The sequence below is a fragment of the Arcobacter cryaerophilus gv. crypticus genome (assembly GCF_002993025.1).
Classification (GTDB): domain Bacteria; phylum Campylobacterota; class Campylobacteria; order Campylobacterales; family Arcobacteraceae; genus Aliarcobacter; species Aliarcobacter cryaerophilus_B.
Genome location: NZ_NXGI01000004.1, coordinates 57,672 through 98,963 on the forward strand (window position 1 = coordinate 57,672; position 41,292 = coordinate 98,963).

Here is a 41,292-nt window from a genome sequence, read left to right on the forward strand (position 1 = left end):
AAATACTATATTTTCAAGATATTATGTTGATATTTTAGAACATTATCCAGTAAAAGGTCTATATAAAGTACCAACAAATTTACCTTTTTTAAAAAATGCAAAACAGATTGTAGAAAAAAAAGTATTAAAAGAGAAAGGGATTATGGGAAGATTTAAAATCTTCACAAGTAAAATAAAAGAGTTTAAATTTGACAATATGCTTATTTATTCGAACTTTAATATAAACTCTGTATCATTTGATCACTGTTGTCACCCAAAATTTGGAGATGATATTATTGCATTTAGGAAATCTAACAATGCAATAATTCACCATAAAATGTGTGATAAAGCTTATTCTAAAATCAAAGAAAATGAACAAATGTTATATTGTGAATGGGCAAAAAACTCTGTTTTTCAATACAAGATGCTAATAAGTATTCCAAATACAAAAGGTGAATTAGCAAAAGTTTTAGCATATCTTTCTAAAAGTGATTTTTATATCTTAGCTTGTACTTTTGGAAGACAAAAACACTCATATATCCAGTATTGTGATATAGAGTTTGAAATAAATAATTCAAATGTAGATGAAGTTAGACAAATTGTTGAAAAAAATATAAAAGTTATAGATTTTATGTCAAAAAAAGACGCATATAATAAATAAAGGTTTAATAGAATATGGAAAATAAAATAAAAGAAGCAATAGACGAAATTCAAAGAGGCGTAGCTGAAATTATTGATATTGAAGCTATTACAAAATTAATAAAAAAATATTTTGAAACAGGTGAAAATTTCTATGTAAAAGCAGGATTTGATCCAACAGCTCCTGATATTCATCTAGGACATACAGTTTTGATACAAAAACTAGCAACTTTTCAAAAATATGGTGGAATTGTTCAATTTTTAATTGGAGATTTCACTGCAACTATTGGAGATCCAACTGGAAAAAGTGAAACTAGAAAAGTTTTAAGTAGAGATGATGTACTACTAAATGCTGAAACTTACAAAGAGCAAGTTTTTAAAATCTTAGACCCAAAAAAAACAAACGTGGTTTTTAATAGTACTTGGTTAAATGAGCTTGGAACAGCAGGACTTATAAATCTAGCTTCAAATTTAACAGTTGCAAGAATGCTTGAGCGTGATGATTTTTCAAAAAGATATAGTTCAAACACTCCAATTGCTGTAAATGAATTTTTATATCCCCTACTTCAAGGTTATGACTCAATTGCTTTAAATAGTGATGTAGAGCTTGGAGGAACTGACCAAAAGTTTAATTTACTTATGGGAAGAACTCTACAAAAAGCATATAACTGTAAAAAACAACAAGCAGTTTTAATGATGCCAATACTTGAAGGTCTTGATGGTGTGCAAAAGATGTCAAAATCATTAGGTAACTATATTGGTGTTACAGATGAGCCTTTTGATATGTTTGGAAAAGTTTTATCAATTTCAGATGAACTTATGTGGAGATACTTTGAACTTCTTTCAAGTAAAAGCTTAAAAGAGATTGAAGAGATTAAAAAAGGTGTAGAAAATGGAACTCTACACCCTAAAAAAGTAAAAGAGGATTTAGCAGCTGAAATAGTTGATAGATTTCATGGTGTTGGTTCTGGGATTGATGCAAAGCTAGAATTTGAAAAAGTTTTTGCTAAAAAAGATATTCCAACTGATATGCCAGAGTTTATATTTGAAAATGAAATTTGGATTTGCCAAGCTATGGTTGATAGCAATTTAGTTGATTCAACTTCTCAAGCAAGACGAGATATAAAATCTAATGCAGTATCAATAAATCAAGAAAAAATAAGTGATGATAAGATAAACTTAACATCTGGCGAACACATTTTGCAAAAAGGCAAAAAAAGTTTTGCAAAAATAATAATAAAATAGAAGAGGCTAATTGTGAAAATAGGAAAATATGAAATAAAACATCCAATAATTCAAGGTGGTATGGGTGTTGGAATTAGCTGGGATCAATTAGCAGGACATGTTAGTCTTGAAGGTGGTTTAGGAGTAATTTCAGCAGTTGGTACAGGATACTATAAAAAGCTTAGCCCAAAAGTAAATATTATTATGAAAAAAGATAAACCAAAAGAGGTTTTAAATTTTTATAGCAAAGATGCACTAAAAGAGATATTCGATAATGCTAGAAAAATTTGTGAAAATTCACCACTTGCTTGTAATATTTTATATGCTATAAATGATTATGGAAGAGTAGTACGTGATGCATGTGAAGCTGGTGCTAATATAATAATTACAGGAGCTGGAATTCCAACAAATATGCCAGAATTTACAAAAAACTTTCCCGATGTTGCATTGGTTCCAATAGTTTCAAGCGCAAGAGCTTTAAAGCTTATTTGTAAAAAATGGCAAAGATACAACAAACTTCCAGATGCTGTAATTGTTGAGGGACCTTTAAGTGGTGGTCATCAAGGGTTTAAGTATGAAGATTGTTATAAAGAAGAGTTTCAACTAGAAAATATTGTAACTCCTGTAATTGAAGAAGCTAAAAACTGGGGGAATATTCCTGTTATTGCAGCTGGTGGAGTTTGGGATAAAAAAGATATTGATAAATTTATCTCTTTAGGTTGTGCTGGTGTTCAAATGGCTACTAGATTTATAGGAACAAATGAGTGTGATGCAGATGCTAAATTCAAAGATGTTTTAGTAAATGCAAAAGAAGAAGATATTATCTTAATGAGTTCTCCTGTAGGTCTTCCTGCACGTGGAGTTAAAACAAATCTTCAATTCTCAATAGAAAACCAAACAGCTCCAAAAGTTCAATGTATTTCAAACTGTGTAGCTCCATGTAATCGTGGAACTGAAGCAAAAATTGTTGGTTATTGTATTGCTGATAGACTTGGAGCTGCATACAAAGGTGATGTAGATACTGGTCTATTTTTCTCTGGTTCAAATGGATATAAAATTGATAAGATAATCTCTGTTAAAGAATTAATGGAAAAATTAACTAAAGGAGAGTAGTTATTTTAACTAAATTCTTTCTATGTCTTACGCTTATTATCAATATATCTTTTGCCTCTAGCTTGGAAGAGCAGTATAAAGAGGCAAGGATAGAGTTTTTAAAATCTTCACTTAGAAAAGATGAAAATCAAAAAATTGATGATTTAAAAAGAATTATTGAACTAGGAAAAAAATTAAACAAAGATATAAGACCAGATGAAAAAAAATTATCTGTTTTAGATAAAAATATCAAAAGTAAGAATACTAAAAATGATAACCAATCAAAAAATAAACAATCAAATGTTTTATATTCTATAAAAAATGTTACAACTTCAAATAACTCAATAATAATTGATTTTAATGTTGATATCAAAAAAGATGATATTAAATTTTTTGAACTAAAACCTTCTCCTTTACATAGAGATGTTTTTGATATAAAAGGTTATTTCAAAGATGCTCTTGCTACAAAGTTATCAATTCAAGGTGAAGAACAAATTACAATAGGACAATTTCAACCAGATGTTTTAAGAATTGTAGTTTCAGGAAATAATAATCCAGATACATCTTATAAAATAACAAAAAGACAACTAATAATAGATATAAATAGCAAACAATCAATAAAAAAAGATGAACAAATAAAAGAGATTTCAAAACCAGAAGCTAAAATCAGTTCAAATAGTGAAGATATGATTGATTTAAAAAATTCTATTCGTTCTATTTCATCTAGTGGAGATTTGATTAGTGTAAAATTTAATAAAAAAATATCAAAAAAAGATTTAAAGTATTCTACTCTTAAACAAAATGGAAATTTTGAATATATTTTTGATATTACTGGAAAATACAAATATGTTGAGCCTACAAAACTAAAATTAACTAGCATAGATAAAGTTATTACTACAGATAATACAAATAGTGTAAAAATTAGATTAATAAATAAAAACAACCCTAAAATTAAATACATTTTAAAATCAAATGAGATTATTATAGAAGTTTTGGAAACTCAAAGTGAAAAAATACAAATTCCTAAAAATAATACTGAATCAAGTAGTAAATCTAATATTCCAACTACAAGTTCAAAACAAGCTCAAAATACAACATCAAAAAATTCTATAAATAAAACAATAGTTATAGATGCAGGACATGGTGGAGATGATGTTGGTGCTGTTGGACCAAACAAACAGTATGAAAAAGTTATAAATTTAGAAGTAGCAAGATATCTTGAAAATATTCTAAAACAAAGAGGATATAAAGTATATTTGACTAGATCAACTGATAAATTTATAAAAGTTATGGATAGAACTATTTTGGCAAATGAGAAAAATGCTGATCTTTTTATATCTATACACACAAATGCTATGCCAAAAGAGAAAGCTAGCAGCACAAGTGGTATTGAGACATTTTTCTTAAGTCCAGCAAGAAGTGAAAGAGCAAAAAGAGTTGCTGCTTTAGAAAATAAAGATGATATTAGAGAGATGAGTGAAAGTTCAAAAAATGTATTTTTAGAGAGCTTAAACCGCCCAAGAATTACAGCTTCTCATAAATTTGCAATAGATGTTCAATCAGGACTTTTGCAAGCAGCTAGAACAAAATATAAAGATGTAAAAGATACTGGAGTTAAAGAGGGTCCATTTTGGGTTTTAGTTGGTGCTCAAATGCCTTCTATTCTTATTGAGTTAGGATTTATATCTCATCCTGTTGAGAGTAAAAGATTATATGAAAAAGATTATCAGCAAGTACTTGCAAATGGTATTGCTAATGGAATAGATTCTTACTTTCTAAAAAATCCTTAATTTGTGATACCAATTTTTTTTGCATTGACTTTATTTTTGGAAGTTTTTTTAATGAAAAGAATTTTACTTTTGAGTTTTCCCAAGAGAGATATTCACTTTTTAAAGTATTACCATTAAAATATCTATCCATATCTTCAATATTTGAAGAGTTTACAAGCCAAACTCCAATATCTTTTTCTTGATTTATCTGTTCAAAGTACTCTTCAAAAAGTTCAATATCAATAGAAATTGAACTCTCTTCAAAAAACTCTCTTTTTGCACACATAAAAGCAGTCTCATTTTTTACTTTTGTACCTTTTAAACATCCCCATTTATCATCACTTGCAACATCCAAACATAAAAGAATTTTAACACCTTTTTTTGTTACAATATATGGAACTATTCCATAAGTTTTTGTATGACTCATTATTTTAAATCCTATATAGTTTTTATTCTAGATTGATAAACATACATGGCTATTGCAAACCAAATAATCAAAGGTAATAATAAAGCTAGCTCTGGATTTAAAACGCCAGAACTTGTAATTTTAAATAAAAAGAAAAAAACTCCCCAAACAATTAAAGTACCAAAAATACCAAAAGATACAAAAATTCCTAATCTAAAAAATCTACTATTTAAAGAACTATATGCAAATAGCAAAAAAAGTAGTGGTATTATAAAAAATGGAACAAATAGCTGATTATATATATTCCCTCTTATTTTTGAAGTGTTTACACCTTGTTTTTCTAATAAAAACATAGCATTTACTGCATCTAGCAGTGAAGAGTCACTTCTTGCTTCATATACATTGTCCAATATCTTTGGCTGAAAACCATCTAATGTATTTAAAAATTTCTCATATTTTATTGTGAGTTTAGAGTTCATATCAATCTCTTTTGGTTTTGTAGTAATTTTTGCATCTACAATATACCATTTATTGTTTTGAAAATATGCTTTTTGTGCAACAATAGTTTCAACAACATCTTTTCCATCTAATTTAAAAATATGTATATTTTCTGCTCTTTTTTCAAGTGGAAAAAGCTTTTGGAAATATACAAAATTATCATTATATTTCAAAAATATATCACTTTTTGTACTTGAGAAGTATTCATTGTCTAAAATCTTCTTTTTTTGTTCATAAGAGTATGCCAAAGGTGTCATTTGTAAAAATATTAAAACAACTAAAAATATTAAACCTAAAGACAATATAGGCAAAAATATATTTGTTCTTCCAGCCCCTAAAGAGTAAAATGCAACATATTCATTATTTTTAATAAATGTTATTAAAGTTGAAATCCAAGCAAAAACTATTGATAAAGGAAGAGTTAAAGTAAGTGTAAAAAATGCATTGTAAAAGATATATAGCAACTGTAAATTTGCTGATTGAGGTATAGATTTGAAATTTTGTAAAAAGTCAATTCCTACAAAAAATATCTCCAAAGATAGTAAAATGATAATAAAGTTTTTAAGATACTTTTCAATTATATATTTTGTTAAAATACTCATATAGACTGCTTTAATGTAAATTTAGCCTTAACTTCATCAATACTAAGTTGCTTTAAAGCTTCAACACAAGAAGCAACATGTGGAATGATTTTGTTATTTAACTCTTCAAACTCTGTTTTACTAAAATCACTTAAAACATAGTTTGCAACATCTTCTTTATCTTTTGGTTTTCCAATTCCTACTCTAACCCTTATATACTCTTTTGTAATATGGCTATCAAGAGATTTCAAACCATTGTGTCCACCATGACCACCACCTATTTTAAACTTAACAGTTCCAAAAGGCAAATCTATATCATCATGAATAATAATAATATTTTCTAAATCAACTTTGTAATAATCCATAATATTTTTTACAGCAATTCCTGAATTATTCATATATGTAGTTGGTTTAGAAAATAGATTATATCCTGATTTTAAAAGAGTTGATTGAAAATTTGAGTTGTTTATAGAAGTTGTATTTAGATTTTTAGTCATAAAATCTACGACTAAAAATCCAATGTTGTGTCTTGTATTTTGGTATTTATCACCAATATTTCCAAGACCAACAATCAAATACATATGTTTTGATTATTTAGCTTTTATTATACCAACGATTGGAACTCGTTGGTCTAAATAACAATCAACACCCTCTGGAAGTGTAATATCTCTTAAAAGAATATTATCTCCTGTATCCAAATTTGTAACATCTAAAGTAATATTATTTGGTAAATTTTCAATTGCACATTTAACTGGAATTTTTCTAGTATGTAGCATTAAAAGACCTTTATTTTTAAGACCTTTTGCACTTCCTGTTGTTACAACTGGGATAAAATATGAAGCTCTAATACCTTTTTGAGCAATCATTAAATCAACATGTAATAAATCAGAAGTAATTGGACATTTTTGGTACTCTTTTACAACTACATTTAAAACTTTTCCATCTACTTTTACATCAAAAGCTAGTGTAGTTTTATTTTTTAAAAACTTAATATACTCATTTCTTTTGAATGCTGCAGAAATATTCTCAAGACCTTTTCCATAGATATTTGCAATTAAATATCCATCTTTTCTTAAAGCCTTTACAGCTGGTTTAGTTATACTATCTCTTACGATACCCTCTAACATTTTAGTCCTTTGTTTTAATTTTAAATTGAACGCGGATTATATTTAAGATTTACTAAATATTAGGTTAAAATATAAGCTAAATTTGTAAAGATAAAACATCTAATAAACTAAAAAATATTTTAATTCAATTTTAGATACAATTTACTCTAAAAAAATCAATAACTTAAATTATAAGGTAAAAAACATGGTACTACTAGATGGGAAAACGCTATCAGCAAAGATAAAAGAAGAGGTAAAAATTGAAGTTACTAAAATTGTAAAAGAGAAAAACATAACTCCAGGACTTGCAGTTATTCTTGTAGGAAATGATGCAGCAAGTGCAACTTATGTTGCAAGTAAGGCAAAAGCTTGTAAAGATGCAGGAATTTACTCAGTTGTGCATGAAATGCCAGAAAGCATAACTCAAGAAGAGTTACTTGATACTATAAATATGATGAACAATAACCCAAAACTTGATGGTATTTTAGTACAACTTCCACTTCCAAAACATATAGATACGACAACTGTTTTAGAAGCTATAAATCCATTAAAAGATGTTGATGGTTTCCATCCATATAATGTTGGAAGAATGGTTTCTAATCTTGATTCTTTCTTACCAGCAACTCCATTTGGTGTTATGAGAATGTTTGAAGAGCATAATATTGAACTAAGTGGAAAAGATGTTGTAGTTATTGGAAGTAGCGATATTGTTGGAAAACCTATGGCATCACTTTTAATAAATAAAAAAGCAACAGTTACTGTTTGTAATAGTAGAACAAAAGATTTAAAATCTCACACTTTAAGAGCTGATATTGTAATTATTGCTGTTGGAGTTCCTTATTTACTTAAAGAAGATATGGTAAAAGATAAAGCAATTGTAATTGATGTTGGAATCAATAGACTTGATACTGGTAAGCTTGTAGGTGATGCTGATTTTGAAGGACTTAAAAACAAATGTTCTTTTTTAACTCCAGTTCCAGGTGGAGTAGGACCCATGACAATTGCAATGTTGCTTAAAAATACAATAAAAGCTGCAAAATTAAGAGAAAAAAGAGAAACAAAATAGATGTTAAAAAAAATTTATAACTGGTCATCTTCTTGGACTGGTACAATAGTAATTGTACTTACAATTATATTTTTTGTGGCTCAAGCCTTTGTAATTCCAAGTGGAAGTATGAAAAATACTCTTCTAATAGGTGATATGCTTTTTGTTAAAAAATTTGCTTATGGAGTTCCAACTCCTACAATTCCTTGGATTGAAGTAAAAGTTTTACCAGATTTTAAAGGAAATGGTCATTTAATAGAAGGGGAGCGACCAAAAAGAGGTGATATTGTAGTATTTAGATATCCTCACGATCCAGACATTCACTATGTAAAAAGAGCAGTTGCCACAAGTGGTGATACTATATTTTTAAAAAATAAAATTTTATATCTTCATCCAAAAGAGGGAAATGAGTTTGTAAAAACTGAATTTAAAGATTATGAAACTATTGATTCAAATGGAAAACTTTTTGTTGTAAGTCCTTACGAAAAAGAGCATAAAGGAATTCATAATGACCAAAATGTTACAAGAAATCTAGTAGCTCCAAAAGAGCTATTTGATATGCAAGAAATTGTTATACCAGAAGACGAAACATTTATGATGGGAGACAATCGTGACCACTCAAATGACTCAAGATTTTGGGGAAGTGTACATTATAAATATATAGTTGGGAAACCTTGGTTTATCTATTTTTCGTGGGATGATGATTATAAAATTAGATGGGATAGAGTTTTTAGAACTGTTGAAAGTTTAGAAAAAGATATTGATATAACAGCTGAAATTAAGCATGAGGAAGGAATTTATTAATGAAATATTTTATCGGTGCTGACCATGCTGGAATTGAAATAAAAGCATTTGTAAAAGATTTATTTGAGCAAAGAGGACATGAAGTTGAAGATTTAGGTCCATATAATAAAGATAGAGTTGATTATCCTGATTTTGCAGCAAAAGTTTGTAAAAAAGTTTTAGAAAATAGTGGTTCAATGGGTATTTTGATTTGTGGAAGTGGAATTGGAATGAGTATGGCCGCAAATAAATTTGATGGAATAAGAGCAGCACTTTGTCACAATGAATACAGTGCAAGAATGGCTAGAAAACACAACGATGCAAATGTTATTTGTCTAGGTGAAAGAGTTAGCGGTGAAGGTATGATTGAAGCTATAATAAAAGCTTGGGATAAAGCAGAATTTGAAGAGGGAAGACACACGCAAAGAGTTGAAAAAATAAACTCTTTAAGTAAAATTGGAAGTTGTAGAGCATAATTTTAATTTTATACACAAGGGAAATATTATGGCTGATTGGCAAGTTTATTTAATGATGTCTGCAATTGTTGCAGCAATGCTTCTAGGAAAAAAACTTATGTTTTTTGATAGTAATAAAAAAAACAGTGATGATAAAAAAATCAACAAGGACAAAAATTGATAAATCCAAAAATTATCGACTATATATTTTCAAGTGCATCTATTCAAAGATGGAATGACTATCCAAGAATGGTTGATTTAGTAGAACTTGACAAACAAGCACATAAATTTATAATTGCATATTTTATAGCAAAACTCGAAGATGATATAAATTTTACACACTTAATAGAAGCTGGAATTTTTGAGTTTTTAAGAAGAGTTGTTGTTACAGATATTAGACCTGATGTTTTTAGAAAAGCTTTACAAAAAAAATCAACAGAGATTAACTCATGGGTTGTAGGCAAACTAAAAAGCTCTATTGAAAATATAGATAATGGAAACTTTTTACAAAAATTTGAAGAATTTTTAAGTGATCCAAATATGTACAAAAAAGAGAGATTTATACTAAAAGCCGCTTCATATTTATCTACAAAATGGGAATTTTCAATAGTTTATCAAACAAGTCAATTTTTAAGTGATATTGAAGATGTAAAAAAAGATGTTGATGCTGAAATTGAAGATTACTATGAACTAATTGGTGTACGAAAAATTGCTTTAAATAAAAAGTTAGCAAAAATAGTAGACTTAAGTGGAAGATTAAGATTTCAAAAAAGATGGGCTCAAACTCCAAGAATTCCTGAAACTTCAGTTTTAGGACACATGCTAACAGTTGCTTTGTTTTCATATTTTTACTCTTTAGAAGTAAAGGCTTGTGACAAAAGATTACAAAATAACTTTTTTACAGCACTATTTCATGATTTACCAGAAGCTCTAACAAGAGATATTATAAGTCCAGTAAAATACAGTGTAGATGAACTTTCAGAGATAATTTCTGAATATGAAGTTGAAAAAATAGAAGATGATATTTTGCCAAATATTCCTATAAATATTCAAGAAGAATTCTCTTATATTCTAGGAATTTCAAAAGGAATAAAAGAAGAATTTGCAAATAAAGTTAAAATAGATGGAAATATAACAGAAGTTGATGACATAAGTAAATATAATCTTGATAAATATGAAGCAATAGATGGTTTAGCTCTTAAACAATGTGATAAATTATCTGCTTTTGTTGAAGCATCTTTATCAATTTCGCATGGTATAAAAAGTAAAGAGTTAATAAGCGGGAAAAAAGAGATTTTAAAAGGTTTAAAAGAGATAAATGGAGTTGATTTTAAACAAATAGCTCTTGATATTGACAATGAGTTTGGAAGCAATGGACAGATTCAAACAACTTTAGATTTTGAATAATCTTTTATTTTTAAAAGTATTTATATAAGTGTTATTAACTGCTGAGCAAGAAAAAATTGTAAATAGCTCTTTAGGCTCGTTTAAGATAAATGCTGTTGCTGGAAGCGGTAAAACAACAACTCTTCTTGAGTATGCAAAAAAGAATTCAAATTTAAGAATTTTGTATTTAGCTTATAATAAATCTTTACAAATTGCTCTAAATGAAAAGTTAAAAGATTATCATTTACCACATCTTTATATAAGTACAATTCACTCTTTAGCATACAATAAAACTGAAGCGTACAGATATAAACTAACACCTGAATTAAAAACAAATATTTTAGAAAAACTAATAGTAAATCACGAATTTCAAGATAATAAAAAGAGCTACTACCCTAGTTTGGAATATACAACAATTCTAAAAAACCTTGTAAATTTTTACTGCAATTCAAATCTAATAGAACTTGATTTAAAACTTCTTGAAGAGTTTAAAAAGCAAAATGATTTTGGAGTAAAAATATTAGATATTTTAAACAAAAAAGAAAAAAAACTCTTAGAGCATTTAAAATTAGCTCTTAGCTCTATGAAATTAGGAAAAATAGAGGCTATTCATGATTTTTATCTAAAAATGTTCTATTTAAATAAAAAAATATCTTCAAACCTAAATTATGATTTAATTTTAATTGATGAAGCACAAGATATAAGTGATGTGATGATAGGAATAATTGAAAATCAAAAATGTAGAAAAATATATGTTGGAGATAGTTTTCAACAAATTTATAGTTTTAGATATGCTTCAAATGCACTTAATAAAATAGATTTACCATCTTTTGAATTAACTTTTAGCTTTAGATTTTCAAATAGCTATGCAAAATTTTTACAATCTTATTTAAACTCTCTTTATACTTTAAATGGTTCAAAGAATATTTTTTTAAATGGAATTGATGACAATAAAATAACTACAAAAATAGGAAAAGAGTTTTTAGATTCTAACAAACCATTCACAATAATTTCTAGAACAACTTTTGGATTAATTCAAGAATTAATAAAACATATTCACAATAAAAAGAGATTATTTTTCGAAGGTGGTTATAACTCTTACTCTTTTATGAATCAAACTGTTTACTCTATTTTTTATCTAAAAAATAGAAAAAATGAAAAAATAACTGTTGATGAAATAAAAAATTTTGATACAATTTTTGAGCTTGAGACATTTGCAAAAGAGACAAAAAATCAAGATTATCTAAATATTATTAGATTTGTAAATAACTACGGTGATAATATTTTTGAAATAAATAAAAAAATTAAAGAGTATTTAGTTTCAAATAAAGATGAAGCAGATATTATCTTCACAACAACACATAAAGCAAAAGGTATGGAGTATAATCAAGTAATTATGACAGATGATTTCATCACAAAAAAAGATATATTAAATAGAAAAAAAAATCTTAGTTTTGCTTCAATTTGTGAAGAGTTAAATATATATTATGTGGCTGCTTCAAGAGCTAAATTTGTTATAAGTTTAGCTGATTTAAAACTTGATTACAAAGAAGATAAAGATTAAAAATAGTATTTTTTAAATTAAAGAAAATGAAATATGATATAATTTCCGACTTAAAATCTAAAGCAAAAAAATAAAAGGAGAAATATGCAATACTTTGGGGAGATACAAACAAAATATGAAGAGGTATTTTTAACACAAAGTTATATGTATTTCAAAAAAGATGAAGATGAAAATATTTGTGCAAAAGATTTAAAAAATCTAATAAAAACAAAAGATGATAGAAAAAAAAATATTATAGGAACTGTATTTATCTATAATCCAGTTGTTACTCCTATTGGATTTGATTCAAATAAATTTTTGCTAGAACAAGATTTCAAAACTTTTGATGAACTAATTGAACTAAAATGTGAAGGATATATAACTGTTTTCAAACAAGCAATGAAAGATAATTGTAAAGGAAAAATAGTAGAAATAAAAAACCTATTTAATCTAATCGAAGGACATGTTGACTCAAGTACTCTTTTATCAAAATTTAATGAAGATTTAGAAAAATACAACTCAACTCAAAATACAGAATTTGATAGAGATATTATGTATTTAGATGCTCAAAACTATCTTCCTTTTGGGAAATTCGTATATTTTTGTTGGGGTGATAAAATAAATGCAAAAGAGTTTTCAAATATATCAGATTACGCAAGAACAATCTATGATAATTGTGTAAAAAGTGGTAAGAAAGTAGCATTTGCTTACAAAAAAGAGAAAACTGTTGATGAATCAATAAAATATCTTCAATTTTCAAATCCTATGCAAAATCACAAAAATAAAAATTCAATCTCTTTTGCTATTAAAAGGTCTTTTGATACTTTTCCTCCACTTCCTGCTTTTTATGAATAACCTTCATAAAAAGCTAACTTTTTAGCTAATTTTAATAATTAAGATTATACAATACCGTCCACTTAAATTAATGGGGTATCGCCAAGCGGTAAGGCAACGGTTTTTGGTACCGTCACTCGAAGGTTCGAATCCTTCTACCCCATCCAAAAAATTTAAGTCTTTTTATTATGGTGAGGTTGGAGAGTGGTCAAATCCTGCGGACTGTAAATCCGCCGCCTACGGCTTCGAAGGTTCAAATCCTTCTCTCACCACCACTTTTAAAATTCATGTGGCTCGATAGCTCAGTCGGTAGAGCAAAGGATTGAAAATCCTTGTGTCGACAGTTCGATTCTGTCTCGAGCCACCACTTTAAAAAAATATCACAAAATCATATTTAAAATAATCATTAGGTATAATATTTCTTTAAAATATTATTAAGGATTTTTATGTCAAAAATTGGAATAATTGTTGCTAGTTCAAACAACAACCAAAAACTAGCTATCGAACTTCAAAAAATAGCAATTGAACTAAACTATGATAGTGAAATTATAAATTTAGTAGATTATAATCTACCTCTTTATAGCACAATTGAAGAGGAAAAAAATGGAATTCCAGAATCTGTTTTAGATTTAGCTACAAGAATAATTGATTTAAAAGCATTTATTATTGTAGCTCCTGAGTATAATGGTGTTATGCCACCTGTTTTAAATAATGCAATGGCTTGGACATCAAGAGCTACAAAAAACTGGAGAGATGCTTTTGATGATAAAATAGTAGCTCTTGCAACACACAGTGGAGGTGGAGGTCAAAAAGGTCTTCAAGCTATGAGAATTATGTTTCAACACTTAGGTGCAAATATTTTAGCAAGAGAGATTTTAACAACTTATGATAAACATCTAAATAAAAATAGTGCAATAGCAATCTTACAAAATCTTACAAAATTATCAAGAGCATAAGGATATTTATCCTTATGCTAATTTCATTATTTAATCTTCAATTTTATCACTAGGTTCATGTATATAATAACCTTGAACATAATCAACACCCAAATATTTTACTTTTTCAAAAATCTCTTTACTAGATACAAACTCTGCAATAGTCTTAAATCCTTGTTCTTTGGCGAAATTTATAATCATAGTAATTATGTTTTCATTTCCTTTACTTACCAAAACATCTTTTATCAAAGAGCCATCAATTTTAATATAATCAGCCTCTAGTTTAATCAAATACTCAAAATTTGAATATCCACTTCCAAAATCATCTATTGCAATTTTACAACCTAACTTTCTAACAGTGCAAAAGAAACCATTAATTAGATTAAAATCATCAATCTCTTCACTCTCAACAATTTCAAAAACAACTCTATTTCCAATATTCAATTCTTTTATTTTTTCTATAACATAGTTAGAAATTCCTTCATTTGAAATATCTTCAAATGTAAAGTTTATAGAAAATTCAAAATCCTTATCTTTAAAATATTCAAAACTACAATCTATCATTCTTTTTGTTAGTTGTAAGTATTGTCCAGATTTTTTTGCTATATCCAAAAAGAAAAATGGAGACACAATTTTGCCAGAATCATTTAATCTCATTAAACATTCATATTTTTCTATTTTATTTGTTTGTAAATTATATATTGCTTGATAATATGGAATAATATCGTCATTTTCTAAAGCTTTTTTAATCTTTAATGTCCAAAAAATATTCTTTTCATAATCTTTTTCTATCTCTAAATTTCTATCATAAATAATCTGATTTGGATTTGATTTTGTATATTTTCTAATAACATTTGCAGTTTCAAGAAGTGAACTTTTTGGCTCAAAAGAGAAGCTATAATTAATAGAAACAAATATCTCTCTTCCTTTTGCACGAACTGCTTTTGAAGATATTATTTTTGAAATATCATCAATACTTTTCATAAAATCACTCTTACTCTCATTTGAAGCTAATATCGCAAAAACATCTGAAGTTAGTCTATAAACACTATAACTTGGTTTTTTAATAACTAACTCTTCTATTCTTTTAGCAAGCAATTTTAAAATATAATCTCCTATTTTATAGCCAAAAAAGTCATTTACCTCACTAAAATTTTTTATATCTAATATTGATATACTTAAGTTTTCTTGTTTACTTATATCTTCAATAAGTTTATATCTACTTCCTATTTCAGTCAGATAATCTTCTCTTAAAATTCTATTTAATTTTTCTGTTTTTAAAACTAAATCTGTAATTTCATGTCTTATTGCAACATACTCAAAAATATCTCCATTTTCATCGAATATTGGAGATATCGTAGTGTTTATATAATAAAATGTACCATCTTTCTTTTTATTTTTTAAATTTCCTCTCCATATCTTTCCACTTTTTATAGTTTCCCATAAATTTCTAAAAACTTCTGAATCTTCTTCTCCTCTTAAAATATTGTGTGGTTTTCCTATAATCTCTTCTCTTTTATATTGTGAAACTTCACAAAATGTATCATTTACATAAGTAATATTTCCTTTTAAATCGCTATTTGAAACAATATTTGATGATTTTGTGGCTTTATTATATTGTCTTAAAATATTAGATTTTCTTTGAAGTTCTTTTTGTTGTGCTTGTAATTTTTTTAAACTAAAATATTTTATTATTAAAAAAGTAAGTAATAAAATGATTATAAGAAAAAGTGAGTATTCTAAAACTGTAAATATCAATATATTTCCTCTTTTAAGCTAATTAGAAATTGAAATTTGATTATACTATAATATTTTTAAAATAATTATTATTTTATATTTGTTCATAAAAAAACAGAGATAAAGAGGTTTTAAATAAATAAGATATAAAATGCTGCACTATTTTGAATTTACTATTTATAAAAAGGATTAATTTTGGATTTAACAAGCATAAGAGGAAAATATACTACAAAAGATTTTGATATAAAAGATTTAAATAAAAATCCTTTTAAACAGTTTGAGAGTTGGTTTAATGATGCTATAAATGAAAATTTATTAGAACCAAATGCTTTTTCACTATCAACTGTTGGTTCAGATATGATGCCCAGTATTAGAACAGTTTTATTAAAATATTTTGATAATGAGGGTTTTGTATTTTTCACAAATTATGAGAGTAAAAAAGCAAAACAAATTGAACAAAATCAAAAAGCTGCTGCACTTTTTACATGGTTAGCATTGGAAAGACAGATAAAAATAGAGGCAAATATTGAAAAAATATCAAAAACTGATTCTCTAAAATATTTTTTAAGTCGTCCAAAAGGTAGCCAACTTGGAGCTTGGGTTTCAAGACAAAGCGAAACTATTAGTTCAAGGGCTTTATTGGAGCAAAAATTTGATGAAATGAAAAGAAAATTTTTAAATAAAGAGATACCCTTTCCATCTTTTTGGGGTGGTTATATTTTAAAACCTATAAGAATTGAATTTTGGCAAGGAGGAGAAGATAGACTTCATGATAGATTTTTGTATGAACTGCAAGAAAATGGTGAATGGACAATATCAAGATTGGCTCCATAAATATGCCAAAAAATAAAATTTCACCTCAAAAAAAAGCAACAATAATATCTTCAAGTGTTGCAGCAATTTTAATTTTAATAAAACTTGCTTTAGGAATTATTAGTGGTTCTGTTGCTGTTTTAGCTTCTGCTGTTGATTCTGTTTTAGATATGTTTGTATCAATTTTCAATTATTTTGCAATTTTAAACTCAGAAAAACCAGCAGACAAAAAATTTAATTATGGAAGAGGAAAAATAGAAGCTTTGGCTTTATTTATCGAAGGTATTGTAATTACAATTTCTGGTTTATATTTATTTTATGAAGCAATAAAAAAAGCTATATATAAAGAGACTTCTTCATATCTTGATATTTCTATTTATGTTATGATAATTTCTTTGATAATAACAATATCTTTAGTTATTTATCTAAACAGTGTTGCAAAAAAAACAAACTCGATGGTAATAAAAGCAGATGCCTTGCATTATAAAACAGATGTTTTAAGTAATCTTGCAGTTTTATGCTCGTTAATTTTGGTTCATTTTACAAATCTTGAAATATTTGATGTGATTATAGGTATTTTAATATCTTTTTATATTATCTATTCAGCATTTTCTCTTATTAAAAAAGGTATTTTAGTTTTACTTGATGCTTCAGTTGATGATGATTTAGTTTTAAAAATAGAAGATATTTTAGAAAATAATCCAAATTTGAGCAACTTCCATTTATTAAAAACAAGAGAAGCTGCAAATAAAACATTTGTAGAAGCTCATATAGTTTTTAAGTCTCAGCAAATTACTCTCATGGAAGCACATAAAATATGTGAAAATATAGAAGAGAGTATAAAAGTTATTGATAAAAATAGAAATTGGATTGTAAATATTCATCTAGACCCATACGATGATTATTTAAAAGATGAAAGAATTTAAATAAAAATTCTAGTTTTTTATTTTATCAGATGATTAAAATACAATAAAAGTTTAGAAAAACTCTATTGTATTTTTTCCTTGTTTTTTTGCACTATACATTGCCGTATCAGCTTGTTTTATTATATCTTGAACACTAACACTTGAATCACTAAACAAAGTTATTCCAATACTTGGAGTTGAAACATTTACATGACCTTGAAGATGAGTTATACTATTTAATGCTTCTTTTATCTTCTCAGCCAAAAAGTTTATATTTCTTCTAGCATCTGCTATATTGTTTCCTAAATTATCTAGTAAAACTATAAACTCATCTCCACCAATTCTAGAAACTGTATCTTCTTCTCTTACACACTCTTTTAATTTTTTAGCAACTGTAATCAAAAGAACATCTCCAATATCATGTCCTAAAGTATCATTTACCTCTTTAAAATTATCCAAATCTATAAAAATCAAACCACCAAAAATATTGTGTCTTACTGTTTTTGTAATTGCTCTTTCTATTCTATCTGTTAAAAGAAGTCTATTTGGAAGTCCTGTTAAGTTGTCATGAGTTGCTTGATACTCTAAAATTTTCTCTTTATCTTTTTGTTCACTAATATCCATATAATGAGCAAGATAATTTGTAATATCGTCATTCTCATCTCTTATTACAGAGATTGTTGCTCTTAAAGCAATAATTTCTCCATCTGATTTTCTATTATACAAATCACCAGTCCAAGTACCATTTATTTTTAAATCATTCCATAATCTATCTATTAAAACATTATCTTGATGGGCTGTTTTAAAGATTCGTGGATTTTCTCCCAACAACTCTTCTTTTGAGTAAGACATAATTTTACAAAATGCTTGATTTACTTTTATGATTTTATTTTTATCATCAGTAATTAACATAGGAGATGATGAATCAAAAGCATAAGATGAAAGTTTTAATTCATTATCTTGCTTCATTCTTCTGTCTTCATAATCTATTTTTTCTAAACAATTTGTAATATCAAGAACTAACTTATCAAAAAGTATCTCAGCTTCACTATCAAAAAAGTTTAATTCATTTGAATATAAAATCATTACAGCAACAACTTTATTAAACTTTTTTATTGGAAAAGTTGCCATTGAGCTTATATTAAACTCATTTGCCTTACTGTAAAAAACTGATACATTTTCAGCTTTAAAATCATTTACTACAATATTAGACTCTCTTTTTATTGTTTTTGATATTATGTTTTCTTGTGAAAAATCTGCAAAACTATCTGAATGTTTTATTACAATATCTTTATATTCACTGTTTTTAGCAATAATTTGTTTATTTTCTAAATCATAAATAAAATTAAAAGTAATATTCTTACTGTCGCTTAAAAGCTCACTAATATCAAAATATAAATCATCTTTTTTTAATGTTTTGGATAAAAACTTATTTGTATGATTTAAAAGCTCGTATATATTTTTATGTTTTTGTATTTTAAAAAATGAGTCTTGTTCTTCAAAAATTATTCTTCTTAAAATAAAAAATAGTGGAACTAAAGTAAAAATACAAAAGAAAAAGAAAAGATAACTTAAATTTTTTTCAAATTTAACTTTTTCTTCAAACCCTTTTAACTCTGCTGATAAAGAGTAAAGTGTAAAATTAAAACTATTTGATAACTTTTCAATACTATTTTTTCCAACAATAATATCTTCTAATTTTAAAAGTTCTTGTTGAAAATTTGTGCTTTGAATTTTAAATCTCAATAAAAAAAGAGTATCAATCAAAGATTTATGTATAGCATTATAATGTTTTTTTATACTATCTTCATCTACTTCATCTTTTAAAACTTTTTTTCTAAAATCTTCAAGGTTAAAAAAAGATAATTTTAAGTGCGATAAATAATCTTTCCATTCAGATTTCCATGGCAAGTTATCAATTAAATTATTAAATTTGTTTATTTTTTGATTTGTACTATTTTGCTGCTCAAGTAAATAATCTAACTTTTGAGAATCTTTAAGAAAATCAAGAGATAAAATCTTCTCTTTTTCCAAAGATAATATAATATTTTGACTCTCTTTAAAATAATCAATTCGAATTTCATTTTGTTTAAAATCATTTAAAATATCCACTTTTTCCATTACTGTAATAAAGCTAAAATACAAAATTCCAAGGACTGGAATAGTAAAAATTAGGACTATTTTTGAAAATAAACTATTTTTAAACACCAAGTTCTCCTTTTAAATGTACTTTATTTTTAGATACTATCATATTTTTTTTATTATTTTTCATAAGCTCTATACAATTTACCCTTTATTTTTGTATTTTGTAACTTTTCTAAAACAAAATGCAGTTTATCTTTTTTTATAGCTACGTATGAGCAAAAATCAAATAAATCAATTGTTCCAATATCTTCTTTATTTAAACCAATTCCAGCTGTTAAAGCTCCTAAAATATCACCTTTTCTCAATTTTTGTTTTTTCCCACCATTTATAAAAATTGACCTAAAAATAGAATCTATCTCAAAACTATTGTCAAAAACAATCTCTTTTTCATCTTCAAATTCAATATCAGGAAAATGCTCTTTTATCTCTAAAGCACTTTTGGCTTCATTTGGTAAAACAAAAGTAGTAGCAACTCCACCTTTTCCAGCTCTTGCTGTTCTTCCAATACGATGAGTGTGTATTTTATAGTTCAAAGCTAAATCATAGTTAATTACTAAATCTATATCATTTATATCAATTCCTCTACTTGCAACATCACTTGCTATTAAAACTGGATAACTTTTATTTGAAAATATAGTAAGAGTTTCATCTCTTTCTTTTTGGTCTAAATCGCTATGAAGTGTAATTGCATCAATATCTCTTTCAAAAAGTGAATCTGCTAACTCTTCACAAGTTACTCTTTGATTACAAAAAATTATTGTACTGTTTGCTTGATACTTTTTTATCAATTTTTCTATTAAATTATCTTTTGAATCTCTTGAATTTACTTCATAAAAAACTTGTTTTATAATATTTTGCTCTTCATTTTCTATTTCAATATTTACAGGATTATTTAAAAAATTTAATGCTAAATTTTTAATCTCACTTGGAAATGTTGCAGAAAAAAGAAGAGTTTGTCTTTGTTTTGGCAAAAATGAACATACAGTTGAAATATCATCAAAAAATCCCATATCTAGCATTTTATCAGCTTCATCTAAAACAAAAGTATTTATATTTTCTAGTTTTAAATTTCCTTCACTTATATGTTTTAATACTCTTCCAGCAGTTCCTACAATAATATGAGCTTCGTGTTCTAGTGAAACAACTTGTGGTCGATAAGGAACTCCTCCGCACAATGTTAATACTTTTATATTTGGTGTAGATCTTAGAACTTCTCTTAAAGTTATTGCAATTTGAGTTGCTAACTCTCTTGTTGGAGCCAAAATCAAAGATTGAACTCTATATTTTTTCTTATCTAAGTTATTTATAATTGGCAAACAAAAAGCTAGAGTTTTTCCACTTCCTGTTTTTGCACGAGCTATAATATCTTTTTTTTCTAAACTATGTTTTAAACTATTTTCTTGAATAGGAGTTAATGTTTTATAACCCAAACTTTCAAGATTTTCTATTAAATTTTCTTCTAAATTTAAATCTCTAAATATCATTTTCTTTACTCTTTCTTTTCTTTTTTGGTCTAAAACTAATAATCAAAATTGTAAGCACTATAACAACTGTAGCAAGACCTACATATTTAATATTCTCTGCATATTCAAGTAAAAATGAACCTGCAATATAACTAGCATATCCTATAGTACATGCCCATAATATAGAAGCTATAGAGTTAATAATTGTAAATTTAAAAGCACTATAATCCGACAAACCCATAACAAGCGGAACTAAAGTTTTAATTCCATAAATATATTTTTGAATAATTATTACAAAAAGACCATATTTTCTAAATAAAAGTTGTACAAGGGCAACTTTTCTTTTATGATTATTCATCATATTTTGAGCATAACTTTTATTGTTTTTTGCCATAAAAAACAGAAACTGACTACCAATAATATTTGCAACAGCAGCAACTATAACTGTAATATAAATATTTAAAGTACCATCAAATGAAAAAGCCCCAGCAATTGCAAGAGCCAAAAAACCGCCACCAAATGAATATAAAAAAAGAGCTATATAGCCCCAATCTTGAATAAACTGTTCCATAACTTTCCTATATTTTATTAAAGTTATTATTTTATCTAAATCTTGTTTGATTATAGCTATTGTCTAAATTTAGTATAAATTTTATATAATAAAAAAATTTATTTAGGAGATTTTATGAAAAAAACAGTTTTGATATCATCAATATTATTAACATCTATTTTTGCGTTTGATTTAAAAAGTATTGCTACAGAAGTTGGAAAAAATATACCTTCAACTACTAATCAATCACAAAATAAATCAAACTTAGACAATAGTACAATTTCTAGCGGTTTAAAAGAGGCTTTAAAAAGTGGTGTAACATTTGCTACAACACAACTTGGGAAAAAAGATGGTTATTTAAACAACAAAGATGTAAGAATTCCTCTTCCTGATAATTTAGCAAATGCTGAAATGCTTATAAGAAAAGCTGGTGGAGATAAAATGGCTGATGATTTAATTAAATCTATGAATAGTGCAGCTTCACAAGCAGCTCCAAAAACTGCTGATATTTTTATGGATACTATTTCAAAAATGAGTTTAACTGATGCCCAAAAGATTTTGAATAGTGGAGAAAATGGAGCAACAGATTATTTCAAAGAAAATACAACAGACTCTTTGAAAAAAATGATTAAACCAATTATTCAATCTAGTATGAAAGAGAATAATGTTGCACAATATTACGATATGGCAAATAATTTTTATCAATCAAGTGCAAAACCACTTTTAAATAATAGTGCAATTTCAGGTTTAGCAAAAAATTTAGGAGTAAATACAAATAGCTCTGATGAGAGTTTAGATGATTTTGTTACACAAAAAGCTATTGATGGTCTTTTTACTATGATAGGTGAAAAAGAAGCTGGTATTAGAGCAAATCCTGTTGAACAAACTAGTTCAATTTTAAAACAAGTATTTGGAAAATAAAATATTTTTAAACTAGTAAAAGTTTAGCGAAAGCTTAACTTGAAGCTAGTTTAAAATAGTTATTCAAAGCATTATTTTTAGCTAAACTAATATTTAAATCAAGATTATTTGTTTGATTTTTTTCAAAATTACAACTATATGATTTTTCAAAATTCCTTAAAAGGTTTTCATATAATTCACCTTTTGTATCAACTATAAAAATCTCTTTATTCATTTCATAGATATAGATTAAATATATATTAAACTCATTATTTACTCTATAAATATTAAACTCATAATGAGTATGGCTTTTTTTCTCTAGATTTTCAAAACTATATATTTTTAGTTCATCTTTTAGAAGATTTAAAAAATATGAAAATGCTTGTGAATTCCACATAACATCATTTAAGGTATGAATATATTCTAGAAAAATATTGTTTGCTTTTAGTGTGTAAGCTTCGTAAACATAAGGGTCATGTCTTACTTTTATAACAATATTATAAAGTGTATATTTATAATAACTATCTGTAGAGATTTTAAATTTTAAATCATTTTCTTCAACACTAAAATATGGAATAGATAATTTTGTAACTTTTTTAAAAATAAATTTAAAAAGGTCAAATATAGTACGAAACATATTTTTAGCTCCTGATGATTTTTTGTAACTTTAGCTAAAAATATAGTATTGTGCAAGTATTATTTTTTTTAATATTTTTATAAAAAAAAATCCAGAAAAACTCTGGATTTTTTATTTACATAGCAAGAGATGTTATTTTTGTAAGTCTTTTTGCAAATGCAACTTTATCACTTACATCTACACCTTCGCTAATTTTTGCTAAATCAAGTAAAATCCAAGATACATCTTCTATTAATTCATCATTTGTTGAAGCTTGTAATTTTTTTACTATTTCGTGATTTGGATTAATCTCTAAAATAGGTTTAACCTCTGGCATTTCTTGTCCCATTTGTCTAAACATATGTGCCATAGAAGCCATTTGAGCATCTTGTGCATCTTTTGTAATACAAGAAGCAAAACTATCAAGTCTTGAAGTAATTTTTACATCTTTTACTTCATTTGCTAATTTCTCTTTTATTTTTGAAACTATATCTTTGAACTCTTCTTCAATTTTTTGTTTCTCTTCTTCATTTACCTCAACTTTTGGAGCTTCTGCAGTTGTAATATCTGTAAATTGCCACTCTTTAAATGCTCCAATTGTTGGAGTTATAATATCATCTATCTCTTTATCATCTAAGATTAAAACTTCTATATTGTTTTTCTTATAACTTTCAAGTAGTGGAGAGTTTCTTAATACTTTTTCATTATCTCCAACAATATAATATATAGCTTTTTGCTCACTATTTGCTCTTTGTTTATAATCTTCCAAAGAAGTAAGTTTTGATTCATCAGCAGTAGATTTGTATCTTAAAAGTTCTAAAATAGACTCTTTATTTGTATAATCTTGATAAACACCCTCTTTTAAAGCACGATTGTATTGAGAGATAAATTGTGAGTATTTCTCTTCATCTTTTGATAATTTTTTAATCTCACTTAAAATCTTTTTAACACTACTTTGTTTGATATTTGCTAAAATTCTATTCTCTTGTAAAATCTCTCTGCTTACATTTAGAGGTAAATCTTCACTATCAATAATTCCTCTTACAAATCTTAAATATGTAGGTAAAAGTTCTCTATCATCATCTGTTATAAATACTCTTTTTACATATAGTTTAATTCCACTTTGATAATCGGCTCTATACATATCCATTGGAGCAATTTTAGGAATATAAAATAGAGTTGTATATTCGTTTACACCCTCTGTTTTTGTATGAATTGTAAGAAGTGGATCTGAACTATCTTGAGAAATTGATTTGTAAAAACTATTATAATCCTCATCTTTTAATTTAGCTTTAGCTTGAGTCCAAAGCGCTGTTGCTTCATTTATTTGCTCATGTTTTCTCTCAATAGTTTTAACTGCTTCTTTTCCTGCTTCTTTATCCTCTTGGCTTAACTCAAGAGTAACTTCTTCATCATAGTTTAAGAAAATTGGATAAGCAATATGGTTTGAATATTTTTCAACTATATTTTTTATTCTATATTTACTTGCAAACTCACTTACCTCATCATCTTTTAGTTTGATATAAATAACTGTTCCAGCACTCTCTTTTGTACAAGCAGATAAATCAAACTCTCCAGTTCCAGTTGAACTCCATTTATAAGCAGTCTCTTCACCTGCTTTTTTTGATATTACATCAACTTTATCTGCAACCATAAATACAGAGTAAAATCCAACTCCAAATTGACCAATAAGATTTGAATCTTTTTTTGCATCACCTGTTAGTGCTTCAACAAAAGATTTAGTACCACTTTTTGCAATAGTACCAATAGAGTTTATCAAATCCTGCTCATTCATACCAAGACCATTATCTGAAATAGTTAAAGATTTATCTTTCTCATCAAAAGAGATATTAATCTCACCACTCCAAGAAGCAAAACTCTCTTTTAACTTTTCATCTGTAAGTCTTAGATAGTTTAATTTATCAATAGCATCGCTTGAGTTTGATACAAGCTCTCTTATAAAAATCTCTTTATTTGAGTATAAAGAGTGTGTCATTAAATGAAGTAGTTGCCCTACTTCTGTTTGAAATTGATGTTTTGCCATAAAAAATCTCCTTTTTTATATATATTATAAATTTTTAAATTTCAAAAGGGAATTTTATCAAACCTTTATTAAACTTGGCTAAAGTTTTTTATTTTTTTAGCACTATTGCATAATGAGTGCTAAAAATATACATTTTAGAGAAAAATTATTATTTATTATTATTTATTATAAGATTTATATTATATTTACAATAATGATTATAAAATAAAAGCTTTATTTACAAATTTAAAAAAAGTTCTTGGGAGAGATTATGGAATTCAAAAAACCAACCATTTTAGTTGTTGATGATATGACAACAACACTACTTTTACTTCACGATTTACTAAAGGATACGTATGAAGTAAAAATTGCAAAAAATGGCACAAAAGCTCTTGAAATTTTAGAATCACCAAATGAGATAGATTTAGTTCTTTTAGATATTGAGATGCCTGATATTAATGGTTATGATGTTTGTAAAAGAATAAAAAACAACGAAACAATAAAAAATATTCCAATAATTTTTGTAACAGGAAAAACAAGCCAAGAAGATGAAGAGTATGGTTTAAATCTAGGAGCCATAGACTATATTACAAAGCCATTTAACAAAGCAATTGTAAAACTAAGATTAAAAAACTATCTTGATTTGAAAATGAAAAATGATATGCTTGAAAAACTATCAATGTATGATGGTTTAACAAATATTAGAAATAGAAGATTTTTTGATGAAACTTTTGAGAAAACATTTAATGAAATAAAAAGAGATAAAGAGTCTTTAGCTGTTTTGATGATAGATATAGATTTTTTTAAACCTTATAATGACAATTACGGACATGGTCAAGGAGATGAAGCTCTAAGAAAAGTTGCAAAAATTCTTGAAAGAACTATAAAAAGACCATCTGATTTTGTAGCAAGATATGGTGGAGAAGAGTTTGTAATTTTATTAAAAAATATAAACAAAGAAGGTGTTGAAGCAGTTGCAAATAATCTTTTAAATGCAGTTAGAGAGTTAAAAATAACTCATGAATTTTCAAAAATAGAAAACTATATAACAGTAAGTATTGGAGTATCTTTTTACAACTCAATCTCTGATATTACAAAAATAGAGTTATTGATAAAAGCAGATGAAACTTTATATAATGTTAAAAATAGTGGCAGAAATAATTTTGCTATAGTTGAGATTTAACTATGAAAAATTACTCTTTAAAATATAAATTTTTAGGTTTAATAATATTTCTATTTGTAAGCTCATTTATTGCTTTTTTTTATATTTTCTACGATTTTCAAAAAGAAAAATTAAATATTTTAAAAGATGAGCAAATTGCAAAAATAGATAACTCTTTTAATAAAAATATAGAAAAACATCTTAAAAATTACTACTTTGATATTGCTAAAAAGATTTTTGATAGTGAAGATGATTATGAAATAAAATCAGCAATAAAAGAAAAAGATAGAGAAAAACTAGAAAAAATAACAGCAGAAAAATATGCTGTTTTAGTAAAAAAAGATGAATACATAACTCAAATGAACTTTTTTTCAAAAGATAAAATAAATATTTTAAGACTTCAAAAATTAGATTTATCAGGAGAAGAAGAGAAAGACAATCGACCTCTTTTAAATGATGCATTTAATACAAAAAAAGTTGTTTCTGGTTTTGAAAATGGTTTAACTGGATTGTCTTATAGAGTTATTATTCCATTATTTGATAATCAAAATGATTTTATAGGAGTTTTTGAAATAGGTGTTTCTACAAAAAAACTACTAGATACTGTTACTTTTTTCAATAACATAGAAGGTGTTTTTTATGACAATTATAGCAATAACTTTTTAGCATCAAAATCTATTGATTCAAAATTTTTAGAATATCTAGAGAAATTTAAATATGAAAATAAAAATCAAGATATTGAGTTTGACAATAAACACTTAAATTTACAATTTTTTAATATCTTTTCAAATGATGGTAAAAATTTAGGAAATTTCATATTTTTTCACGATTTAACAAAATATTATGATGATTTTTACAATGTAGTTAAAAACTTAATTTTAATATCTTTATTTACAATTTTTATTATATATTTATTAGTTATTTATACTTTTAAAATCTTTTATAAACAAATCTCTATTCAAAAAAATAGAGCAGAAAAAATATTAGACTCTTCAAATAGTATAGTAATAGTTAGTAGTAATGGTGAAAAATTAACACAAGCAAACCAAGCTTTTTTAAAGTTTTTCAATCTTAAATCTATTTCAGAGTTTACAAATAAATATAACTGTATTTGTGACCATTTTATAGAAGAAGAAAATTATTTAACTTCAAAAATAGGTGAACTAAGTTGGGTTGAATATATTTCAATAAATCCAAATAAAACTCACTTTGCAAAAATGAAAAAAGATGACAAACTTTATACTTTTAAAGTTTTTATAAAAGAAATAGATACTGAAACTTTTAAGCAAAATGAAGCTGTAGTTACTTTTGAAGATATTACACAAGAGCTTGAAAATGAAGAGTTATTAAAACAGAGTTTAAAATACAATCAAGCACTATTTGATAATACACCTGTTGCTATATTTTTAGCTTCATCTAGTAGAGTTATTTTAAATATAAATAAAACTGCTTGTGAAATTTTTGGTTATACAAAAGAGGAACTACTTAACCAAAGTTTTGAAATAATTCATCTTTCAAAAGAATCTTTTGATAAATTCTCACTAGAGTATAAAAAATTTGAAAACTCTATTTTAACAAATTTTGAGTTTCCTCTTAAACACAAAAATGGAAATACTATTTTTTGCTCTCTTTTTGGTACACCTCTTGATAATAGTGATTTATCAAAAGGATTTATTTGGACAATACTAGATATTACAGAGAAAAAACTTGCAGAAAAAGCTTTGATAAAAGAGAGAAATCTTTTTTCTAATGGTCCAGTTGTGGTAGTTGAGTGGAAATTTGATAAAAATTGGACTGTAAAATATATATCATCAAACTGTGAAACAGTTTTAGGATATACAAAAGAGGAGATACTTTCAGAAAATTTCAAATATTCATCAATAATTCATAAAGATGATTTAGAAAGAGTTTCAAAAGAGGTTAGTTTTTATACAAAAGATAAAAATTCTTATGAACAATCTTATAGAATTCGTCTTAAAAATGGAGAGTATCGTTGGTTTTATGATTTTAATCATGTAATAAAAAACTCTTCTGGAGAGATTGAATCTATAAGAGGATATATGTTTGATCAAACTCAATTAAAAGATAGTGAAATAATATTACAAAAAATAAATGAAGAGTTAAAACTTCAAACAGATATAGCACAAAAAGCAAATGAGTCAAAAAATCAGTTTTTGGCAAATATGAGTCATGAAATGAGAACTCCAATGAATGCAATTATTGGTTTGAGTGAACTTTTGGCTGATACAAAAATTGATGAAAAACAGTATGATTTTATAAAAAAAATAAATACTTCTTCTAAACTACTTTTAGGAATTATTAGTGATATTTTAGATTTCTCAAAAATTGAAACAGGTAATTTTGATTTAGATTTAAAAGCTTTCTCTTTGGAGAATTTATTATCTCAATTAAGAGTAATTTTTTCTCATCTTGACAATTACAAGCATATTGAATTATATTTTTACAATAAATCAGGAACTCCAAAAATTGTTTTAAGTGATGAGTTAAGAATATTACAAGTTTTAACAAATTTTGTAAGCAATGCCTTGAAATTTACACATAAAGGAAATATTACTTTAAAAATAGAACTTCTTGAAAAAATATCTAAAAACAGTGCAAAAATAAAATTTAGTGTTCAAGATACAGGAATTGGAATGAGTAAAGATGTAATTTCAAATCTATTTAAACCTTTTGTTCAAGCAGATAACTCTACAACTAGAAAATATGGAGGAACTGGATTAGGATTATCAATATCTGAAAGAATAGTAAACTCTTTAGGTAGCACAATAGAGGTACAAAGTCAAAAAGATTTAGGAACTGAATTTAGTTTTACTATAAATATGGAAGTTTTAGAGTGGTCAAAAGATAGTTTACTAAATAATAAAAAATTTAAAATTTTAATAGTTGATGACCAAGAAATTTCAAGGGTAATATTAAAAGATATTCTAGAAAGGTTTGGTTACATTACTTATGAAGCAAAAGATGGAATTGAATCAATAGAAATGGTAAAAGAAGCTGAAGCTTCAAATGAACCTTTTGATTTTATTCTTATGGATTGGAATATGCCTAGATTAAATGGAAAAGAAGCAATTAAAAAAATTTATGAATTGTATAATCAAAAAGAGATTAAAAAAAATATTCCGTCTATTTTAATGGTTTCAGCTTACTCAAAAGATGAAATAAATTTGGATGATATTCATATTGACAATTTTTTAACTAAACCAGTTACAAGTTCAACTCTTTTTGATGCCTTAGCACAAATAAAAAAAGGTATCGTAAAAGAGGTAAATTCTTCAGATATGCACAAAGATGCTCCAAATCTTTTTGGTTTAAAAATTTTGTTAGTTGAAGATAATGAAATAAACCAAGAAGTAGCTTCAATGTTTTTACAAAAAGCACAAATTGAAGTAGATGTTGCAAACAATGGTTTAGAAGCAGTTGAGATATATAAAAAAAATCAAGGAAAATATGATTTAATTTTAATGGATTTACAAATGCCTATTTTAAGTGGTTATGATGCAACAACACAAATTCGTGAATTTGACAAAAATATTCCAATAGTTGCTCTTACTGCTGCTGCTATGATAGAAGATAAAGAAAAAGTTCTAAAATTTGGAATGAATGACCACTTAAGTAAACCAATAAATAGTAATGAGTTATATAATACGATTATTAAATACTCAAAAAAAATTACTAAAAAAAATCTTATACCTTCTGTAGCAAAAAGTGATGAAAATATTGTTTTGGATTGGGAATTATTAGAAAAATCTTTAAGCAATAAAGAACTAATAAATAAACTTTTAAATAAGTTTATTGAACAACTAAATACAGATTTTGCTTTTATTGTAGAAAAAGTTACAGAAAATAGCAGTGATGCCCCATCTTTAATTCATGGATTAAAAGGTGTTAGTGGAAACTTAGGAGCAAATTCACTTTTTGCAATTTGCCAAAAAATAGATAGTAAATTTAAAAATAAAAATGCATTAAATTCAATAGAAATTTCAACTTTAGAAGAAGAAATAGCAAAAGTTAAATTTGAGCTAAAACATTTAGATGGCATAAAAAATGAATCAAATAAAGAAGATACAAATCTTTTGACTAAAAGCGAATTTAAAAAGTTTATGATTAGTATAAAAAAAGATTTACAAGATGGTAGTGTAATTCTTGAAGAGGTTTTAGAAAAGCTATACTTAAATTTAAAAAATAGCTTGAGTACTCAAGAAATAAAAACTCTAAAAGATTTTATTGATGATTTTGAATACTCTAAAGCTTTAGATATTTTAGAAAAGATAGAAGAAAAGGAATAATTTATGACAAAACAAAATTTTATAGATGATTTACAAAAAATTTATGACTATTTAGATGAACAAAAAGCAAAAACAAATGAGTTATTAAAATTTTTGGAAAATAGTGAGTTTGAAAAACTAACTATTATAGATGAATTTGCAAAGAGTTTAGATTTGAAAATGAGTGATGATTTAAGATTTGCTCTAGTTACACGACTTGTAAATTTAAGAGATGATAGCTTAGTTCAAGTTTTAAAAAAACTTGAAAAGAGTGAAAAAGAGATTATTGATATTCAAGAAAAAGCATATCAATTTGTAAAACAATATTGGCACGAAAAACATAAAAACTTAATAGATTTTATAGTTCAAAACAATCTTTTAACTCCTTTTTATCAAGAGATTTTTATAGGAGTTTACAATGTTGGTCTTGCTATGTCATCTTGGCAAAGCTCTTGGACAGCACACATAATAAATAAAATAAATAAAGAACTAAGTGCTAAATTTGAAGGCAATGAAGAGAAAATTATGAAATATCTTGAAGATGAGAAACTTCTTGATTTAGGACATGGTGGGATAGTTGCTGATAGATGTTACTCTGCTTTAGTAAAAGAAGGTGAGAATTATACTTCAAAAGCATATATAAAAGCTTTCAAAAAAGAGGTTACAAAAACTGTAGATGCTCTTGAAGAGTTTGTAGATAAATTAATCGAGCTTGAAGATGAGATTTATAATCAAAAGTGGGATTATGTAAGATATATTCAAAGTTTGATTGTGGCATTTAGTGAAGATAAAACAGATGAACTTGTAAACAAATGGGCAAATGTAGATAGAGCTTGGATGAAAATCACAACACCTATTCAAATAGGACATCCACTTGAATATTATGAAGACCACTTTAGAAAAGCAGTTGCTTTGGAGTGGGATATAAGATTAACAAATCCAAAATTTGCACAAAATGACCATAGAGTAAATAAGATAAAATCATCATTTACAAAAATATTTAGTAGCTTTGAAGCAAACGAAAATTATAAAAAAATATTTGATTTTAGCTTCAAATCACTCGATAAAGTACAACTTTATGTAGGTCGCCCTGCACTATTTTTTGGTGCAGAATTAAATGGTCTTTTTTCAGCACAAGTTGTACCAAATGATGAAGTTGTAAGTCTTGAAGAGGGTAAAAAAATCTTTGCATTTTCTGATGAGATTTTACAAAGTAGTCGTGCTAAACCATTTTTACAACTAAGCCGTGAAATATTTGGGCAAGAGTTATTAACAAAAGATAGAAACTTTCTTTTTAAACAAACAGATTCTTGGCATAGTGTTTATGATATTACAACTATTGGGCATGAATATGGACATATTTTATGGTGCGATGAAGAGAGTGAGAGTTTTATGAATAAAACAGGAAATTTTAAAAATATTGAGGAGTTTAAAGCAACAACTGGTGGATTAATCTCATATTTACTTGATGAAAAAGATGACGAAAAACATCTAAAAGAAGCTATTTTAATAGATTTGATAAAAAGAAGCGTAGGACTTATCTCTTGGATGGAAGTGGATGAAGTTCAACCATACTATTGTGAAGGATTAATTCATCTTGCAGGTCTTTTTGAAAGTGGTATTTTGACTTGGAATGAAGAGAAAAAAGAGCTAAAAATTGATTTAGAAGATGAAAAATTTGAAAAACTAAAAGCTTGGTATATAAAAAATTATACAAGCTTAGCAAAACACTATTTAGAAAAACTAGATGCTACAAAGTTTTTGAATCTTTATGCTACTAAAAAAGATAAATATTTTATGCCAAACGATGAAAATATAAAATCTTTTGTAGAGTATTATTTCAAAAGGTATCAAGAGATTGGTCAAGAGTTAGATAGTTTTGATAAAAAAGAGTTTTATCTAAACTCTATTTTACCTTGACTTGCTAATAAAGCTCCGCAAAGATTATATAACACACGAGAGCCAACATTTGCATCCCAGCCATTTTTGCTATCTCCAACTTCAACTAAGTCAAAACCTATAATCTTTCTTCCACTTTTTACTACCATAAAAATTAAATGCTCTAACTCTCCATATCTTAATCCTCCAGGAACTGGAGTTCCTGTATTTGGACAGTTTAATGGCTCAAGACCATCTATATCAATAGAGATATAGACATTTTTTGGAAGCTGTTCTATATATGGAGTGAAAACTTCTTCAATAGATTTTCCACTTGCAATTTGCGCTTGCATAGCTGTATCGTAAAGACAAGCTCCTTTATTTCCTAGCTTAATCATTCTTTGTGCTTCTTCTTTACTATAATCTCTAATTCCAATCTGAACAAGTTTTGATACATTTTTGCACTCATTTAAAACATTATAAAAAATAGATGCGTGAGAATAAGTAAACCCTTCATAAGCCTCTCTTAAATCGTGATGAGCATCTACATGAAGTATTCCAAAATTATCTTTAGAAGTATCATCTAAAGCTTTTATAAGTCCTAGTGGACAAGAGTGATCACCACCAACAACTGCTACAAATTTGTCTTTTTTTATTTTTTTAAAAGCTGCTTCATACACATGTGAATTTATTGCTTTTGAAACTTCATTTACATATTTTAAATCTTTTTTGCAACTTTCACCACACTCTATTGCTTCCATTACTTTTAAAGCTTTTTTTCTAGTTTTATTACTAAGTTTTAGTAAATATTTATCTACTTCAAGCATAGCAATTCCAGCTTTATATGGTTTAATATAGTGATAATTTTCAACATCTAGTTGATGACTTGCTAACCTTATATTATCAGGTGCTTTTGAAGTTCCTTCTCCAAATGAAACAGTAGCTTCCCAAGGAACTGGGATTAAAATCAAGCTAGCCTCTTTTGGGTCTAAATTTCCACCAATAAATCCATCATTTTCTTTTGGTGGAAGACCTAGCTCTAAAACTTTTATATCTTCTTTTAAGCTTCTGTATTTCATAAAGTAACTCCTTTTTTAATTTTTGTGATTATAAGATATTTAAACTATGGTAAAGTTAATTATTTCTATAAAATCTAATATTCTAGAGAAAATATAGAATCTGCTAGTTTTAATATTTGTGATTTAAAATGAGAAATTATCACAATAGTTATACTTTTTCTTAATTCAAACAATAAATTCTCTATTTTTAAGGATAATTCTTCATTTAGGGAAGCAGTTGGCTCATCAAGAAGTAAAACTTTTGGTTTTAATATTAAAGCTCTTGCTAAAATCAATCTTTGTTGCTGACCTCCTGAGAGTAAATACGCACTATCATCTAATCTATTTTTTACTTCATCATATAAATAAACTTGTTTTAATACCTCTGTTATTAGCTTTTTTGCATCATTTTTGTTTACTTTTTGAAGTTTTAAAGGAAAATATAAATTCTCAAAAATAGAGAATGGTAAAATATCTGGATGTTGGCTTACATAAACAATCTTTTTTCTAAGTTCTGGTAGCTCTTTATTTGATAAAGTTGTAATATCAATATTTTTATTTTCATCATTAAAATATACTTTTCCACTAAAAGTAGCATTTTCATACTCTTTTATCATCTGATTTAATACAAGAAGTAAAGAGCTTTTGCCAATTCCACTTGGACCACTAATGGCTGTTATAGAGTTTCTTTTTATATCTAAATTTAAGTTATTTAAAACTTGTTTTTTATCATAGTAAAGATTTAAATTCTCTATTTTCAAAATATGTTTACTCAACTTTTTGACTCCTTCTAATAGCTATTTTCTGTAAAATAAATGCAAAAATAAAAAGGCTAAGTGATACAAAAAGAAGTATCACAGCAGCTACATAACCTTTGTTTAGTTCGTAAATATCTTGATATTGTGAAGATACATAAAATATAAAAAATGGAATAGCCTCATATTTTTCCAATATTGAGTTTGGAATTCCTCCCATAGCAACTGCTCCTGTCATCATAATAACAGCAGTATCTTCAACAGCTCTTCCAATTGATAAAACAACACTACTAAATAGCTGTTTACTTATATATGGAAGTTGTACTAAAAAAAGATTCTGATACTTTGTAGCTCCAAGATTTAATACAGAGTTTTTTATTTGATATGGAATTGAATAAAGTGCTTGTTCTGTCATTTTTACAATATAAGGAATTACTAAAATTGCCAAACAAATTGAAGATATTAAAAGACAAGTGTATAAATCATCAAAAAACATTTTGTGCAAATATATAGTAACAGATAATCCAAAAAGTCCAATAACAATAGATGGGACAAAGGCTAAAAGTTCATAAGAGAAACTAAAAATCTCTTTAACTTTTTTTGATGCAAAAATTGCTATAAAAACTCCACTTAAAAATCCTAAAGGTAGAGCAAAAATAATAGCCAATAAAGATACAAAAAGTGAACCCACTATTGCATTAAATATTCCATCAAAAACTCTTTGTTTTCCTAAAATTGCATCTAAAACTGGAATATTATCAAAAATAATTTCTAAAGAGAAACTACTAAAACCTTTGTAAAATACAAATGCAAAAAATATTGTAAGTACTAAAATAGAAAATATAGCTACTAAAAAAAATAAAGATATAATAATTTTTCTATTCATTTTGCCTCTTTATTTATAAGTTTTAAACTAACAACTGTTAAAAAAGAGAATACTAAAAGTAGCAATCCACACAAAAATATTGCTTTAAAAGAAGTTGATTCATAATCACTTGCATTTATTAGTGCAATATGAGAAGTTAAAGTTCTTGCACTATCTAAAATAGAGTTTGGAATTTTTAAACTATTTCCTGCAATCATCAAAGCTATCATTGTATCTCCAACAGCTCTTGCAAATCCTAAGATAATAGCACTAAGTATCCCTTTTTTTGAAGTTTTTAATATTAAATCAAAAAATATATCCTCATTTGTTGCACCTAAAGATTTAGCGGCAAAAATTGTTTTTTTTGAAGTTGAGTTAAATGTATTAAATAAAATTATTGTCATTGTAGGAAGAACTACAAAACTTAATACAAAAGATGCGGTAAGAATACTAAAACCTTGTCCATCTAAAATATCATTTAACCAAGGAACCAACAAAAATATAGCTATAAAAGCATATAAAACTGTTGGAACTCCTGATATAAAAAGCATAAATTTATTTAATATATTTGTAATATTTTTTGGAAGAAAAAATGCCATAAGTGATGCAAACGAAAAACTCATAATAGTTGCAATTAGTGTTGCAAGAACACTTATATAAATTGTTCCTAAAATCATTGGCATTAAGCCATAAAGATTTTTTTGCTCAATCCACTCAAAAGTAAAAAACTCCAAAAAATTTCCCGAAGTAATAAGTGGAAAGGAGAAGTAGATTAAAAAAAATAGTATAAATAGTACAAGAGAGCTTGTTATAAAAATTGATATAACAAGCCCAAAATTAAATAAATAGTACAATCTACTACTTTTGATAAGGAATTAATCCAAGTTTACTAGTAATTGCTGCACCACTATCGCTTTTCATATAATCTATAAATGCTTTAGCTAAAGGCTTTGGCTCACCTTTTGTAACCATATATAAACCTCTTGAAATGTGATATTCACCATTTAAGATTGTATCATTGCTTGGGCATTTATTATCTATACAAATAGCTTTTACACTATCATCAACTGTACCAAATGAGATAAATCCAATACTATTTTTATCAGATAATACAGCTGTTTTCATTGCTGCATTTGAAGCAACTACTTTTGCATCTTGAGAAATTTGAGCATTTTTAATACCTTCACTTGTAAACACTTCCATTGTTCCACTTGAAGAATCTCTTACATAAAGATTTATTTTTCCACCTTTTAAACCTAAATCTTTAAACGATTTTACTTTTCCAGTAAAAATATCGATTAGTTGCTCTGTTGATAGATTTTTAATATCTGAGTTGTTGTTTACTATAACAGCAATTCCGTCCATTGCAAAAACGAAGCTTTTTAAATCGCCTCTTTCAATCTCATCTTTTTTTGGAGCTCGACCAGCATTTGCAATATCAACTAAACCTTCAGTTACTTGCTTAATACCAACCCCAGTTCCACCACCAGCGATTGTCATCGTAATTTCAGGATTTGCTTGCATAATATTTTTCATGGCTTCTTTTTGCGAAGCTATATGAGCAGTTCCACCAGCAATATTTAAAGTACCTTTTAAACCTTTGAATAGGTCTAAGTCACTGTTTGCACTTAGTGAACAAACAAAAAGTGTGCAGATTGATAAAATCAGTTTTTTCATTCAATTTCCTTTTTTTAATAGAAATTGGATAAGTGTACAAAGAAGAGATTTGGAAAATATCTTTGTTGCTTAAACCTTAAGCCTGAATATCCAAAATAGAAAGGGATTATATCGAAAATACTTTAAAATCAAAAATGCCATTTTAAGGCTTTGCAATATTAAATAAAATTGGTTAAAATCATTTATTAATAATAAAAATTTAAAGAGATAATATGGCTAAGTGTATTTGTAAAAATTGTGATTTAGAAGCTTTTGAAGATAGTGATAAATGTATTTTACATTGCAAAAAAGATGACTGGTTTAAACATAATAATTTTAATCAAAAAGATGAAGAAATTTTCATTAATATTTTTGGTTGTTTAAATAATTGGGTATCTTCATATAAAGAAATTGATTTATTTTGGAATACTTTTAATAAAAAATTAAAAGAAAATATTGAAAATAACTTTTTAAAATTTACTTTAGAAAATATAATTTTCCCTTCAATGGGTAAAGATAAAAAATATATTGAAGTAGAACTTCAAAAAATAAATTTTTTAATTCTTAAAGATTGTATTTTTCTTGATTATATTTATTTAACTCCTTTATTTTCTGCAAAAAATTTAGAAATTACACATTGTACTTTTCATAAAAATGTAGATGTAAAAACTATAATTCATCAAGAACAATTTGTATTTCAAAAAAATACGGTATTAAAGGAAATTAATTTTTTTAATATTGAATTTAAAAGTATTTGTTTTTTTATAGAAAATAGTATAAATAATCTAACTTTTGATGGAGTAAGATTTGATGATAATGCTATGTTTAGTAATAGCAAGATTGAAAACTTATCTTTTAAAAATATATTTTTTAGAAAAGAGACAAATTTTTTAGATATGACTCTTTCAAAGGTTGGAAATAGAGAAACAGCAAGAATAATAAAAGACTCTTTTGAAAAACAAAATAATATTATAGAAGCAAACAAATATTATGCTTTGGAGATGAAAGAAAGAGAAAAAGAGCTTGAAAAAGATTTAAAAAATGGCAAAAACTTTTTTGAATGGTTGGTTTTTAAAATCCATGGAATATCTTCAAATCACTCTCAAGATTGGCTTTTAGCTCTTTTTTGGATTATTTCATTTACATTTTTATCTGTATTTATAGAAAAAATATTTAATAGTTCTGTTGGATTATTGGATAAATCTATTTTATCGTTTGTTATATTTATAGTAATAATTTTTATTAATTTTCACATTGCAAATACTAAAAAAGCTTATTATCTAATCTCTATTTTCATATATTATTGTATATATTCAATCTTTACAGAAGATTGGTTTTTGGAATGTTTTTCAAAAACACTTAACCCCTTTTCATTAATGCAAACAGATGACCCAATAAATGGAGCACAACTTCTTTATAAAATCATAATTGCATATCTAATCTATCAATTCATAGTTTCAATTCGCCAAAACACAAGAAGAAAATAAAATGGCAGAGCAATTAAAAAATATATATTCACAAGAGTTTATAAAAAATCTATCAAATAGTTTACAAAAAAACTACAAAGATTTTAAAATAGATGAGTTTAAAAAAGCTATTTTTATAAATAGTTGGGAAAGTTTTGAACTAAAACAAAGAATACGACACATCTCAAAAACTTTGAAAGCTTTTTTGCCATTTTCATATAAAGAGCAAATAGATATTTTAATAGAAGCAAAACAAGATTTCAAAGCTTTGGAAGCTATGATTTTTCAAGATTTTGTTGAAGTTTTTGGACTTGATGATTTTGAAGTTTCTATGAAAGCTTTAGAAGTTTTTACAATAGATTCAAGCAGTGAATTTGCTATTCGACAATTTATTTTAAAATATGAAGATAAAACTATAAATCAAATGAAACTTTGGGCAAAATCACAAAATGAGCATATAAGAAGATTATCAAGTGAGGGTTGCAGACCTAGACTTCCTTGGGCTATTGCTTTGCTAAATTTTAAGAAAAATCCAAAAAAAGTATTTGAAATAATTGAGCTTCTTAAAAATGACTCTTCAAAATATGTTCAAAAAAGTGTAGCAAACAGTTTAAATGACATATCAAAAGATAATCCTAAAATGGTAATAAATTTTGTAAGAAATAATTTAAAAATCTCCAAAGAGCTTGATTGGATTTGTAAACACGGCTGTCGTACTCTTTTGAAAACAGCAAATAAAGAGGTGTTAGATTTATTTAATTTTGATAAATCTCATCATATAAATATCACAAATTTTTGTTGCGATAAAACCATATTTTTGAATGAAGATTTTAATTTTTCATTTGAGATAAATTCAGATGAACCTATTGGAAATATAAGAGTTGAGTATGCAATTTATTATCTAAAATCAAATAATAATCATAATAAAAAAGTTTTTATGATAAGTCAAAATGAGATAAAATTAAATAAAAAAATATTTCAAAAAAAACAGAGTTTTAAAAATATGACAACAAGAAAACACTATATTGGAACCCATTTTATAGGAGTTTTGATAAATGGTGTAGAAGTTTTAAAAGAGGAGTTTTTCTTAAATGACACCAGCAATTAATTTACTAAAAAAACATAAATGCGATTTTAAAATTCATAAATATGAACATGATCCAGCTTGTACAAATTTTGGAGAAGAAGCAGTAGAAAAATTGGGTTTAGATGCAAAGGAAGTTTATAAAACTTTGCTTGTGGAACTTACTCCAAAAGAGTTGGTTGTTTGTGTAATTCCTGTTTCAAATCAACTAAGCTTAAAAGAAGTTGCTGATATTTTTGGAGTAAAAAAAGCACAAATGGCACAAAAAGATGAAGCACAAAAAGTAACTGGATATTTGCTTGGAGGAATTTCACCTTTAGGACAAAAAAAGCTTTTAAGAACTGTTTTAGATATAAGTGTTGAGGACTTTAAAACTATATTTATAAGTGGTGGAAAAAGAGGATTAGATATTGAAGTTTTTCCAAAAGATTTGAAAGTGCTTTTAAAAGCAAAAATAGGTAAAATAGTTTCATAATAAACAAAAGGAGATGTTCATGAGTAAAAATAAAGGTGAACCGAGTTTAGAAAAAATTGATGATTATAATGGAAATGAATCTAAACAAAAGAGAAATACTGTAAGATTAATTGTTCTTTTACTTCTTGTTTTAGGTGCAATTTTTGCATATTTAGAACAGCCAGCAAAAAACAGTGCGATTGAAATTCAAGAGAAAACTTCAATTCCAGCTAGATAAAAGCTTTTAGCTTTTATCAGAGTTTTATATTTATTACTCTCTTAAATATTTAAATATTTTACCCCTATAAGGCTCTTGCAAAAAATCTGTATTTTGAGGCTCAATAAAACTAGATACAAAACCAAAACTTTCCATCTGTTTTGTAAATTTTGCTTGATAACCTCTATTTGGATTTGCTAAAATAACCTTCGCTTTATCGTTTGAATGAGCATTTATAAAATTTGAAAGAAGAACTACATGATCTCTTTCATACAATAAGTCGCTTCCAATAATTAAATCAAACTTACCAAGCTCATCTTGATATTCATTACTCCAGCAAGTTCTCACAAATGGTATTTCATCATCTTTATTTAATTCTGTATTAATATCCAAAAACTTTTCAGCCTCAGGATGATAATCAGTTGCTGTAATATCAGCATTTAATCTATTTAAAATAAGACTTGATAGACCAATTCCACATCCAACTTCTAAAATTCTTTTATTTTTAAAATCATAATCAAATATAAAATTTGCTAAAACTTCGCTAGATGGCCAAACAACACCAAATAAAGACCAAGTTGCACTTGATATACCTATATTTTCTGCTTTGTTATCTTGATCAGAAAATTGTTGTCTATCTTTTAAAGTTCTTAAATGTATATCGTTATCACCAACCTCAATTGTTTGATATTTATACCTCAGAGGTTTCATGATAGTGGACTAATTAATAGTAGTTTTATTAAAATCTTTTTTATCATGTTAATTCCTCGTATAATTAATTTATGAATTTATACTATCTCAATAGCAAAATAAAAGCAAACTTTAATTTTCAATTTTAAATAATTTACTCAACTTTCGCACATAAAAAATCTTCAATTTCTTATATATAAAAGCTATAATAAAGCCCATAAATAGGCACTTTTTGATATAATTTCATCACTACAATCAACTATATAAAGGGCTTTTTTATGGGACTTGATGATT

At 26.2% G+C, this 41,292-nt stretch carries 38 protein-coding genes and 3 tRNA genes (1 of these 41 cut by a window edge); 25 read left to right on the top strand and 16 right to left on the bottom strand.

Annotated features, from left to right (window positions below):
• The 4 genes from CJ670_RS03150 to CJ670_RS03165 all read left to right on the top strand — a co-directional run.
• Positions 1-640: the 3' portion of a RelA/SpoT family protein gene (locus tag CJ670_RS03150; protein WP_105938820.1), read on the top strand. Its footprint begins 1,523 nt before the window's first position; only the last 640 of its 2,163 coding nucleotides appear in the window; its start codon lies beyond the left edge, outside the window; its stop codon occupies positions 638-640.
• Between the two features lie 14 nt (positions 641-654).
• Positions 655-1,863 carry a tyrosine--tRNA ligase gene (gene tyrS, locus CJ670_RS03155; RefSeq protein ID WP_105938821.1) on the top strand — a complete coding sequence of 403 codons (1,209 nt, stop codon included), beginning with the start codon at positions 655-657 and terminating at the stop codon, positions 1,861-1,863.
• Between the two features lie 12 nt (positions 1,864-1,875).
• Entirely contained in the window at positions 1,876-2,955 is a 1,080-nt protein-coding gene (locus CJ670_RS03160) for a nitronate monooxygenase (RefSeq protein ID WP_105938822.1), read from the top strand.
• A 62-nt stretch (positions 2,956-3,017) separates the two neighbouring features.
• Positions 3,018-4,724 (top strand): N-acetylmuramoyl-L-alanine amidase family protein, encoded by a 1,707-nt coding sequence (locus CJ670_RS03165; RefSeq protein ID WP_207763601.1) that lies wholly within the window; start codon positions 3,018-3,020, stop codon positions 4,722-4,724.
• Here the strand turns inward: CJ670_RS03165 and CJ670_RS03170 are convergent.
• From CJ670_RS03170 to CJ670_RS03185, 4 genes are read right to left on the bottom strand one after another with little or no spacing between them, the layout of a single operon-like run.
• On the bottom strand, positions 4,687-5,130 hold the full coding sequence (locus CJ670_RS03170) for an NUDIX hydrolase (RefSeq protein WP_228154191.1): 444 nt from the start codon (positions 5,128-5,130) through the stop codon (positions 4,687-4,689). The two genes, CJ670_RS03165 and CJ670_RS03170, sit on opposite strands and share 38 nt — an antisense overlap.
• A gap of 11 nt (positions 5,131-5,141) precedes the next feature.
• A complete protein-coding gene (locus CJ670_RS03175) occupies positions 5,142-6,209 on the bottom strand; it encodes an LptF/LptG family permease (protein WP_105938825.1) in 1,068 nt (355 codons plus the stop codon).
• Positions 6,206-6,769 (bottom strand): aminoacyl-tRNA hydrolase, encoded by a 564-nt coding sequence (gene pth / locus CJ670_RS03180; RefSeq protein WP_105910862.1) that lies wholly within the window; start codon positions 6,767-6,769, stop codon positions 6,206-6,208. The genes CJ670_RS03175 and pth overlap by 4 nt, the downstream gene beginning before the upstream one ends.
• A gap of 9 nt (positions 6,770-6,778) precedes the next feature.
• Complete coding sequence (locus CJ670_RS03185) at positions 6,779-7,315, bottom strand: 50S ribosomal protein L25/general stress protein Ctc (RefSeq protein WP_105910861.1); 537 nt, start codon at positions 7,313-7,315, stop codon at positions 6,779-6,781.
• Positions 7,316-7,499: 184 nt separating this feature from the next.
• Between CJ670_RS03185 and folD the strand changes: the two genes are divergently transcribed.
• The 11 genes from folD to CJ670_RS03235 all read left to right on the top strand — a co-directional run bounded on the left by folD (position 7,500) and on the right by CJ670_RS03235 (position 14,296).
• Positions 7,500-8,360 carry a bifunctional methylenetetrahydrofolate dehydrogenase/methenyltetrahydrofolate cyclohydrolase FolD gene (gene folD / locus CJ670_RS03190; protein WP_105938826.1) on the top strand — a complete coding sequence of 287 codons (861 nt, stop codon included), beginning with the start codon at positions 7,500-7,502 and terminating at the stop codon, positions 8,358-8,360.
• A complete protein-coding gene (gene lepB, locus CJ670_RS03195) occupies positions 8,361-9,143 on the top strand; it encodes a signal peptidase I (protein WP_105938827.1) in 783 nt (260 codons plus the stop codon).
• Positions 9,143-9,598 carry a ribose 5-phosphate isomerase B gene (rpiB, locus tag CJ670_RS03200; RefSeq protein ID WP_105914596.1) on the top strand — a complete coding sequence of 152 codons (456 nt, stop codon included), beginning with the start codon at positions 9,143-9,145 and terminating at the stop codon, positions 9,596-9,598. The genes lepB and rpiB overlap by 1 nt, the downstream gene beginning before the upstream one ends.
• Positions 9,599-9,626: 28 nt before the next feature.
• Positions 9,627-9,758 (top strand): hypothetical protein, encoded by a 132-nt coding sequence (locus CJ670_RS11035; RefSeq protein ID WP_265735144.1) that lies wholly within the window; start codon positions 9,627-9,629, stop codon positions 9,756-9,758.
• Complete coding sequence (locus tag CJ670_RS03205; protein WP_105938828.1) at positions 9,755-10,984, top strand: HD domain-containing protein; 1,230 nt, start codon at positions 9,755-9,757, stop codon at positions 10,982-10,984. The genes CJ670_RS11035 and CJ670_RS03205 overlap by 4 nt, the downstream gene beginning before the upstream one ends.
• Before the next feature lie 28 nt (positions 10,985-11,012).
• A complete protein-coding gene (locus CJ670_RS03210; protein ID WP_105938829.1) occupies positions 11,013-12,527 on the top strand; it encodes a UvrD-helicase domain-containing protein in 1,515 nt (504 codons plus the stop codon).
• 84 nt (positions 12,528-12,611) lie between these two features.
• On the top strand, positions 12,612-13,361 hold the full coding sequence (locus tag CJ670_RS03215) for a hypothetical protein (protein WP_105910855.1): 750 nt from the start codon (positions 12,612-12,614) through the stop codon (positions 13,359-13,361).
• Positions 13,362-13,432: 71 nt separating this feature from the next.
• Positions 13,433-13,507: transfer RNA gene (locus CJ670_RS03220), tRNA-Gln, on the top strand.
• 23 nt (positions 13,508-13,530) lie between these two features.
• Positions 13,531-13,615, top strand: a tRNA-Tyr gene (locus CJ670_RS03225).
• A 16-nt stretch (positions 13,616-13,631) separates the two neighbouring features.
• Positions 13,632-13,707, top strand: a tRNA-Phe gene (locus tag CJ670_RS03230).
• Positions 13,708-13,786: 79 nt separating this feature from the next.
• Positions 13,787-14,296, top strand: coding sequence for an NADPH-dependent FMN reductase (locus CJ670_RS03235; RefSeq protein ID WP_105938830.1), 510 nt, complete (start codon positions 13,787-13,789; stop codon positions 14,294-14,296).
• Positions 14,297-14,326: 30 nt separating this feature from the next.
• Here CJ670_RS03235 and CJ670_RS03240 read toward each other — a convergent pair whose 3' ends face one another.
• Positions 14,327-16,033, bottom strand: coding sequence for a bifunctional diguanylate cyclase/phosphodiesterase (locus tag CJ670_RS03240; protein ID WP_228154192.1), 1,707 nt, complete (start codon positions 16,031-16,033; stop codon positions 14,327-14,329).
• A 174-nt stretch (positions 16,034-16,207) separates the two neighbouring features.
• Between CJ670_RS03240 and pdxH the strand changes: the two genes are divergently transcribed.
• Complete coding sequence (gene pdxH / locus CJ670_RS03245) at positions 16,208-16,846, top strand: pyridoxamine 5'-phosphate oxidase (RefSeq protein WP_105938831.1); 639 nt, start codon at positions 16,208-16,210, stop codon at positions 16,844-16,846.
• Between the two features lie 2 nt (positions 16,847-16,848).
• Entirely contained in the window at positions 16,849-17,751 is a 903-nt protein-coding gene (locus CJ670_RS03250) for a cation diffusion facilitator family transporter (protein ID WP_105938832.1), read from the top strand.
• Between the two features lie 51 nt (positions 17,752-17,802).
• Here CJ670_RS03250 and CJ670_RS03255 read toward each other — a convergent pair whose 3' ends face one another.
• The 3 genes from CJ670_RS03255 to CJ670_RS03265 are packed head-to-tail and all read right to left on the bottom strand — an operon-like array spanning position 17,803 to position 21,909.
• Positions 17,803-19,938, bottom strand: coding sequence for a diguanylate cyclase domain-containing protein (locus CJ670_RS03255; protein WP_105910850.1), 2,136 nt, complete (start codon positions 19,936-19,938; stop codon positions 17,803-17,805).
• Between the two features lie 53 nt (positions 19,939-19,991).
• Positions 19,992-21,359 carry an ATP-dependent RNA helicase DbpA gene (dbpA, locus tag CJ670_RS03260; protein WP_105910849.1) on the bottom strand — a complete coding sequence of 456 codons (1,368 nt, stop codon included), beginning with the start codon at positions 21,357-21,359 and terminating at the stop codon, positions 19,992-19,994.
• The gene (locus tag CJ670_RS03265; RefSeq protein ID WP_105910848.1) at positions 21,349-21,909 is read right to left on the bottom strand and encodes a DedA family protein; all 561 of its coding nucleotides are present in this window, start codon (positions 21,907-21,909) and stop codon (positions 21,349-21,351) included. The genes dbpA and CJ670_RS03265 overlap by 11 nt, the downstream gene beginning before the upstream one ends.
• Before the next feature lie 114 nt (positions 21,910-22,023).
• Between CJ670_RS03265 and CJ670_RS03270 the strand changes: the two genes are divergently transcribed.
• Entirely contained in the window at positions 22,024-22,809 is a 786-nt protein-coding gene (locus CJ670_RS03270; RefSeq protein WP_105910847.1) for a DUF4197 domain-containing protein, read from the top strand.
• A gap of 34 nt (positions 22,810-22,843) precedes the next feature.
• Here CJ670_RS03270 and CJ670_RS03275 read toward each other — a convergent pair whose 3' ends face one another.
• The gene (locus tag CJ670_RS03275) at positions 22,844-23,425 is read right to left on the bottom strand and encodes a hypothetical protein (RefSeq protein ID WP_105938833.1); all 582 of its coding nucleotides are present in this window, start codon (positions 23,423-23,425) and stop codon (positions 22,844-22,846) included.
• A 115-nt stretch (positions 23,426-23,540) separates the two neighbouring features.
• Positions 23,541-25,448: a molecular chaperone HtpG gene (gene htpG / locus CJ670_RS03280; RefSeq protein WP_105912456.1), complete on the bottom strand. Its 1,908-nt coding sequence runs from the start codon at positions 25,446-25,448 to the stop codon at positions 23,541-23,543.
• Between the two features lie 250 nt (positions 25,449-25,698).
• Here htpG and CJ670_RS03285 point away from each other — a divergent pair, with 250 nt between their 5' ends.
• The 3 genes from CJ670_RS03285 to ciaB are packed head-to-tail and all read left to right on the top strand — an operon-like array spanning position 25,699 to position 32,795.
• Positions 25,699-26,610: a GGDEF domain-containing response regulator gene (locus tag CJ670_RS03285; protein WP_105938834.1), complete on the top strand. Its 912-nt coding sequence runs from the start codon at positions 25,699-25,701 to the stop codon at positions 26,608-26,610.
• Between the two features lie 2 nt (positions 26,611-26,612).
• Complete coding sequence (locus tag CJ670_RS03290; RefSeq protein ID WP_105938835.1) at positions 26,613-30,896, top strand: response regulator; 4,284 nt, start codon at positions 26,613-26,615, stop codon at positions 30,894-30,896.
• Between the two features lie 3 nt (positions 30,897-30,899).
• The gene (gene ciaB / locus CJ670_RS03295; RefSeq protein WP_105938836.1) at positions 30,900-32,795 is read left to right on the top strand and encodes an invasion protein CiaB; all 1,896 of its coding nucleotides are present in this window, start codon (positions 30,900-30,902) and stop codon (positions 32,793-32,795) included.
• Here the strand turns inward: ciaB and CJ670_RS03300 are convergent.
• From CJ670_RS03300 to CJ670_RS03320, 5 genes are all read right to left on the bottom strand, one after another.
• Complete coding sequence (locus CJ670_RS03300; protein WP_105938837.1) at positions 32,771-33,832, bottom strand: agmatinase family protein; 1,062 nt, start codon at positions 33,830-33,832, stop codon at positions 32,771-32,773. The two genes, ciaB and CJ670_RS03300, sit on opposite strands and share 25 nt — an antisense overlap.
• Before the next feature lie 74 nt (positions 33,833-33,906).
• Positions 33,907-34,587: a phosphate ABC transporter ATP-binding protein gene (locus CJ670_RS03305; RefSeq protein ID WP_105938838.1), complete on the bottom strand. Its 681-nt coding sequence runs from the start codon at positions 34,585-34,587 to the stop codon at positions 33,907-33,909.
• A complete protein-coding gene (locus tag CJ670_RS03310) occupies positions 34,580-35,452 on the bottom strand; it encodes a PstA family ABC transporter permease (RefSeq protein ID WP_105938839.1) in 873 nt (290 codons plus the stop codon). The genes CJ670_RS03305 and CJ670_RS03310 overlap by 8 nt, the downstream gene beginning before the upstream one ends.
• Positions 35,449-36,165, bottom strand: coding sequence for a PstC family ABC transporter permease (locus CJ670_RS03315; protein ID WP_133161059.1), 717 nt, complete (start codon positions 36,163-36,165; stop codon positions 35,449-35,451). Before CJ670_RS03315 ends, CJ670_RS03310 begins: the two co-directional genes overlap by 4 nt.
• Before the next feature lie 124 nt (positions 36,166-36,289).
• Positions 36,290-37,108: a phosphate ABC transporter substrate-binding protein gene (locus tag CJ670_RS03320; RefSeq protein ID WP_105938841.1), complete on the bottom strand. Its 819-nt coding sequence runs from the start codon at positions 37,106-37,108 to the stop codon at positions 36,290-36,292.
• 212 nt (positions 37,109-37,320) lie between these two features.
• Between CJ670_RS03320 and CJ670_RS03325 the strand changes: the two genes are divergently transcribed.
• The 4 genes from CJ670_RS03325 to CJ670_RS03340 are packed head-to-tail and all read left to right on the top strand — an operon-like array spanning position 37,321 to position 40,329.
• Positions 37,321-38,574: a pentapeptide repeat-containing protein gene (locus CJ670_RS03325; RefSeq protein ID WP_105938842.1), complete on the top strand. Its 1,254-nt coding sequence runs from the start codon at positions 37,321-37,323 to the stop codon at positions 38,572-38,574.
• 1 nt (position 38,575) lies between these two features.
• Positions 38,576-39,661, top strand: a complete 1,086-nt coding sequence (locus tag CJ670_RS03330) for a DNA alkylation repair protein (RefSeq protein ID WP_105938843.1) — start codon at positions 38,576-38,578, stop codon at positions 39,659-39,661.
• Entirely contained in the window at positions 39,645-40,112 is a 468-nt protein-coding gene (gene ybaK / locus CJ670_RS03335) for a Cys-tRNA(Pro) deacylase (RefSeq protein WP_105912450.1), read from the top strand. The genes CJ670_RS03330 and ybaK overlap by 17 nt, the downstream gene beginning before the upstream one ends.
• A 19-nt stretch (positions 40,113-40,131) precedes the next feature.
• The gene (locus CJ670_RS03340) at positions 40,132-40,329 is read left to right on the top strand and encodes a hypothetical protein (protein WP_105912449.1); all 198 of its coding nucleotides are present in this window, start codon (positions 40,132-40,134) and stop codon (positions 40,327-40,329) included.
• Positions 40,330-40,362: 33 nt separating this feature from the next.
• Here CJ670_RS03340 and CJ670_RS03345 read toward each other — a convergent pair whose 3' ends face one another.
• Positions 40,363-41,019 (bottom strand): class I SAM-dependent methyltransferase, encoded by a 657-nt coding sequence (locus CJ670_RS03345; protein ID WP_105938844.1) that lies wholly within the window; start codon positions 41,017-41,019, stop codon positions 40,363-40,365.
• Positions 41,020-41,292 lie beyond the last annotated feature (273 nt).

Bases quoted from the DNA above. Each gene is read 5' to 3' on its own strand.
- tyrS (WP_105938821.1), top strand. From the start codon at position 655: ATGGAAAATAAAATAAAAGAAGCAATAGACGAAATTCAAAGAGGCGTA.
- CJ670_RS03170 (WP_228154191.1), bottom strand. From the start codon at position 5,130: ATGAGTCATACAAAAACTTATGGAATAGTTCCATATATTGTAACAAAA.
- CJ670_RS03175 (WP_105938825.1), bottom strand. From the start codon at position 6,209: ATGAGTATTTTAACAAAATATATAATTGAAAAGTATCTTAAAAACTTT.
- pth (WP_105910862.1), bottom strand. From the start codon at position 6,769: ATGTATTTGATTGTTGGTCTTGGAAATATTGGTGATAAATACCAAAAT.
- CJ670_RS03185 (WP_105910861.1), bottom strand. From the start codon at position 7,315: ATGTTAGAGGGTATCGTAAGAGATAGTATAACTAAACCAGCTGTAAAG.
- folD (WP_105938826.1), top strand. From the start codon at position 7,500: ATGGTACTACTAGATGGGAAAACGCTATCAGCAAAGATAAAAGAAGAG.
- lepB (WP_105938827.1), top strand. From the start codon at position 8,361: ATGTTAAAAAAAATTTATAACTGGTCATCTTCTTGGACTGGTACAATA.
- rpiB (WP_105914596.1), top strand. From the start codon at position 9,143: ATGAAATATTTTATCGGTGCTGACCATGCTGGAATTGAAATAAAAGCA.
- CJ670_RS11035 (WP_265735144.1), top strand. From the start codon at position 9,627: ATGGCTGATTGGCAAGTTTATTTAATGATGTCTGCAATTGTTGCAGCA.
- CJ670_RS03215 (WP_105910855.1), top strand. From the start codon at position 12,612: ATGCAATACTTTGGGGAGATACAAACAAAATATGAAGAGGTATTTTTA.
- CJ670_RS03235 (WP_105938830.1), top strand. From the start codon at position 13,787: ATGTCAAAAATTGGAATAATTGTTGCTAGTTCAAACAACAACCAAAAA.
- CJ670_RS03250 (WP_105938832.1), top strand. From the start codon at position 16,849: ATGCCAAAAAATAAAATTTCACCTCAAAAAAAAGCAACAATAATATCT.
- dbpA (WP_105910849.1), bottom strand. From the start codon at position 21,359: ATGATATTTAGAGATTTAAATTTAGAAGAAAATTTAATAGAAAATCTT.
- CJ670_RS03265 (WP_105910848.1), bottom strand. From the start codon at position 21,909: ATGGAACAGTTTATTCAAGATTGGGGCTATATAGCTCTTTTTTTATAT.
- CJ670_RS03270 (WP_105910847.1), top strand. From the start codon at position 22,024: ATGAAAAAAACAGTTTTGATATCATCAATATTATTAACATCTATTTTT.
- CJ670_RS03275 (WP_105938833.1), bottom strand. From the start codon at position 23,425: ATGTTTCGTACTATATTTGACCTTTTTAAATTTATTTTTAAAAAAGTT.
- htpG (WP_105912456.1), bottom strand. From the start codon at position 25,448: ATGGCAAAACATCAATTTCAAACAGAAGTAGGGCAACTACTTCATTTA.
- CJ670_RS03285 (WP_105938834.1), top strand. From the start codon at position 25,699: ATGGAATTCAAAAAACCAACCATTTTAGTTGTTGATGATATGACAACA.
- CJ670_RS03290 (WP_105938835.1), top strand. From the start codon at position 26,613: ATGAAAAATTACTCTTTAAAATATAAATTTTTAGGTTTAATAATATTT.
- ciaB (WP_105938836.1), top strand. From the start codon at position 30,900: ATGACAAAACAAAATTTTATAGATGATTTACAAAAAATTTATGACTAT.
- CJ670_RS03300 (WP_105938837.1), bottom strand. From the start codon at position 33,832: ATGAAATACAGAAGCTTAAAAGAAGATATAAAAGTTTTAGAGCTAGGT.
- CJ670_RS03310 (WP_105938839.1), bottom strand. From the start codon at position 35,452: ATGAATAGAAAAATTATTATATCTTTATTTTTTTTAGTAGCTATATTT.
- CJ670_RS03320 (WP_105938841.1), bottom strand. From the start codon at position 37,108: ATGAAAAAACTGATTTTATCAATCTGCACACTTTTTGTTTGTTCACTA.
- CJ670_RS03325 (WP_105938842.1), top strand. From the start codon at position 37,321: ATGGCTAAGTGTATTTGTAAAAATTGTGATTTAGAAGCTTTTGAAGAT.
- CJ670_RS03330 (WP_105938843.1), top strand. From the start codon at position 38,576: ATGGCAGAGCAATTAAAAAATATATATTCACAAGAGTTTATAAAAAAT.
- ybaK (WP_105912450.1), top strand. From the start codon at position 39,645: ATGACACCAGCAATTAATTTACTAAAAAAACATAAATGCGATTTTAAA.
- CJ670_RS03340 (WP_105912449.1), top strand. From the start codon at position 40,132: ATGAGTAAAAATAAAGGTGAACCGAGTTTAGAAAAAATTGATGATTAT.
- CJ670_RS03345 (WP_105938844.1), bottom strand. From the start codon at position 41,019: ATGAAACCTCTGAGGTATAAATATCAAACAATTGAGGTTGGTGATAAC.